The following is a 57,671-nucleotide window of genomic DNA, read 5'->3' on the forward strand; positions in this document are numbered from 1 at the left end:
GGTGCAGCAGATCGACGATGTCGCCCAGCTCGCCGACAACTCCGGCTACTCGCCGTTCCTGACCATCGCCCAGCGCGTGGAGCTGCTGGAGACCGCCGATCCGGTGGCCCGGCTGCGGCTGGCGGTGAGCTGGCTGAGCGAGCACCTGGCCGAGCAGGACGTGGCCGAGTCGATCGCCAAGGACGTCCAGGAGGGCGTGGACAAGCAGCAGCGCGAGTTCCTGCTGCGGCGTCAGCTGGAGGCCGTCCGCAAGGAGCTGGCCGAGCTCAACGGCGGAACCGGGGCCGACGCCGACGAGAGTGACGACTACCGGGCCCGGGTCGAGGCCGCCGAGCTGCCGGAGAAGGTGCGCACCGCCGCGCTCAAGGAGGTCGACAAGCTGGAGCGGTCCTCCGACCAGAGCCCCGAGGGGAGTTGGATCCGCACCTGGCTGGACACCGTTCTGGAGCTGCCCTGGAACGAGCGCACCGAGGACGCGTACGACATCCAGGGCGCCAAGGAGGTGCTGGACGCCGACCACGCGGGCCTGGAGGACGTCAAGGAGCGGATCACCGAGTACCTGGCGGTGCGCAAGCGCCGCTCCGAGCGGGGCCTCGGCGTCGTCGGCGGCCGCCGCGGCGGTGCGGTGCTGGCCCTGGTCGGCCCGCCCGGCGTCGGCAAGACCAGCCTCGGCGAGAGTGTCGCCCGGGCGATGGGGCGCGGTTTCGTCCGGGTCGCGCTCGGCGGCGTCCGGGACGAGGCGGAGATCCGCGGCCACCGGCGCACCTACGTGGGCGCGCTGCCCGGCCGGATCGTCCGGGCCATCAAGGAGGCCGGTTCGATGAACCCGGTCGTCCTGCTGGACGAGATCGACAAGGTCGGCTCCGACTTCCGCGGCGATCCGGCCGCGGCCCTGCTGGAGGTCCTGGACCCGGCGCAGAACCACACCTTCCGGGACCACTACCTGGAGGTCGAGCTCGATCTGAGCGATGTGGTCTTCCTGGCCACCGCCAACGTCCTGGAGGCCATCCCGGAGGCGCTGCTCGACCGGATGGAGCTGGTGCGCCTCGACGGCTACACCGAGGACGAGAAGGTCGTCATCGCCCGCGACCACCTGCTGCCCCGTCAGCTGGAGCGCGCCGGTCTGGAGCCGGGCGAGGTCGTGGTCGAGGACGCCAGCCTGCGCAAACTGGCGGGCGAGTACACCCGCGAGGCGGGCGTACGGACCCTGGAGCGGTCCGTGGCCCGGCTGCTGCGCAAGGTCGCGGCCCAGCATGAACTGGGCGAGCGGAAGCTGCCGTTCACCGTCGGGCCCGACGCACTGCGGTCGCTGATCGGACGGCCGCACCACACCCCGGAGTCCGCCCAGGACCCGGCCGAGCGGCGCACCGCCGTCCCCGGTGTGGCCACCGGGCTCGCGGTCACCGGCGCGGGCGGCGATGTGCTGTTCGTCGAGGCGTCGCTGGCCGACCCGGAGACGGGCGGCGCGGGGCTGACGCTGACCGGCCAGCTCGGTGAGGTGATGAAGGAGTCCGCCCGGATCGCGCTGTCCTTCCTGCGCTCCCATGGCGCGGAGCTGGAGCTTCCGGTGGGTGACCTCAAGGAGCGCGGTGTCCACCTCCACGTCCCGGCGGGCGCGGTGCCCAAGGACGGGCCGAGCGCGGGCATCACCATGACCACGGCGCTCGCCTCGCTGCTCTCCGGCCGCCAGGTGCGCCCGGACGTGGCGATGACGGGCGAGGTCTCGCTGACCGGGCGGGTGCTGCCGATCGGCGGTGTCAAGCAGAAGCTGCTGGCGGCGCACCGGGCCGGGGTGACCACCGTGGTCATCCCCAAGCGGAACGAACCCGATCTGGACGAGGTCCCGGCCGAGGTGCTGGAGAAGCTGGACGTCCACCCCGTCGCCGATGTCCGGCAGGTGCTGGAGCTGGCGCTCCAGCCCGCCTCGTCGCTGACCGAGGAGGTTCCGGCGGCGGCGTGACGGACGTGACGGTGCCCTCCGGCGTACGGACGGACGGATCCGTCCGTACGCCGGAGGGCGGGTGCGCCGGGGGTCGGGGGACCGCCGCGTCAGCCGTTCGCCAGGGCCTTGAGCCGGTCCATGGCGCCGTTGAACTTGTTGTGGTCACCGACGGTGGCGCCGGAGGAGGTGTACTGCCAGATGGTGTGGAAGCCCCACCCGGCCGGGAGTTCACCGACGGACGAGCCGTAGCGCGGGATCCACAGCGGGTTGACACCGCCGAAGGCGCTGGAGTTGCCGGTACAGGTCTTCCACCAGCTGGTGGAGGTGTAGATCACCGGGTCGCGGCCGGTACGGGCGCGGTAGGTGGTGGAGAAGTCCTTGATCCAGCTGACCATCGCACTGGCGCTCTTGCCGTAGCAGGTGGCGCCGTAGGGGTTGTACTCCATGTCCAGCGCGCCGGGCAGCGTCTTGCCGTCCTTGGACCAGCCGCCGCCGTGGTCGACGAAGTACTTGGCCTGGGCCGCGCCGCTGGAGTTGTTCGGCAGCGCGAAGTGGTACGACCCGCGGATCATGCCGGCGTCGTACGAGCCGGTGTACTGCTGGGTGAAGTACGGGTTGGTGTAGCTGGTGCCCTCGGTCGCCTTCACATAGGCGAACCGGACGCCGCTGCTCCAGAGCGTCGCCCAGGCGACATTGCCCTGGTGGCTGCTGACGTCCACACCTTCGACGGTGGCGAGCACACTCGGCGGTTCCTGGCCGGTGGTGGCCCCGCCCTCATGCTTCAGTATCTGCGAGCCCGCCCAGTCGTCCTCGGGGTGGGGGATGTCCTCCGAGCCCTGCGCGGACGCCGGGGCGGAGAGTGCGAAGGTCGTGGTCACGAGGGCGGCGAGAATGCCGGTCAGCGCGGTGAGGGTGCGTCGGGCCGGACCAGGTCTGTGCACGGGCATGGCGAGCCTCCGAAGCCTCGGTGGGGGGGAGCGGGGGGTGGTTGGAATGGCCATGTCAGAAATGACGCTACGGGCGTAGATAAGGGCGGGGAAGAGGGAGGGGGTGGTGCCGTTGGTCTAATCCTGCGAAATACTGACGGAGCTGCGGCAACAACCGCGCCTGACAGAAACTTTCACCATGTGAAAATCCGGAGAGGGCTCTGACGTGCATAACAACGGGCCGATGCCCCCCGAGCGGGGTGAGGGCGGCACCCTGGGTGGAATTGGTGTGGACCACGCATTCCTGGCTCTGGAGCGGGAATTGGCGGTCTTCCTCCGCCGGGCCCGCGCCGTGTCCGGGGAATTGGCCCGTGAGGTCCACCCCGACCTGGAATCCGCCGCGTACGGGCTGCTGATGCGGCTCGAGGACGCGGGGCCGCAGCGCGCCACCGACCTCGCGGCCTACATCGGCGTCGGCAAGGCGACGATGAGCCGTCAGCTGCGTGCCCTGGAGGGGCTCGGTCTGGTGACCCGCGCCCCCGACCCGGCGGACGGCCGGGCGTTCCTGGTGGAGCTGACGGACGAGGGCCGGACCCGCTTCAGCGCCGTCCGGGTCGCCCGCCGCGCGCGGTACGCCCGTCGCCTCGCCGCGTGGGAGCGCAGCGAGGTCGCCGAACTCGCCCGCCTGCTGCACCGGTTGAACAGTGAGCAGGAGGCCGACGACGCCGGGCACGCGGCCCGTGGGGGCCAGGAGTAGGGCACTCACATACGTCAGCATCTTCGAGCCGCGCGGATCCGGCGACGCGGACGTGGCAACGGCATGACCCCCTGCGCCATCGGGGGACCCGGCGCCGCTCAGAGCTCGGCGTAGATCACCGCGGCGTCGTCATGGGCCTTGCCGCGCCGGAAGGCGGTCCGGTCCGGATCGGCGTGCTCCGCCGCCCGCACCCGGTCGATCAGCGCCTGCGGGCCCTCCTTGCGCAGCAGTGCGAGGCAGGCGGTCCAGTCGCCCTCGCCGAACACCTCCACCCAGCGCGTCGCCCCGTCGGTGAGTGCCGCCAGCGCCCGTACCCCGGTGCGCGGCAGCTCGCCGGTGACCGCCCTGGCGCTGACGGCGGGGTCGGCGGCGGCCGTGAAGAAGCCGCCCTCGGCATTGCGCAGCCCGGCGAGCCGGTGGCCCGCCGCGCGCAGCCGGTCGATGCGGTCGTCGAGCACCGGGGTCACCGCGCCGTCCGTCCCCTCGACGAGCAACGCGGAGTCGGAGAGCACCAGATGTTCGACCCGCTCCCCGTCCCAGCGGGCGGCCACCACCGTGGCCTGAGGGGTGAGCGGGTGATAAAGGTCACAGGTTGAACTATGTGCTGCCGCGGTACGCGCGATGGCCTCGGCGAGGCATGCGGCCAGGCTCATATCCCTTCGCGAACCGGACAGTTCGAGCAGTGCGCCGCCCAGCCGCGCGGTGAACCAGGGCACCCCGTGGACGCAGCCGTCGTCGCCCTCGGGTGGGGTCACCCCGTCGAGTACCACCAGGGAGCCGCCGAGCCCCGAGGCGGGGAGGGCCACGGAGGCCCAGTCCTCGTTGGGGCGCTGGTGATCACCGGGGGCCGTCGCGAGTTCGATGCGCATGCCGTCAGTCTGCCGGACCCCTTTCGAACACCGCCTCCTCGGGGTGAAGAGAAAGACAATGGTTCGTACCAAGCACGTGTTTGTCGGATTGGGGCAGGAATGCGAATGTCTGGGAAGGTGGGGGTGGGCATCTTCCCAGGGCGGTCATCTCTTTTCCAATCCCCCGTAACGCGGCCGGAGGGTATGGCCCCTACGCAAAGTTGGTGGTCAACTACGCCATACGGTTCACTCGTTCAGGTGGCCGGGTGGGTGATGTGCGCCCGCCCCCGAGCCGTCCTGAAAGGGTCGGAATCCCTACCAGGGGTGGGGAAACACAATTGTTGATCCGTCGTCACCTCTGGAAGCACAGCGGTCGGGCGATAAAAGATTGTGAGCACCGGTGCGGAAGAAGCGGCTTCGGGGCACCACGCGCGAATCGGGCGGCGAGCCACGCCTTCAGGACCTCCAGATCGGCACAGCACGGCGGTGTACCGCCCGTGTCCGCAACCGCCTGGCCGCGTCCATCGCCCTCGTCGCCGTCGCGGTCCTCGGCGCGGGCGCACCGGCCGTCCTCTTAGCCCTCGACGACACCACCGACACCCAGCGGCTGGTCGGCCTCGCGCGCACCAACCGTGACGCGGTGGCCCTGGCCCACTCCCTCGCCGACGAGCGCGACGCCATGACCGCCTATGTCGCGGGCGGGCGCACCACCGCCTCCGGCGGCGGGGTCTCCGAGAGCCAGCGCGCCCGGGTGGACCGGCAGGTCAGGGAGGTGCGCCCGGAGGTTCCCGGCTCCGTCCGGCGGCTGCTCGACCACCTTCCCGGGCTGCGCCAGCAGGCCCTGACCGGCCATGGCTCGGCCCATGACGTCTTCACCGCGTACAGCGCCGCCGTCCAGGCGCTGCACACGGTCTCCGCCGACCTCGCCCGCGAGCTCCCCGGCGCGGGCACCGGCTCCGCCGCCGCACTGGCACCGCTGGGCCGCGCCACCGAGCAGGCGTCGGCCACCCGCGGTCTGCTGTCGGCCGCGCTCACCGGGGGCGGCGCCCAGCCCACCCTGACCTCCGACGCCCAGCGGGCCCGGGTGCGCGAGCAGTCCGCGCTCGCCGACTTCCGCCAGCTCGCCCAGGCCCCCGCGCGCGAGCGGTACGACCGCACGGTCAACGGCCCCGAGGTCACCACCGCCGAGCGCTACACCACCCGTCTCACCGACCAGGGCAGGCTGTCCGGCGACGACCTCACCGTCGACGAGGAACGGTTCGAAGCCGCCCTGAGCGCCCGCCTCACCAGGATGCGCGGTGTCGAATCCGCCCTGGCCTCGGCCGAGATCACCGCGGTCACACGGCTGCGCCACGACCAGGTCACCACCCTGGAGACGCGGTTCGCCCTGGTCGGCGGCGCCCTGCTGCTGGCCCTCGGCATCAGCGTCCGGACCGCCCGCACGATGACCCGGCCGCTGGCCGCCCTGCGGCTCGGCGCCCGCCGGGTCGCCGCCGACCCGACGGCCGAGGAGCCGGTCGGCCACCCCGGCCGCGACGACGAGTTCGCCGACGCCGTCCGCGCCGTCAACGAGCTGCACGCCAAGGCGGTCCGCGCCCAGGAGCGCGCCGCCGGGCTCGGCACCGAGCGCACCCGGCTGGTCGGGGAGCGGCAGCGGCTGGCCGACGAACGGGACGCGCTGCGCCATGAGCGGGACGCGATCGCCGCCCGGCTGGACGGGCTGCGGTCCCGGGTGCACAGCAGCTTCGTCAGCCTCGCCCTGCGCACCCTCGGGCTGATCGAGCGGCAGCTCGCTGTGATCGAGGGCATGGAGGAGCAGGAGCAGGACCCCGACCGGCTCCAGACCCTCTTCCAGCTGGACCACCTGGCCACCGGGGTGCGCCGCTACAGCGAGAACCTCCTGGTCATCGCGGGCTCGGAGAACACCTCCGGCCATCCGGGCCCGGTCCCGCTGCTGGATGTGCTGCGCGCCTCGATCAGCGAGGTCGAGCGGTACGACCGGGTGCAGATCCAGTCGCTGCCGCCACACGCCCAGGTCGCCGGGTACGCGGCCGACAGCGTCAGCCACCTCGTCGCCGAACTCCTGGAGAACGCCAGCTCGTTCTCCCCGCCCGACGCCCGGGTGCAGGTCTCCGGCTGGCTGCTGGAGAGCGGCGAGGTCATGCTCTCCATCCAGGACGAGGGCATCGGGATGACGCCCGAGCGCATGGTGGAGCTGAACGAGCGGCTGGCCGATCCGGTGCCGGACTACTGCCAGGGTCCGCAGCCCGAGGACCCGTTGGGCCTCGGCCTGTATGTGGTGACCCGGCTCGCCGCGCGCCACGGCGTCCGGGTGCAGCTGCGGGAGCAGCGGCCGGGCGGGGTGGCGGCCGTCGTCGTCCTGCCCACGAAGATCCTCCCGGCCGGTCCGCCGGGCGCCGGGCTGCCGCCCGCCCCGCCTGCCGGTGCGGGTGCCGTCCACAGTGACGTGGGGTTGCCCGCCTTCCCGGGCTCGGAGGCCGAGGCCAACTCCAACGCCCTGCCGTCCCAGGCGCGTTCGGTGCCCGAACCGGACGGGGCTCCCGGGGCCCCTGCGGCCAAGGAGCCGGAGCCTCAGCGGTCCGACATCCCCGCGCCCTCGGCCGTACCCGGTGCGAAGTGGAGCCCGGACCCCGACCCGGAGGGCGTGCCGTACGTGAGGGAGCCGACGCCGCCGCGCGGCCACCCGGCCCCCGGAACCGCCGGGGAACTGCCCGCGCTGCCCCGGCGCACTCCCGCCGCCGCGGACGCCGGCGGATCCGCCGCACCGGACCGCTCCGAGCGGACGCTGGAGTTCACCGCGCGCCATGAGGACGCCGAGGAGCCCGCGGGCGGCCATGGAGTCCGTCCGGTGGGCGCGGACGCCTGGGGCCCGGCGGGCGCGGATCCGTACGCCATCGGGCCCGACGAGCACACCCGGGCCGCCGAACACCCCCGCACGGGCAAGGGACTTCCCAAGCGCACCCCGAAGGGCGTGGAGCGCCGTGAGTCCGGGGTGCGGGAGCGGACCGGCGCGGTCGACGCGGAGGAGCTGCGGCGCAGGCTCGGTGGCTTCCAGCGCGGCGCGCTGGAGGGCCGCCGGGACGCCGAGGCCGAGATCGCGGCGCGCGGCCCGGGCCGGGAGCGCGGTCCGCGGAGCGGCCGCACAGAACGTACGGGGGCGCATGACGAGGGTGACACGGTTGAGGAGGCACGCAGGTGAATGCGCCCAGTAGTACCTACGGGTTGAGTTCCGAGGCCCGTAATCTGCACTGGTTGCTGGCGAACCTCGTGGAGGAGGTGCCGGGCGTCCGATCGGTCGCGGTGGTCTCCTCGGACGGGCTGATGCTGCTCTCCTCCGACGCCCGGCATATCGCCGCCGCGGGCTCCGTCGATCCCACGAGGCAGGACGGGCCCAAGGGGTCCAGCGCCGACCTCGCCACGATCGTCTCCGGGCTCGGCAGCCTCACGCTCGGCGCGGCGAAGCTGATGGACGGTGGCGGCGTCAAGCAGACGATGGTGGCGATGGACGGGGGCAGTCTGTTCGTCATGACGATCAGCGATGGCTCGCTGCTGGGGGTGCACGCCACTCCCGACTGCGATATGACCGTCGTCGCCTACCATATGGCGCTGTTCGTGGGCCGGGCCGGACATGTGCTCACCCCCGAGCTCCGCAGTGAACTACGCAGGTCCCTGGAGTCGGCTCAGTGACGGCCGGGTCCGGCCGGTCCGCCCGTCAACCCGGCCGCGTACGTCCGTACTCACTGACCGGCGGGCGGACCCGCTCGGGCCATGTGCTGCTGGTGGAGACGTTCGTGGCGTCGCTGGAGCCACCGGGCGGACGGTTCGACCCGGCCCCCTCCGGCGGGCCGGGGGCCCGGATGCTGCCGGAGATCCGGGCGATCATCGAACTCTGCCGCCGGATGCGCTCGGTCGCGGAGGTCTCCGCGATGCTCAAGATCCCGCTCGGGGTGGTGCGTGTCCTGCTCAGCGACTTGGCCGACCAGGGAAAGATCCGCGTCTACGGCACCGGGCGGGGCCCGGGACAGCCGGATCGCGCATTGCTCGAAAGGGTGCTCAGTGGACTCCGCAGGCTCTGACACGATTCCGACCACGACGGTGGTGCCCCCGCCGCGCGTGTCCGGCATACCCGGCGCCGGGATACCCGGCGCCGAAGAGGTGCTCCAGAGCTGGCAGACGGACCGTTCGCGGGCGCCGATCGCGACCAAGGTCGTGATAGCGGGCGGTTTCGGAGTGGGGAAGACCACCTTCGTCGGCGCGGTCTCGGAGATCACCCCGCTCCAGACCGAGGCGTTGATGACCCGGGCCGGTGAGGACATCGACGATATCGCCGCGACCCCGGACAAGCTGACCACCACGGTGGCGATGGACTTCGGGCGGATCACGCTCGAGAACGACCTGGTGCTGTATCTCTTCGGTACCCCGGGCCAGCACCGCTTCTGGTTCATGTGGGACGACCTGATGCGCGGTGCGATCGGCGCGGTGGTGATGGCCGACACCCGGCGGCTGGAGGACAGCTTCCCGGCGCTGGACTACTTCGAGAGCCTCGGACTGCCCTATGTGGTGGCGGTCAATCACTTCGACGGGGCACCGCTGTACCGGCCGGAGGATGTGCGGGACGCGCTCTCCGTGGCCGAGGGGGTTCCCGTGGTGCTCATGGACGCCCGTCGGCGGATCACGGTGGTGGACGCGCTGCTGGGCCTGGTGCGGCACGCCGTTGACGTTTCACCCGAGTGACGTACCCTCGGCTCCGCTCGCGGAATGGAATGTTCCATTCCTCTTCTTGAACCGAGCTCGAGGGAGAGTCGACAGGTCATGCGGAAGATACTCATCGTCGGAGCCGGGCAGTCGGGGCTTCAACTCGCCCTCGGTCTCCAGGCGGAGGGGTACGAGATCACCCTGATGTCCCACCGGACGGCAGATGAGATCCGCGCCGGGCGGGTGATGTCCACCCAGTGCATGTTCCACACCGCGCTCCAGCACGAGCGCGATCTGCGGCTCAACTTCTGGGAGGAACAGGCACCGCGGATCGAGGGGCTGGGCGTGTCCGTCGCCGGACCGCCCACCCCCGCGGGCCACACCCGCGCGGTGGACTGGCTCGGCCGGCTGGACGGCCACGCCCAGTCCGTCGACCAGCGGCTCAAGATGGCGGGCTGGCTGGAGCTGTTCGCGCGGCGCGGCGGCCAGGTGGTCATCCATGGTGCCTCCGTCTCCGACCTCGATGTCTTCGCGAACACCTATGACCTGGTGCTGGTGGCCACGGGCAAGGGCGAACTGGTCTCGCTCTTCGGCCGGGACGCCGCCCGCTCCCCGTACGCCGCCCCGCAGCGTGCGCTCGCCGTCGCCTATGTGCACGGCCTCGGCCCCCGCCCGGAACATCCGGAGCTGGACGCGGTGCGCTGCAATCTGGTGCCGGGCGTCGGCGAGCTGTTCGTCATGCCCACCCTCACCCGCTCCGGCCGTGCCGACATCCTCTTCTGGGAGGGCGTCCCGGGCGGTCCGGCCGATGTCTTCCAGGGCGTCACCGACCCCTCCGAGCACCTGGCCAGGACCCTGGAGCTGATGGAGCGGTTCACCCCCTGGGAGTACGGGCGGGCCACCAAGGTCGAGCTGACCGACGCGGGCGCCACTCTGGCCGGGCGGTACACCCCGACGGTGCGCCACCCGATCGGCGAGCTGCCCGGCGGCGGACGGGTGCTCGGCGTCGCCGACGTCGTGGTCAGCAACGACCCCATCACCGGCCAGGGCGCCAACTCCGCCGCCAAATGCGCCGCGGGCTATCTGGAGAGCATCGTCGAGCGCGGCGACCGGCCGTTCGACGCCGACTGGATGCACCGGACCTTCGACCGCTACTGGGCGACCGCGCGGCACGTCACCAAGTGGACCAACGCGATGCTGGCCCCGCCGCCGGAGCACATCGTGGGGCTCCTCGGCGCGGCCGGTGAGCTGTCCCCGGTCGCCCGGCGGATCGCCAACGGATTCGACGACCCCGCCGACTTCGAGCACTTCTTCTACGAGCCGGAGTGGACCGCGGCCTATCTCGACGAGGTCAGCGTTTCGTCCTGCTGACCGGCCCCGGACGCACCGCGCCCTGCACCGGGTTGGTGGCGAGCGGGGAGAGCTTCACCACCTGACCGGGCCGTGGCGCCTGCACCACCTGGCCGTTGCCCGCGTAGATCGCCACATGGCTGGCGCCCTTGTTGTAGATCACCAGATCCCCGGGGCGCAACTGCTGGAGGGAGATCCGGGGGAGCCGTCGCCACTGCTCCTGGCTGGTGCGCGGAATGGTCCGCCCCGCATGGGCCCACGCCTGTGAGGTCAGCCCGGAGCAGTCGAAGGAGTTGGGCCCCTCGGCGCCCCACACATACGGCTTGCCGAGCTGGTCCATGGCGTAGGAGAGGGCCCGCTGCCCGGCCCCGGCGGACGCCATGGGCAGGCGGGACCCTCCGGTGGGCTGCGGTGTCCGGCCGCCGCCGGTCGCCGGGCTCTCTTGGCCGGTCTCCTGACCGGGGTCCGGCTGGTCGGCGGCGGGCGGGCCCGCGGCGCCCGCGGGGTCGTCCCCGCCGGTGCCGAGGGCGCCCGAGGAGACCAGCTCCCGCTGGGCCTTCTCGGTCTGCCGCCGCTCGCGCTCGGCCACCTCGGCGATCTGTTGTGCGGTCAGCGACGCGAGTTTCTTCTCGATACCGGTGAGCCGCTTCTCCACCTTATCGCGCTGCTTCTTCCGCTTCGACGTCAGCGACAGCTGCTTGTCCAGGGCGCCGCGCGCGCGGGTGGCGAGGCTGTCGGCATGCCGCTCACCCTTGGACAGACGTTCGACCACGGCGGCTTCCCGGCCCGCCGCCCGGGTGAGCTCACGCGCCCGGTCGGCGGCGTCGTCCGGGCGGGCGCTGAGCAGGGTGAGCAGAAAGCTGTACGAGGAGAGCTGGCTATGGCCCTGGTACTGCTCACGGGCCAGCCGCCCCGCGTCGGCCTGGCTGTCGGCCAGCCGGGTGCGGGTGCGGGCGAGGTCGGCGGCCAGCTTCTTGGTCTTCGTACGCTGCTTGCGCAGCTTCTCCTCGGTCGCGTTGTACGCCTCGGTCGCCTCCTCGGCCTTCCGGTACATCGACTTGAGCTGCGTCAGCAGCTCGGCGACGGACGCGTCGGCGGGACGGGCCGGGGCGGCGTGTGCCGTGACTCCCGCGACGGGGGGTACGAGTGCGACGGCTGCGGTGATCGCCGCCGCACAGACCGAGCCCACGATTCGTCCTGACACGTGCTCACCTCCGGCTGCTGAAGCGTCTGTCCTCTTCCAGATCAGCAGGATCGTGGCATGTTGGTCGTATCTTCTGGAGAATTGTGAGCGAGTCGGGTCAACACGGTCACCCGTCCGGTGGTCGGACCGCCGCCGAACGGGCCCGGTCGGGTGGACACCCCGCCGGGGCGCTTTCGCCGCGGTATCGGCCCGGCTCCATGACATCAGCCGGGCTCCGCATCGGCCCGGCTCCGTGACATCAGCCCGGCTTGGACCACGGCCACTTCAGCCCGCCGCGCGCCCTGCCCTCGGGGTCGTACTCGTACCGCCAGCCCCGGATCACACCCAGCCGCTTGGACATCCCCACCGGGACGCGGCGGTAGACATGGACCGTGGGCTCCCCGCCCGCCTCGTCCTCCACCGGGATCTCATAGGTCTTCGGCGGCTGTCCGGTGGCGCCGACCAGCACCTTCAGCACCCGGCCGTCCAGCGGCCCGCCCACGAAGGGCATCTCCTCGCTTCTCACCGGACCAGTCTCACAGCAGTCCCGCGACGCCGCTCACAGCAGTCCCGCCGCGCTGCCCACCGCGCGCAGCGGCGGCGCTCACAGCAGATGCGCCGCCTCACCGACCACCGGCAGCATCCTCCGCACCAGCACCCCGACCGGCCCCTGCGCGGGCTCCATCGCGAGCGCGGCCCGGGTCACCGCCGCCGCCTGCGGATCGCAGGCCGCGGTCGAGCACAGCAGCGAGACGAAGTGGTCCACCAGCCAGTCGCGCAACTCCTCGACCGGCAGCTCCTTGCGCTCGTCCAGCCAGACCAGCGAGGCCGCCTCGACCGCCGTGATCCAGGTGCGCACCATCATCCGCAGCCGCGGACTGGGCTCCTTGACCGCCAGATGCAGCAGGATCTGTTCGGCGCCCGCCCGCCGCACCTCGTCCACGATCGCGTTGGTCTGCGAGGTCTCGGCCACGCTGCCGCTCTGGAGCAGCGCGCTGAAACCCGCGTCATGCCCGTCCACGAAGGCGAGATAACGGTCCAGCACCCGGCGCAGCCGGGCGCTGAGCGGACCGCTGCGCGGCTCCTCGAAGCACCGCTCCAGCTCATCGGCCGCGCTGCGCAGCGCGGCCTCGTACAACTGCTGCTTACCGCCCGGGAAGTAGCGGTAGACCAGCGGACGGGAGGCGCCCGCGGTCGAGGCGACATCGTCCAGCGACACGTCCTCGGGCGCGCGGTGGGCGAAGAGATCCAGGGCGGCCGCGATGAGTTCGGCCCGCCGCGCCTCGACGCTGAGCCTGCGGTAGGTCCCGCGGCGCGCGGCGGCGGGACGGTCCCCCGCCGGGGGTGCTGCCTCCGGGGGTGCCGGGGCGGTGCCGCTGCCTGTCGTCATGTCTGGCAGCGTAACCGCCCCGGTCCGGGGCGCCAGGGTGCGGGGTCCGCGCATCACGGCCTACGGCAGCAGTCCCGAGCTCTGCCACATCCGGCGGCCCGCGCCCCGCAGCACCCCAATGTCGTCGAGGAAGTCGGTGAGCCGCTTGGCGCCGGTCTGCATCACCTCGCGCCGGTGGCCGCTCGCCCGCACCTGGGCCACCGCCTCCCGCCGGTCCAGCCCCACGTCCGTGTAGACCCGCGGGTTGATGAACGCCCGGGAGAAGATGCGGGCGAACTCGCCCGCGCTGATCCGGGTCAGCTCCTGCTCCCAGCGCGGGGCGGTCACCATCTGGCGGCGCAGCTCCTCCCGCGCGTAGCGCACATGGCGGGCCTCCTCCACCACATGGATCCGGGTGACCCCGCGCACCAGCGGCTGCACCCGGTCGTCCGGGAAGGTCAGCCGCTGCATCCAGTCCAGGACTTCCTCGCCGAGCAGAGTGGCGGTGAAGGAACCGGGCGTGGTGGAGACCGTCTTGAAGAACCGGGCCAGGTTGTGGTGGAACCGGGAGACCGGATAGGCGCCGATGCCGCCCTTGTTGATGAGGCGCGCGAACATCATCGAGTGGCGGCACTCATCCGCGATCTCGGTGAGCGCGTAACGCACATGGGCGCTGGTGGCGGGCTTGTCATAGATGTGCCGGACCAGCAGCTGCATCAGGATGACCTCGAACCAGATGCCCAGCGAGAGAAGCGCGGCCCCCTCGTGCTTGGACAGCAGGACGCGCTGCTCCTCCGACATCCGCCGCCACATCGGGGTGTCGTAGAGGGACACCAGCTCCGGCGGCCAGTACCACTTGTCCGGCTCGAACGGAGCGTCCCAGTCGAGCTCCTTGTCCGGGTCGAAGGAGTGCTTGGCGGAGGATTCGAGCAGCCGCTGCGCCACCCGCTCCCGATCCTTGATCAGCCCGAGCGCGTCCCGGAGCGCGGGCGGTTCGGTCATGGTCGTCATCGCTGAGGGCACCTCGCTGATGGCTCGGACAGGGCGCCGGCTCATCTGGTGACCGGCGAACTCCTCTTATGAGACTGCGTGTCAGCAAGCGCGTCAATCCCTTGTGGAGGTGTTGTTGACCGTTCGGTAAGCGCGTGTGAGCCTGCCGAGAACGCATCCGTTCACGGGGGAGCGAGGTGAAGGAGGGCGTCGGTGGCGACGCATGAGCTCTACGCGATGGATCCCGGGGACCCGATGTGGAAGGTGCCGGCCACTGGTGCGGCCCGCTTCAGCTGGGAGTACGACGACCATCGTGCCCGGCTCCTCTCCCTCTACCAGAAGGGCAAGGACAAGCAGTGGGACGCCACCAAGCGGATCGACTGGGAGCTGGAGGTGGACCCCTACGATCCGCTGGGCACCCCCGACGAGGCCCTCGCCCTCCACGGCACCCGGTACTGGGACCGGATGTCCGAGAAGGAGCGCGGGGAGTTGCGGCGCCATGTCGCCGCCTGGCAGTTCAGCCAGTTCCTCCACGGTGAACAGGGCGCGATGGTGTGCGCCGCGCGGATCGTCGAATCGGCGCCCGACCTCGACGCCAAGTTCTACTCCGCCACCCAGACCATGGACGAGGCCCGCCACGCCGAGCTGTACGGGCGCTTCCTCCACGAGAAGATCGGGATGCTCTACCCGATCAACGACAACCTCCAGGCCCTGCTGGGCGATACCCTCCGCGACTCCCGGTGGGACATGGCCTACCTGGGCATGCAGGTGCTCATCGAGGGCCTGGCGCTCGCCGCGTTCGGCGTCATCCGCGACACCACCGACAAGCCGCTGCCCCGCCAGCTCCTGGCCTATGTGATGCAGGACGAGGCCCGCCACGTCGCCTTCGGCCGGATGGCGCTGCGCGACTACTACCGCCAGCTCACCGACGCGGAGCTGCGCGAGCGCGAGGAGTTCGTCATCGAGGGCTGCTATCTGATGCGCGACCGGCTGCGCGGGGTCGAGGTGCTGGAGAACCTCGGCATCCCCAAGGCCGAGGCCGAGGAGTTCAGCGAGCGCTCGCCCTACCTCCACATCTTCCGCAAACTGCTGTTCAGCCGGATCGTGCCGTGTGTGAAGGACATCGGGCTGTGGGGTGAGCGGCTCCAGCGGGCCTACGTCGACATGGGCGTGCTGGAGCTGGGCGACAGCAATCTGGACCTGCTGATGAACCAGGACGAGGAACTCGCCGAGCGCCTGGACGCGGACCGCTTCGCCGAGGAGGAGGCGGCCCGCACCGGCGAGGTCGCCGAAGCCATCGCCCAGGGCGCGGAGGGCGACTGAGCGCGCCCGCGTGGCGGGGACGTGACACCGTCAACACGCGCCTGTGACACGCCCCTTGTTACCTTCGTGATCAGTGCCACCGGGAATACCGAGGTCATTGGGGTGATCTCGGTCCGGTGGTATCTGTAGTGCAACAGAACGGCCAAAGGGTGCCCTCCACGGCGGTGGGGGGCACCTCTTTGTGGAACCGGCCGGAGGATGATGGTGGTGTGCGGATTCGAACGAGCACCATCGAGGATCTTCCCGTCCTCCAGGAGATCGAGCGTGCGGCGGGTTTGTGCTTCCGGGACGTCGGCATGGACGAAGTCGCCGACGACGAACCGCTGAGCCTGGCCGAGCTGGGCCGCTACCAGCGGGCGGGCCGGGCCTGGGTCGCGGTGGACGACACCGACCGGGCGAGGGCCTATCTGATCACCGATCCCGTCGACGGCAATGTGCATATCGAGCAGCTCTCGGTCCACCCCGACGCCGCCGGGCACGGGGTCGGCCGCGCCCTGATCGACCACATCGCGGCGCGCGCCGCCGCCGAGGGCGTACCGGCGCTGACCCTGACCACCTTCGTGGACGTGGCCTGGAACGCGCCGTACTACGCGGCGCGGTGCGGCTTCCGGACGCTGACGGAGGACGAACTCACCCCGGGCCTGCGGGAGATCCGCCGCAGCGAGGCCGAACACGGTCTGGACCGGTGGCCACGGGTCTGTATGCGGAGGGAAGTGAGCCCGGACACGGTGGCGCCCACCCGGTCCCCCGGCTGACCCGGGCCCGTCGCCGGACCGGCCCGAAGACCGGCCGAAGACCGGCCGAAGACCGGCCGAAGACCGGCCCGAGGGCCGACTCCGGCAGCCCACCGGCATCGATGAAAGTTGTCGTTGTTCCCCGGCGGGAACGGCAGTTCGCTTGAGCCATGTCCGATACCACGGAACTCACCCCTCCGGCAGGCACATCCGGGTCAGGTCCGCATCCGCATGGCTGCTCGCCGCTCAGATCCTGGCTCGCCGTCGTCGCCGTGGCGTTCGGCACCTTCTCCGTCGTCACCACCGAGATGCTGCCGGTCGGCCTGCTCACCTCCATCGGCTCCGCGCTGAACGTCTCGGACGGTACGGCCGGGATGGCGATGACGGTCCCCGGGATCGTCGCGGCGGTCGCCGCCCCGCTGCTCACCGTCGGCGCGGCCGGGCTCGACCGGCGGCTGGTGCTGACCGGCCTGATGGGGCTGCTGGCCGCCGCCGATCTGCTCTCCGCGCTCGCCCCCGGCTTCCCGGTGCTGCTGGCGGCCCGGGTCCTGGTGGGGGTGGGCATCGGCGGGGTGTGGCCGATCGCCGCCGGGCTGGCCGTACGGCTGGTGGGGGAGAAGTCCGCGGGCCACGCCACCGCGCTCGTGTTCAGCGGGATCGCGGTGGCCTCGGTACTGGGCGTACCGGCCGGAACGCTCATCGGCGACCTGAGCGACTGGCGGGCCGCGTTCGCGGTGATGGCCGGGCTGTCGCTCGCCGTCGCCGCCGCCCTGGCGGTCACCCTGCCGCGGCTGCCCCCGACCGAGGCTGTCCGGCTGCGGGAGGTGCCGGGGCTGTTCCGCAACACCCGGCTGCGGGTCGGTCTGGTCACCACGTTGCTGCTGGTCACCGGCCATTTCTGCGCGTACACCTATGTCCGCCCGGTGCTCGAGGACGTCTCGGGGGTGCGCCCGGCTCTAATCAGCGGCCTGCTGCTGGCGTACGGGGTGGCGGGCATCGCCGGGAACTTCCTCGCGGGCGCCACCGCCGACCGCGATCCGCGCCGCACCCTCGTGGTGATCTTCATCCCGCTGGCCGCGGCCGAGCTGCTGGTCCCCGTCACCGGCGGCTCACCGCCGGGCGCGGCCGCCCTGCTGGTGCTGTGGGGACTGGCGTACGGCGGGGTCTCGGTGACCTCGCAGACCTGGGTGCTGCACGCGGCACCGGACGCGCGCGAGGCGGCCTCGGCGCTGTTCGTCGGGGTCTTCAACGTGGCGATAGCGCTGGGCGCACTGCTCGGCGGCCGGGTGGCGGACGGCACCGGGCCGACGGGTGCGATGTGGTGCGGCGGTGCGCTGGCGGTACTGGCCCTGCTGAACGTGGCGCTCTTCGGCGGACGCGGGGGCGCCGCCGCGCCGGGGGCGCGCGCGTCCGGGCGGTGAGGCGGCGAGGCCCGGGTCGTGGGTCACCGGCCGGGCCCACCCTCGTGGAAGCCGGGGCCCGGCCCGACGGGTGACGCTCTCCCCGCCGCGACGGGGGCCGGGCGCCGCCGCGCCGGGGGCGTGCGCGTCCGGGTCCGGGCCCGCGCGTCCCGGACGGGACCGCGTCCGGGTCCGCCCGCGCGGGGGAGCCGGGGGAGGCACGTTCCCCGCCGCGCCCACCACCCTGGTACGTGAACGGCGAAACGCTCCAGCCATGTGGACGGGGCGCGCAGGTGAGACCCTGAAACCAGGGGACTCGTCTTCGGGAGTGGTCCGATGGCAGTGAGCATGCACGTGGTCTGGAGCAAGACCGAGCCGGGGCGCGTCATCTATGAGACGCACTCGATCGAAACGATCACCGACGGCGAGGGCGTACACGCGACGGTCGACAGCCACACGTACGAGATCTCCCTCCGTAGCCGCGCGCAGGCGGAGTCCATCGCGGACGAGGAGGGGTACGAGCTGTTCCGCAAGGGCGAGGCATGGGAGAGCCTGCCCGAGGAGGAAGAAGCGGAATGAGCACACGGCGCGGGGCCCGGGGGCCGCCGCACCGTGAGCTCATCAGTGTGTCCGGGGGCGCCGAGGGGGACGCTCAGCTGCCGTGGGTCAGCAGGAAGTCGACGGCCCGTGCCTCCGCGGGCTGGGGACCACCGACCGTGACCGGCTGGGTCGCCGGTGCGTAACCGCCCGCCACCACCGTGTAGTGCTCGCCGGTGAGCCCCTCGAAGCCGAAGGTCCCGTCCTCGCCGGTGATGAACTGCCCGACGACGTCCCCCGAGGAATCCAGCAGCGAGACCCGGGCGTCCTCCAGCGGCCGCCCGCCCCGTCCGCGTACGGTGCCGCGCACCCGGGCGGCGGGCCGCAGCTCCGCGTCCACGCGCACCGGCTCGCCACCGGTCAGCTCCACCTGGGTGGCGTGCGGACGGTGTCCGTCGGCGGCCAGGGTCACGGTGTACGCGCCGGGGGCCAGCTCCGGCACCGCGAACTCGCCCTTCTCGTCGGTCGTCGCCGCACCCGCCACCGCGCCGTCGGGGCCGGTCGCGGTCACGGTCGCCCCGGCCAGCGGCTCGCCGCCGACGGTCCGCAGCGAACCGGCGAGCCCGGTGCCGCCGCCGGTCAGCCGCAGATCGCAGACGACCGGCTGGTCCGCTACCAGGAGCGTGGCGGCCTGCGGGCGGTGGCCGGGAGCCGAGGCGATGAGGACGACGTTCCCGGCGTGGGGGACGGTGACGCGGTAGTGGCCGTCGTCACCGCTGGCCGTCCGTCCGAGCTGCTGACCGCCGGTGTCGATGAGGGTGACGGCGGCGTCGGCGAGCGGTACGTCGGCGGGACCGAGCACACGGCCGTGGACGAGACGACCGCTGACGACCTCGTCGGCGACGGCGTGGTCGTCGACGAGGCTCTCCTCGGCGACGGCCTCGTCAGCGACGGCCTCGGGCGCGACGACCTCGTCGGCGGCGGGCCCGTCGGCGACGGTCTCGGGCGCGACCGGCCGAGGACTGACCTCGACCCCCGCCCCTGCCTCGGAGGTGGCGGCCGGGTTCCCGGTCGCCAGCGCGGTCCGGCGCCGCGCGGGCAGGAAGAGGGCGATCAGCAGACCGCCGACCGCGGCGGCGCAGGCCACGGCGAACGAGGCCCTGAACCCGTCCGTGTTCGGCAGCGGAACCCCGCCGAAGCTGGTGGTCTGGTGCGCCAGGATCACACCCACCACCGCGCTGGAGGTGGACATGCCGATGGACCGCATCAGGGTGTTGAGCCCGTTGGCCGCGCCCGTCTCACCGGCCGGAACCGCGCTGATGATCAGGGTCGGCATGGCCGAGTAGGCGATCCCGACACCGACGCCGAGCGCGACGGACAGCACCACGATCTGCCAGACGTGGTCCATCATCACGGTGCCCGCACCGTACGTGGCGGCGATCACCACGAGCCCCAGCATCAGCGACACCTTGGGGCCGCGTGCGGCGTTGATCCGCGCGGACAGCGGGGAGACGGCCATCATCGCCACGCCCATCGGCGCCACGTAGAGCCCGGCCATGACCATCGACTGGCCGAGGCCGTACCCGGTGGCCGAGGGCAGTTGCAGCAGTTGGGGGAGGATCAGCGACATCGCGTAGAAGGAGAAGCCGACCATGATCGAGGCGAGGTTGGTCAGCAGCACCTGACGGCGTGCGGTGGTGCGCAGATCGACCAGCGGGTTCGCGGTGCGCAGTTCGAAGAGACCCCACAGCAGCAGGATCACGGCGGAGGCCCCGAACAGTCCGAGGGTGGTGCCGCTGCCCCAGCCCCAGTCGGCGCCCTTGGTGATCGGCAGCAGCAGGCAGAGCAGCCCCGCCGACAGACCGATCGCACCGATGAAGTCGAAGCGGCTGGGGGTGCGGACACTGGACTCGGGGACCACGATCAGCACCAGCGCGATCGCGACCGCGCCTATCCCCGCGGCCCCGTAGAACAGCGCGTGCCAGTCGGTGTGCTGGGCGACGAACGCGGCGGCCGGAAGCCCGAGCGCACCGCCGATCCCCAGAGAGGAGCTCATCAGGGCCATCGCGGAGCCCAGCTTCTGCGGCGGCAGTTCGTCCCGCATGATGCTGATGCCGAGCGGAATGGCGCCCATCGCCCCGCCCTGGATGGCCCGTCCGACCACCATGACCACCAGGTCGGAGGTGACGGCGCAGGTCAGCGAGCCGATGACCAGCAGTGCCAGGGCGACCATCAGGATCCGGCGCTTGCCGAACATATCGCCGAGCCGACCCATGACCGGGGTGGCCACGGCGCCCGCCAGCAGGGTGGAGGTGATCACCCAGGACGCGTTCGAGCTGGTGGTGTTGAGCAGTTGGGGCAGGTCGGTCACCAGCGGGACGACCAGCGTCTGCATCACCGAGACGGCGATACCGCAGAACGCGAGGACGGCCACGAAGCCGCCGCCGACCTCGCGCGGAAGCGACGAGCCCGGCGACGCGGCGCTCTGAGGCTCCTCGACACGGGTGGGGGCTGACTGGGGCATGCGGGTGCCCGCCTCCAAACAAGTTCACGGGACAACGAATGATGTGCATCCTACACACGATGTGTACGATGCACATTGCCAAGGGGATCAAGGAGATCTACGGGGGCGGTGAGGAGGAATCGTGCTGGAGCGGCTGGAACGCGAGCTGATGCTGGTCGCCCGGTGCCATGTGCTGGCACCCCGGGAACGCAAGACACCAGGGGCCGACGGGACCGGCCACACCGGCGGCACCGGCGGCACCGGCGGCACGGCGGGCCGCTGCGGTCAGGATCGCCTGGACCACCCGGACCGCCTCGACCGCTCCGCGTATCTGCTCCTCTCCCGGCTGGACGCGGCGGGCGCGATGTCCATCGGCCAGCTCGCCGACGCGTTCCAGCTGGACGTCTCGACCGTCAACCGCCAGACCGGAACCCTGGTCCGCGGCGGTCTCCTGGAGCGCATCCCGGATCCGGACGGCGGCCTCGCCCGCAAACTGCGCGCCACCACCCTGGGCGCCACCCGCTTCGCCGCCGAACGGGACCGCCGCCGCTCCGCACTGGCCGGGCTCCTCGAGGGCTGGACCCCGGAGGAGGTGGACCGCTTCGAGGAGATGCTGACCCGCTTCAACCGCGAGGTGGAGACCCACGAGGGCCACGCCTGGCCCCGCGAGGGCGACACGGCGGGTGTGTAGACAGGTGTGAGGGCCCCGGAATGGGTGCACCCGGCCATACGTTCACGTGAGCAGGGAACACAGCATGGAACCCCGCACGGAGCACCGTGCGTAACCCGGCACGGAACACGGCACGAAACCACCCGAGGAGTCCGAGGAGGACGCGGTCATGTCGACCCACGCACCCCACCCCACGACCGGCAGCGGAAGCGGCGGCCACCGCGTGGACGTGGTCCGCGGCTCGCAGCGGGTCAAGGTCACGATCGACGGCCAGGTCGTCGCCGAGTCCAGCCGCCCGCTGCTCGTCCATGAGACGGGCCTGCCGGTGCGCTACTACCTGCCGCCGGAGGATGTGGACCTCACCCTCTTCGAGCCGACCGACACCACGACCACCTGCCCCTTCAAGGGCGAGGCGGCGTACTGGACGTTCATCGGCGCGGAGAGCGGGGGCGCACTGCGGCCGGATGTGGTCTGGGCGTATCCGCGGCCGATCGACGCGGTGGCGGAGATCAAGAACCATCTGTCGTTCTACGACACGGTGGCCGAGGTCACCGTCGAGGAGTGACGACCGGGGGTGACGACGGCCCCCGGCCGTTGTCACCCCAACAGGGGCCTTCCGCGGGCCCGGCGGCGGGAACGGCTGTCGGGTGCACTCCCACGCGTACTCGTGGCTGGGTGAGAAGGAGCTCTTCGACCGGGAAGCGCGCCGCCGTCTGCCGGACCGCCCCCGGCCGCCCGCCACCACGGAGGACGAGGAGCACTACCGCTCGCTCCTCGACACCTTCCGCCGCTCCGAGCTTCCCCCGATGGAAACGGCCCACTGGCTGCTCAAGTCGCCCTCGGCGATCCGCGCGACCTTCGACGAACCGAAGGACGCGGCGGCCTGGCTGGGCCGTGAACTCACCGAACACGCGGTCGGCTTCCTCTCCCAACAGGAAGCCGACACCGCCCGCCTGGCCCGTCTGGTGACCACGGCGGCGGAGCGACTGGCCCACGGCGGGGACATCTCCTTCGGCTTCTACCTGGGCCGTACGTCCTTCCTCTCCCTGGCCCTGGTCACCTGCTCCCCCAACCCCACCGCCCCAACCCTGCGCTGCCCACAGCGCGGCTAGCCCTCCCAGTGGATAGCCACGGGCCCGTCGGGCAACCGGCCGGCACCGGGACATCGGTACCAGTCCTCGGCGAGGTCGTGGATCACCTGCGCGGTGAATGTGGAGAGGTCTTTGAGCCCCTTGGTGGACTTGTTGAGCTGACCGCCCGAGGTGATGGCCTTACGGACGATCGAGGCGCTGGTCTCGATGGTGATGCCACGTGTGTTCTCCTTCAACGAGGAGGTGCACGGCAGGTAGACCGAGAACTCACCTTCGCGTGTGAGGTATCCGGTTGCTTCCCCGAGCGTGGCCTTATGGGTCTCGCCTGGGAAGTGCTTACGTGGATACCTCCCTGATCCGTAGAGATAGACGACGATGACATCTTCGCCCCCGGCCTCAAGCCGACAACTGCCACCGAGGCTCTTGATGGTGAACCCAGTCTCTCGCTCCTCGAATTCCTCTCCACGGCTGGGCAGAAGAGGCGTAACCCCGTGACCGGAGATGCGATCCTCGCAGACTCTCTCAGGTACATCGATGGCGTTTTCCGGACGTGAACTCGCCATCATCCACCATGCGCCTGTCCCTGCGACGAGTAGTGCCAAGGCGGCGGCAAGTAATATTCCGCGGCCTTTCAGTGCGCTGAATTGCATCCGCATGCAGGCTGTTTCCTTAGTCGGCTTCGGCTGATTCGGCGGACTGAGTAGCTTGATAGACCGCGTCGGCTGCATGTTCGACGGTATTGCTGTCCGAGTCGAGGCCAGCGTCATTCGCGGCGCTGTAGAACGCTCGCTTCGTCGCCTGCGCGGCCCGCTCGCGCTCGTTTTCCAGGTACTTGTCCCGGTCCTCCTCGATCTGCTGAGCTGCCGCTTCCGGGTCCTTGAGTAGATGTTCGAGAGCCCCTTCGCGGAGGTCCTCGGTCGCCCAGCCGAGGGCATCGCCAGCGATCGGGACGTAGCTCGTGCCAAGGTCGATGAAGCGACCGACCCACTTGTCCCCATCGGTCAGCCGCTCGTTGTATTCCTCGATCTTCTTCACGCTGTCGTCTGCCGCTGAGATGGCATCAGCCCTTCCATCAGCTGTGACGCCCGCAATCCTCCCTCCGGGCTGGGATGCCGTCCTGGCAACCTGTTCAAGGGTCTCGTCGTCTCCGCGTTGCGCGATTGCTTCGCGAAGCCCTTCGGTCGTCACGGCTTGCTGGGAATGCGTGATGGAGGAATACGCCTCAGGGTCCGCTGCGACCGCTCTCAGGAAGGAATCCAACGTTTCCTTGCTCCGGATTCCTCCGAAGTCAGGACGCGCACCGGTATCTTTGTAATAACCGCTCTCATCCCCACCCGCATACACCCGCTGAATGTCATGCATGTACTCCGCCGACATATGTCCCAGACTCCCCGCGATCGGCTCGAGCCCACCCTCCCCCTTGAAGAGATCGGGGTTCGCCGCCACCTTCTTCGCCACCGTGCTGAACACGTCGGCCTGGTCCAGGGTGTGATCCTTCGCGGGGCCCGCGCTGTCGTACGGCCGCCCGGACGTGGCGGACTCCAGCGCATGGCCGAGGGCCTCCTTGCCGTAGTCCGCACCCTTGGCTTCCCCGCCGAAGATGTCCGTCCCCGAATCCGCTATCTGCCAACGGTGGTTCTTGCCTTCCTTGTCGCCGAGGAAGTAGTCCAGATTGCGCAGCTTCTCGAGCCCGTCGCCCTTCTCCCCGCCCGTGGAACCCTGGAAGAACTGCGTCGACGCCTCCGGGCTGTGCCCGAGACCTTCGAGGAGCCCGGGAATCGGGTCCCAGCCGGACCCGCCCTTCTTGTCGAAGTTGAGGCGGTACTCCGACTCCCCTCCCGGCCTGTCGGCCCACACCCACTCGTTGGGGTTCTTCCGGTCGAAGGCCACCATGTCCTGCGCGACGGGGACGAGGAATTCCTTGTCGTACTTCCCGTGGCGCAGCAGGGTGGAGAGGACCTGATAGCCGCTGGCGTTCGCCCTGCCCCATGGATCGGACGGCAGGGGGCGCGCTCCCACCTTCTTCAGTTCGGTCACCCACGCCTTCCCGAGGTAGTCCTTGTCCTCGCGGAACGCGGTGTGGGGGTTGTCCTTTCCGCCCGGCCGGTGCGTCGCCGTGGCCAGCGTCTCGCCCATGCTGACCTGGATGCTGTGGGCCAGCTCGAGCCGTGCCTTGCTGCATCCCACCGGGGCGCCGAGCGCGACGTACTGCTGGAAGCGCAAGGCGTCCCTGGGTCCCAGCGATCGGTAGAAGTCCACAGCGAACTCACGGTCCTTGCTGTTCCCCGCGAGAAGCTGCTTGAGCTCTGCCAGCTTGGTCCCGGTGAGCTGCTGGTCCCACGCCTCCCCGGGTTTGAGGGCCAGCCGGGCGAGGCTGACGGCCCGTTCGGCCTGTGCGTCATCGAGCGAGTCGTATGTCCCATGGCCGAAGTTGTGGCTGTCGCCGCCGTGGATCTTCTTCAGGGCGCGGGTCACGGAGTTGTCGATCTCTTCCGCCCGCGCGATGAGCCCGTTGATCCGGCTCTCCAGGGCCTCCCGCTCACCGGCCTGTTTCGGCGTCTCCTGGTTGGTGTCCCCTCGCTGTCCCAGCACCACGCACGACACCGTGCCGTTTTTCAACCCGGATACTCTGATGTGCGACTTCTTGGCATCGACATCCACGGCCTTCTTCAGGTCCGCCTGGATCTCCGTCAAATCCGCGTGCGCGTCCCGGAGCATGCTCCAGATGGCCTTCGCCTCGGTGTGCGCGTCCCGGAACTCCTTTCCGGTCTTGCGGACGAACGGCCGGGTGACGTCGGCGGTCAGCCCCGCCCAGCGCGCCGCTTCGGACTGCTTGACCATGCCGTCCTTGGCATCCTTGGCCAGCGTGTCCAGTTGGTCCACCATCTCCTTCCAGTCGTCGGCCGCCGCACCGAGACTCTTGAGGGAGACGTGATAAAGGTCGTCAAACGTCAAACCGGCCATGGTCGTCCGCCGCCCCTCTACCGGTAGTAGCGGGAGATCTCGGATACCGACATGGCGCTTCCATTCCGATGCGTCATGGAAGCGCCGATTTCTGTATCCGTATGGGCCTGCGACTTCTTCGTGTAGTCGAGACCGTTGGAGATATGGGCGCACGCCTGGAGCAGCGTCTTCAACTGGTCGTTCCACATCGTGGCCGTGGTGGTGAGGGCGTCCCCCATGCTGAAGTGATGCGCGCCCAGCGCGCTCGCGGCCCTGGCCGTCGCCCCTTCGTCCTTCGCCCCACGGGTCATATCGCCCGCCTTCTTCAGGCGGGCGTGGAGTAAGAACGCCTCATGGCCGACCCGCCCCAGATCGTCCTGGTGCACCACCAGATCGCCCGAATCCCCGCCCGGCGAGCCTTTGCCCGCACTGTTGATCCGCATGCGGGACGCCGCCTCGGCGCGTAACCCACTCCACTCCCCATCGAATGACACGTTCTCTCCCCAAAGTGCGTCATGAGCATGAAGTGACGCACAGCTTATGGGAGTTGACGCCCTGTACGGGTGCGCGAAGGTCGGCGTGTCACCGAAAAGCGCTACGCACGAAAGCGGTACGTACGCGTGACGCGTGCTCCGCACCGGTGCCGGAGCGCCCACCGGTCAGCCGATCGCGGTCTGCATGATCCGCTTGGCGATCCCCGCCGCGAGGCCGTCGTCCCCGCCCCGGGCGTCCTCCACGACCACGGCGACCGCGACCCGCTTTCCGCCGCCACCGCCGTCACTCGCGTACGACGTGAACCAACGGGTCTGCCCCTCGCCCGTACCGCCGCCCGCCGTGGCGGGCTGGCCGCCGAGGTCGGCGCCGCTGATGCGCGCCGGGCGGCCCGCGCCGCGGGCGATGACGTCCGCCATGGCCGAGCGCAGCGCGCCCGCCGTCTTCGCGCTCACCACCCGGGTGGTGGCGGGGGCCGAACCGCTGCGCAGGGTCCTGCCCCCGGCGTCCGTCACCCGCGCGACCATATGCGGCGCGACCAGCTTGCCGTCGTTCTCCAGCGCCGCGGACACCCTCGCCAACTGGAGCGGGGTCGCCGTCACATCGGACTGGCCGAGGCCGGAGAGCGCGGTGTGGGCCCGGTCCGCGGCGCCGGGGAATTGGCTCTCGGCAGCCCGGACCGGCGTCATCTGCTCCTCGGAGTTGAAGCCGAACCTCTCCGCCGTCCTCCGCAGCTTCTCCTGCCCGAGGTCGGCGGCCACCTTCGCGAAGACGGTGTTGCAGGACTCGCGCAGCGCGACGCGCAGGCTGACGTTCTCGCAGTGCGCCGCGCCCTCGTTCCGTACGACCGTGGCGGTGCCGGGGAGGGCGTACGGTTCGGGGCTCTCCGTGGCCTCGTCGATCGAGCCGTACAGGCCGTTCTCCAGCGCCGCCGCCGTCACCACCAGCTCGAACGTCGCGCCCGGCGGATAGGTCTGCCGCAGCGCGCGGTTGAGCAGCGGCTTGTCCTCGTCGCTGTTGGCCTTCCGCCATGCCTTCTGGTCGTCGGTGGCGTTCCCGGCGAAGGACGACGGGTCGTACGACGGCGTGCTCACCATCGCGAGGATCTCCCCGGTCGACGGATCGATGGCCACGGCCGCGCCCTTGGCGTCGCCCAAGGCCTCGTACGCCGCCTTCTGCACCGCCGGATCCACGGTTGTGACGACGTTGCCGGGAGCCTTCAGCCCCTTCTCCGTGCCATTGAGAATGTCGCTGTACACGCCCTCGAGCCCGGTGGCGCCGAAGGCCTGGGACGCGTAGCCGGTCACCGGGTAATAGAGCGCGCCGTCGCTGTACGTGCGCTGGTACGGGAAGCGGCTGTTGGCGGAGTGCCGCGAACCGGTCACCGGTTTGCCGGCCACGATGATGTCACCGAGGCCGCCCTTGCCACCGCCGCTCCCGGCGGAGCCGTCCTTGGCGGCGCTGCCGTTGTCCGTACCGCCGTCGTCCGTCAGCTTCACGACGGTGAACACACCCCCGCCGATCACCGCCAGCGCGGCCAGCACCGCCAGCGTGACGCGCGCCCGGGACCGCTGTGGCCGTGGCGTCCGCCGGGCGGGAGGGGCAGGAGAGGCGGGCGGCGGGGGCGGGGCGCTCGGCCGGGGCGGCGTGGCGGGTACGGCGGGTGAGGAGTGCGGAACGCGCGGGTCCGGCCCGTCCGGTACGGGCCTCTCACGAGCCCCCGCCTCCGGCCGCGGTTCCTCCTGCTCCCGCCGCGCCACATGTCCGGCCACCGCCTCCGGCAGCCACCCCCGCGAGTCGCGCTCCAACAGCCCCTCGCCCGCCAGCTCCCGGCAGATCTCGATCACTTGGGCCGGTGTCGGCCGGTCCACCGGATCCTTCGCCAGACAACGGCCCACCAGTCCGCGCAGCACCTCCGGACAGTCGTCGAGATCCGGCTCCTCGGCCACGATCCGGTACAGCAGCGCATGCGACGAGCCCTCGCCGAAGGGGTGCGCGCCGGTGGCGGCGAAATGGGCCAGCAGCCCGAGGGCGAAGACATCCAGCGCCGGGCTGACCTCCCGCCCCGCGATCTGCTCCGGGGCCATGTACCCGGGCGTACCCAGCCGTACGTCCGGCCCGGTCAGCGCCGTGGCGTCCATGGCGTGCGCGATGCCGAAGTCGATGACGCGCGGCCCGTCGGAGGCCAGCAGCACATTGGACGGTTTCAGATCGCGGTGGATCAGCCCTGCCCGATGGATCGACTCCAGCGCCTCGGCGACTCCGGCCACCAACTGGAGCACGGTGGTCGGCGGCAGCGCCCCGTATCCGTTCACCGCCGTACTCAGCGCGGGCCCGGCGACGTACGCGCTGGCGAGCCAGGGGCGCGGGCTGTCGGGATCACTGTCCACCACGGACGCGGTGTACGGCCCCTGCACCCGCCGCGCCGCCTCGACCTCCCGCGCGAACCGCCGCCGGAACTCCAGGTCCTGGGCGTACTCGTCGCGGATCACCTTGAGCGCCACGGGTTGGCCCCCGCGCGTGTACGCCAGATACACGGCTCCCATGCCGCCGACACCGAGCCTGCCCCGCACCCGATACCCAGCGATCTCCGCAGGATCGCCCCCGCCCCATGCCTCCACTGACCCGTCCCCCTCGGCAGCAGCTCACGGCTCATGGACCGCCGTGACGGGGAATCATGTTAGTCGCAGCCGTCGGGGTGCGGCGGGGGAGCGCCGAGCCCTCTCCGGGCCCGGATACACGCACCTACACGGCCATCTACGCGATATCTCAGCCGCACGCCCTCGGCCTCTCGTTGCCGGCTGCGCCTGCCGCGTCGCGTTTCGACCCACTGGAGGACTGAAGCCCCACGCCTTCTGTCCGGTTCGCCCTCTACGCCTGGGTCGACGGCCTTGTGACTCTCACGATATGGGGCTTTTGGAGGAGGAACCGCGGCGGCTGAGTGGTGGACAGTCCCGCTGCCCGGACTGCGGACTGCCGCAGGATCGGGTGGCGACGCTTGAGCAGGACTGGGTGCTGCTGGAGCCGGATATGAATCCGCTGGCACACACAGTGTCGGCGGACCAGCGGTGGATCGAACTGTCCGATGGGCGGGTGACGGTCTACGGGGTGTGCCCGCCGGATCAGTTTCAGCGATGCCGTATCGAGCACCGTCTTGCCTGCCCCGCACTGCCTCTGCCGGATCTCTGGCCGTGGTTGACGACCCTACGAGGCGAGAACGCGCGGCAGGCTGAGCGGCAGAACACCCCGGAGCCGCCTCCGCCTCCCGAGGAGTGGCCGGACGCCGGCTGATGGACACTCCGGAAGCGCCGGGGCTGACGGGGACGACAGCCCAAGATCCGGCACATATCTGCTGGTGACGGGGTCTTGGCACACTTGCGCAGTGTGCCCCTCCGCCGAAGCAACCAGTACATGGGAACGGGCGGGATCAATGGGTGGTGCCGTTGGAGTGCTTGTCGAGATGGTTATCCGGGTCACTCGATAGACAATGCTGCGAGGCCACAAGTCTGAGTCCTCGGGGGACAACCATCCAGGCGGGCGTGGTTACGGCTTATGCGTTCAACAGCGTCGTCTCGCACTCCTCGCACCGCTGGATCGCCTGTCGCGCGGTGTTGCCCTCGGTCGCGGTCGCCGGATGGCCGCTGCTCAAGCGGTCCCAGAGACCAGGCGGCGGGTCGGGTATCCACCCCCAGCGTGGGGGTTTTACGAACTCTTCGGATACGTGCGAGCAGGCTCCAGGCAGATGCGCGTACCGTGTGGGTGAGATGAGGATCGTGTCAGCAGGGAAGCGGCGCCATTCCTGTCTCGGCTGGGGCGCAGGACGCCCCTTGGGGACGGATCCGTCAGGTGGGCAGGCGCACCCCAACCCGATGATGTTCTCGCATCGTTCGCAGCGCACTTCCGTGGCAGCCACTGAGTTCCTCACGCTGTGTTGGTGTCGACCCGGTAGACGATCTTTCCATCGAACTCGGTGAATCCGAGCGACTTGTAGAAGGCGCGTGCTCCCGGGTTGTCGCGGTCGGTCATCCACTCGACGCGGCTGCATCCGGAACGCGAGGCGGCGAGGGTGCGGAGTTCGCTCATGAGCTGGGCGCCGACGCCCTGACGGCGCAGGGTGTCACGGACGTAGAGCTCTTTGAGAAACAACGAATGGGAGGAGCCTGCCGCCGGCCAGAGAAACGAGTAGGCGGCGAGTCCGACGAGGTCCCCGGACTCGTCCTCGACGAGGAGGGCAGAGGCCATTGGTGGTGAGCCGAATAGTGCTTCCTCCACCTGGGACTCGCGCTCGTCGAGGGGCTGGACCTCGGTCGATCCGTAGAATCGCTCGATCTCCTCGATCAGTTCGGCCACTGCCAGGATGTCCCGCTTTTCTGCGGGGCGGATCGTCACGGTCATCGGCATCTCCTGTCGTTCATGAGTTGCTTCAGCGGTATGGAGCAGCTGGTGCGTGTGTGCCCCAGCCGTGCTGCCGCAGAGAGCCCTGGACATGCCGGATGAGATATTCCAGGTCAGCGCAGTACACGGAGGGATTCCGATACCCGCGGGCGGTGCTGAAGCGATGCGGGAGGTAGCCTCCTCCGCAGACTTCTACCAGTGGGCAGCTCTGACACTTCTCGGCCAGTGCCGCTTTGCCGTCGTGCCGGTGCATGAGCTTCGGATGACGCACGGTTTCGTCGAAGGACTGGCTGAGGAGGTCGACGCCCAACCAGGAGGCACCCTCCTCGACGGATCGCAGGGTGTCCACGCCTTCGAGCGTGCCGTTTGACTCGATGACGACGCTGGCCGGCGGAGCCAAGCCGAGGGTTTCCACAGAGCCGCGCACGCCGGAGCTGAGCGCCACGATGTCCTCCAGCATCCGGACGCTGTGCTGGTACTCGGGCCGGGCGAGCCATGCGTCGTAGACACGGCTCATCCACAGCCCGTACTCGGGCACACTGGGGTCGTCGCGCTGCGGCGGATCGTCGTGCGTTCCGTGCGGCAGGTTGAAGTCGATCACCGGGGGCTTGAACGACGCCAGGTAGTCGTGGACCTCGACCGGGTCATTGGCCAGGTCCACCACGGCGAGCAGTCCGGCGAACAGGTGCCGGCGGGAGCTGATCAGCTCGATGCCGCGTACGGCTGAGGCCGCGCTCGATCGCGCGGTGTGGGTCAGCCGGTGCCGGTCGTTGGCAGCCGGTGGTCCATCGAGGCTGATGCCCAGGACGACCTCGTACCGCTCGAAGAGGTCCAGCCATGCCTCGGTGAGGAGCGTCCCGTTGGTCTGGAGCTCGAAGCGGACATCCGTGTCCGATGGGATTCCGCTCCGGAGAGTGCTCAGCAGGTCGGCCATATGCCGCGGACCGACGAGCAGCGGTTCTCCGCCGTGCAGGACGATATGGACATCCCGAAGACCGTGCGTTCTGGTGTGCTCGCTGATCCGCCGCGCGGCGGCCTGTGCCACTTCCACGCTCATCCGGGCGGGTAGGCGCCGTGACGTCTGGTCCTTGGAGTTGAAGACGTAGCAGTAGTCGCAGTCGATGTTGCAGCGGTTGGCGACCTTGAGGATGAACGTGCGCAGTGGAGCAATGTCTTCGAGGTGCGTCATCGAACGGGCGTGATCAAAGCGGCCAGGGCCAGATGAGCGAAGCCGCGTGAGCGCCATCGCCGGCCCGGTTCGTCGCGGCCTGCTCGGTCTCGAGCCGCTGCCGTACGCGGATGGCAACGCGGTCCAGGACCAAGTTGCCCTGAGTAGGCTCCGGGACCATGGGCGCTGTGGCGTACGGTGCGGGAACAGACGTGGGTGACGGCATGCAACGCTCCTTGTGGTGGGGCGTACCGGACCTCGGCACGGTGCGACGGTGGTTGATGCGCAAGATCGGCTCAACGTAGCAGCGTCAGCACGCGCGGTGGCATATGGAATCTGGCCACATGGCCGACTCACCCTGCCTGTGTTGCCAACAGGCGTTCGATCGCTTCAACCTCGGCACTCACGCCCAACCGTCGGTACAGGGTGAGCGCTTCCCGCAGTGCCCCCTCGGCCTGCGCCGGTCCGTCGATCGCCCCATCGCAGCGGCCGATCCCTTCCAGGGCACGGGCCTCCTCAAAGGGACAGCGGATCTCCCGCGCCAGACTCAGGGCCCGCTCGAAGTGTTCGCGTCCGCCGGCCGGGTTGTCGGAAGCGCGCAGCAGCATCCCCCAGTGGTTCAGGACCTCCGCCTCACCGCAGCGGTCGCCCAGGTCGCGGAGGATATCCAGACTGCGCTGGAACGCCTCGACGGCGCCGTCCCGTTCCCGGACGAGCCCGCGGACCACCCCGAGCTCGCTGAGCGCGGCGGCCTCGCCCCCGCGGCTGCCGAGATCGCGGTAGGCGCGCAGAGCCTCCTCCACCAGCCGGGTCGCCTCCGTGACGCTCCCGGTCACGCGCTCCAGGACCCCGAGGTGGCGGGTGCTGTTGGCGCGGCCGAACCGGTCGCCGAGCTCGGTGTAATGCTCCAGCGCCTGGGTGTGGGCGTCGCGTGCCTGGTCGAGATCACCGGTCAGTCGCCGTACCAGCCCCAGCTCGTTGAGGGCGTACGCCTGGTGGACCCGGTCGTCGAGCTCGCGGTAGATGTCGAACGCTGCCTGGTGCTGCCGGGTGGCGCGTTCGTAGTCGCCCAAAAGGCAGTGCACGACCCCAAGATCCCGCAGCGAGTTGGCTTCACCGTACCGGTCGCGCAGTTCGCGGTAGATCGACAGCGCCTCTGTCTGTGCTTCCATGGAGGCGTCGAAATGACTCGTCTGCCGTCGCACCATACCGAGGTCTGCGAGGGCGTTGGCCAGCCCGAACCGGTCTCCGACCTCGCGGTAGAGGGCGAGGGCCTCGGTCTGGGCTCGAGCCGAGGACTCGGTGTCGGCCGTCAGGTACCAGACGATGCCCGCCTGGTTCAGTGCGTCGGCCTTGCCTTGCTGATCGCCCACCGCTTCGTACTCCACCACCGCCTGGTTCAGGGCCTCTGTCGCCTCGGGATAGGCCGCCATGAAGCGGCGCACGACCCCCAGTTCCGCTAGCGCGTTGGCCAGCGCCCGCCGGTCCCCGGTGCGTCGTGCGGCGTCGGCGGCGGTCCGGTGGAGCCCGACGGCCTGGTCCCAGGGCCCTGCCTGCCGTAGGAAGGGAGCCATGGCCGCGGCCAGGCGAATCACGAATCCGTGCAGGTCGAGGCTGTTCGCGCGTCGGATACAGGCGAAGATGTTGGGCCGCTCGTTCTCCAGCCACTCCAGGGCGGTGGCTCGCGATTCCATAGGTGGTGTCTCCACCTCGGACGCGCCCTCCGGAGGCGGGGGTGCGTGCGCACCGGCGCGGACCATGTGGCTGTTCGCATCGACGAGAGCGGCCAGGTAGTAAGTGCAGACACGCGTGATGGTCTGAGCGTCGTCCATGCTGGCACTCTCCTCAGTGGCGAGACCACGGGCATAGTCGCGTAAGAGGTCGTGAAGCTGATAGCGACCACCCGGCTGCTCGTCGATCAGGTGGTCGTCGTAGAGCGCGTCGAGATGGCGCCGTGCCTCCGATACCGACAGAGAGCCGAGCGTGGCCCCGACGTACGCGTCGAGGTCCGTGCCGGGATAGCGGCCAAGACCCTGAAAGAAGCTCTGCCGCTCCTGTGGGAGATCCCGGTAGGACAGATCGAACGTCGCGGTCACCGCACGTTCTCCCGCGCGTAGTTCCCCCAGCCGGTCCCTGGCCGCCACCAACCGCTCCCGAAGGCCCTCGGCGCTCCACGACGGATGGTGCCGTAGCCGCGCCGCGAGCAGCGACACCCCCAGCGGCAGATAGCCGCACATCCGCACCAGCGTTGCGACCACCGCCCGGTCCAGAGAGTGTGCGGGCCGTCCACTGAGCCGGACGAACAGGTCGACCGCATGACCCGGCGGCAGGGCCTCGACCGGCAGCACCACTTCCTCGTTCGCCGCCAGCCGTTTCCGGCTGGTCACCAGCACAAGGCAGCCACCTCCGCCAGGAAGCAAAGGTTCCAACTGCTGGTAGCTTGCGACGTTGTCGAGGATGAGCAGTGCCTTCTTGTCGGCCAGCTGACCCCGCCACATCGCGGCCCGTGCCTCCGTGACCGCGCCCAGATCGTCGCCCATGGGAATCTGCTGCGTAGGCACACCGGCGGCCGCCAGCAGCGAGGCCAGCGCCTCGGTCGCTTGAACAGGGTTCCGCCCAGGCGTGTGCCCGTTCAGATTCACGAAGAGCTGCCCGTCCGGGAACCGCTCCGAGAGCACGTGCCCGGCATGGACGGCGAAGGTGGTCTTCCCCACTCCCGGCATTCCGTCGACCACATGAACCGGCAGCGGCTCATTGTGTTCTTGGGAGGCCCGTACCGACAGCATCAACCGCTCCAACTCTGCGGCCCGGTCGGTGAACGCGGCCGTGTCGCGTGGCAACGATCGCAGCACCAGTGCGGCACCTGGGATTCCAGACCGGTCTTCTGGTTGTCGGGGCGGCTCAGCCACCTGTACGGGCGTCCGAGCCTCCGGTAAAGCAGCCAGCAAGCCGGTCCCCACAACCATCACCACGCCCAGCAGAACGAACGAAAACCACGCGTGCTCCTGGAGCCACCCCAGCCAGCCGGGCCATTGAGACTGCTCCGACACCGCGTTCGTCACGAGCCCCACGAGCATCGTCGTGACCGCGACGCCACCGGCCACGCCGGCGACCGCGATACCCCGCCGCAGCCTCATGCGCGCGCCGTCGTGTGGGTGTCGGGGCCCGCCGTACCCGTTCCACCGCTGTCGATCCACAACAGGACATCCAGAACTGACCTGGTCACGAGAGCAACCCCCGAGTGCGACACCTCAACCTCCCAAGCCGACCAGCCGTGATGGGGGTTGGTCAAGGTCGCTCCGCGCCGTCAAGCCTGTTGCCCTAGCCCTTTCTGCTTGGGTTGAGCCATCCAAGAAGGATGCATACCCGATCTCCCGACCACCTGGAGGTAGCCGCGCGCCACGGCTAGCGACCACCGGAGCGGTACGGCGAGCATCCGTCTAAATTGGTTCGCCGCATCCTTCCGCGACTCTTGCGGCCTGGACCATCACGTGACGGATACAGCAGAGCTGACGACGCGTCTTGCTGCGGGGCATTGCTCATGGGAAGACGGTTCCGCTCCTGGTGAGTCGGCAGGGTGGTGGTTGCCTTCTGGCCACGATCACACCTGAGGTTGGAGCTTGCGCGCTACCATCCCCCTGAGCCTGGCTCGGTGTGGTGGCAGGCGGTTCTGGGGGAGTGGATGGCATTCGCACAACCAAGGCGGGTAGGTTCCCCGTCTTCGGCGCGGTCGCCACGGTTGGCGATTCTGCGCCCTGACAATGACTTACTTCGTCTGCTCGATGGCGACCAGGCCAAGGGAAGGTCCTACTCGCAACCCTGCCGTGACTGGCCCGAGGTCAAGTCACACCTCGCGATCCTGCTTGCTCCTCCCGACGAGCAGGGTGACGAAGGCGGCCGGAAGCAACCGGAGCGGATCTGGGGGCTGGGCATCGTGCGTCCTGCTCACGAGACTGACCGGGACCGGAAGGTCGTCGTCACTCGTGCACAAAGGATTCGCGGCCTGGTGCCTCTCGCGGGTCTCTGGTGCGCCGACGGCGAGCGGGACGGCGCGCTCGCCAGGTCGTTACCGGAAAGCGGTCCCGTCATGGTCGGCGCGGACATCGTATTCGCCAATCTCCGGCGCATCTCCCTTGTTGTCGAGAAGGAAGTCCAGAGGCTGTTGCCGTTGCTCGACGACGGTGAAGGCTGGAGCGAGCGGGAGCTCCGCTGGCGTGATGAGCGTGACGCTTTGCTGCTCTTCGCCAAGATAGCCGGGGTGGCCCCGAACGACTTCGCGCCGGTGCACGGCTGGGACAGGACAGCCGCCCGGGAATGCTTTCTCAGTGGGCTCACCGGGACTCCGGTTCAGCCGATGTTCGGCGACATCCGCGGGCGGGCAGCGGAGAGGTTCCGCGGCGTCGGTGAGACCGTCGTCCAAGCGTTCACGAGCGCCAAAGGCCGCCAAAGATACGACTTCGAGGCCACGTCGATAACCGATCGGGGGGTGCTTGACGGCGGGGAGGGCTCACTCGACGCCTACTATTACCACGTCGACACCCGGATGCTCGTCCTACTGCGCTACCTGAGTCCTGGCCCGAACGGGCTCTTGTCGTCCGACGCCCGGCGCAGTCTGGACGATTTCCTCGGCCGTGTTCACCACCTGCCGAGACCCGCCCCCCGCAGCGCCGACGATTACGGCTTGTTGCACGACCCTTTCTTTCTCCGCATTCACGAGCAGGTGCCGTTCACCGCTGCTCTGCACCGGACGAGCTCCGGCGCGATCTACCCCTACGGCCAGATCGCGGCAGCGGTATCAGCCACCGCGGAGCACGGTCTCCCAGGTCTTTCCACCGACATGCTCACTCGTCACCTGGTGCCGACCGACTTCGCCCGCTTGGTGCGCGACGGCTGGTTCGGTGCGCCCGAGGTGCCTTTTGAAGTGGCCTTGGAGTGGGTGGAGGCCACTGTCGAAACGATCGGTGTCGCCTTGGTGGTCCTCGACTTCAGCAGGCGGCCGCGTGGCAACGGCGCAGGGTTCGGAACGCGGGCCCAGGGCATCGCATGACACCACCAGGGGGAAGGCAACCATCCATGGCCACCTCGGGGGCGGAGACACCTCGCCAGGTAGCACAGGTCCGCGAGCAACTGCGCGAGACGTTCGACGGGGTGATAAACGACAGCGACATCGCTCACTTCCGAGGAGGCAACTACGAACAGCGCTTCCTCTCCCGCGCCCTCGCAGCCCTCGCGGTACGACGCGTGGCCAAATGCAGTGTGGTCGAGGCGGCTCGGTTCGTCACGGACGGCATCGCGGACCAGGGAATGGACGCCATCGCCCCCCTGCCGGAGAGCGGGCAGGCTCTGCTCGTCCAGGCGAAGTGGAGCGACAAGGGTACGGCGACCTTCGACGTGGACGCCGCCAAGGCGATGGTGGACGGCCTGAACCGGATCGAGAACGAGCTGTACGACCAGTTCAACCAGCGTGCTGGCGCCCTGGCGCTGGAGGCCAGGCCATTCATCGTCAATGAGAGAGCCACCCTGGTCATCGCGCTGATGGGCACCGTGGAGCCCTCTCCGCCCGCACGCGAGGTTCTCGACAACGCTCTCGACGAGTTCAACAAGCACGGCGCCCGCTTGAGCGTCGAGGTGCTGTACGCCGCGGACTTCCATGACCAGATCCATGCGGATCTTCGGCCGGAGCCGATCCGTCTGGATGTACGCCTCGACGACTGGTACCAGCAGAAGGGACCGCTTGAGGCATATCAGGGCACGGTCTCCGCCGAAAGCGTCGCCGAGTGGTACGAGACGTACGGCACCGGCCTGTTCGAGCAGAATCTCCGGGCCCCGCTCGGGACCACCGTCACCAATGCGGAGATCGGTCAGACCCTCACGTCCGATCCCACCAGGTTCTGGCACCTGAACAACGGCATCACCATGATCTGCGACTCGCTCACGGCGAAGCACGACAGCGCCAAGGCACCGCAGAGCAGACCGACCACTCTCACCGTGACCGGGGCGAGCATCGTCAATGGCGCTCAGACGGTACGGGCTGTCGCCAGGACCATGCACGATGACGGCGAGGCAGCGGCCAATGCCACACTGAGCATCAAGGTCATCAACACGCGTGAAGACCGGGACTTCGGCGTACAGGTCTCGCAGGCGGCGAACCGGCAGAACGCCATCGAGCAGCGCGACCACATCGCGCTGGAACCCGTGCACCAGGCGATCAAGGCCAATCTGCGCGCCGAACTACGCAAGCAGTACGTGATCAAGCGGGGCGAGCCGGTCGCCGCCCCCGAGACAGGTTGTTCACTGGACGAACTCGCCCTCGCCCTTGCCTGCCTGCACCCGGACGCCGAACAGGCCGCCCGGGCTGCCAGTTCCACGGAGAACCTGTGGGAGCTGGGCCCCAAGGGCAGCCACACCGTGCTCTTCAAACGCGAACCCTCGCCGCAGAAGGTGTGGCGTTCGGTGCTCACACTGCGCGCGGCACGGAGCGCGGTCTACGAACTGGGCAGCGGGCAGAACAGCCGCGAGGCGGCGACCGCGGAGCACGGTGGATTTCTCGCCACCCACCTGCTCTTCCAGCATCTCGGGGCCACGAGCATCGATGACCCCGACTTCGACTGGGAGAGCGAGGTCCTGGAGAAGATTCCCGCCCTCGTACCGGAGCTGGTGCGCCGGCTGACGCACCAGCTCGTCACTCGACACGGGCCACGTCCCCAGATCCGAACCGCCTTCCAGACCCCGGAGACATGCCGAGAGCTGGCGAAGCAGGTCCTCGGCGACCTGGCCGATGGTGTCGCTGTTCCCGCACCTGCCGTGAAGGAGCGCAGGACGCGTCGTCCGAACACGGTGCCGCTCCTGGTCGATCGCCGTGTCATCAAGGAGGGAGCCCCCCTTCGGTACAAGGCTCAGAACCTTCCTGAGCGTGACGCCATGGAAGAGTGGCTTGTCGAAGACGAAAGCCGACGCCAGGCGACCTGGGTCAATCACCGGACCAAGCCGATCCTGTGGGCGTACGACGAGCAGCTGTACTCGCCATCCGGGCTGGTGTCGAAGATGTGGGCGGATGCCGCATGGGACGATCGGCCGGTGGCCAACCAGGGGACCACTCGCTGGTTCCTCGCGGACGACCGGAACCTGTGGGATCTGGCACAGCGCATCCACAGCGAAGAGGACGAGGAGAGCGAGGGCGAGGCCTGACGGCACCGGTGGGACGTCAGGAGGGGCCAGGACCCTCCGGGCGGCGCAGCCGGGCGAGGAGGCCAGCGATCTCGCGGGTCTCCTCGTGGTCCTCGCCGAGGATGACGCACATGTCCTCGTGGAGGGTGTCGAGGACACCCTCGGCCTCAGTGCGGCGGCTCTCGGAGAAGAGGAGGACGCCGATGCTGCGGCGCAGGTCGAGAGCGGTCTCGGAGGCGTCTCCATCCGAGTCGGACACGACCTCCAGGACTTCCTGGAACTCCCGCAGGGCATCGGTGGCCAGGCCCAGGTTGGCCCGGCAGTGGGCGGCGTGACGGCGGCACTCCAGCGCGCTGTCGCTGGTCGGTCCCGCTGTACGAGCGTAGACGGCGGCCAGCGCGTCGAACTCCGGTAAGGCGCGCCGGAAGTCCCCGCCGGCCATGAGGACCGCCGCGCGCTGCCCCCGCAGGCCCAGCACACGCGGGTTCTGCGTGCCGAGAGCGGTGGCCGCCGTGGCGATCGCCGCCTTGAGGACGTCCGCGGCCTGGGCGAACCGACCGCTCTCGGCGAGGTCCGCGGACCGCGCGTAGGCGTCTCGGATCGCGTCCCGCAGCGCGGTGTCGACGCGCGCCGGGACAGGTACGGGGGTCACCGGCTCGGGTGAGGGCGCGGGTGGCGTGGTTCGCCGCAGCGGTGCGTTCGGCTGCCGGTAGATCACTGTCGGGTCGGGCATCGAGGCAGGGGAGCCGCTGTCGGTGAAGACCACGGGGACAGCCGCTGAACCTGGCTGCGGCAGGTGCGGAGACAGGCGTTCGTACACCGCGTACGCGTCGGCCGGACGCTGCTCGGGCGCCTTGGCCAGCAGGCCTAGGGTCAGCTCCTCCAGATCCTCCGGCACGTCGGCACGCAGAGCGCGCAACGGTGTCGGCGGCTGGTCCATGTGCTGGCGCATGAGCTGGAATTCGTTCTCACCGTTGAAGACCGGCTCACCGGCGAGGAGTTCGTGCAGCACGCAGCCGAGCGCGTAGAGGTCGCTGAGCGGTGTGATCTGCGCGGAGTCGATCTGCTCCGGTGGCATGTAGCGGCTGGTACCGATCCGGCTGCCGGTGGCCGTGAGCCGGGTGATGTCCGTGCGCAGCAGCTTCGCGATGCCGAAGTCCAAGACCTTGACCGTCCCGTCGGCGGCGATCAGGACGTTGTCCGGCTTCAGGTCGCGGTGCACGACCGGGATGGCGTGGGCGTACGACAGGACCGTGCAGATCTGCGCGGCGATCGACACGGCCCAGCTCACCGGGAGCCGTGCCGCCGCGCCGTCCTCCGTGCCCGTGAGGACGCTGCGCAGGGAGATCCCGCGCACGTACTCCATCACCAGGTACAGTCGGTCGTACGACGCCTCGTCCAGCACCGCGTCGAACACCTGCGGTACGCCATGGTGGCCGATCCGCGCGGTGACGCGGGCCTCGCGCTCGAAGCGGCGGGTGAACTCCTGCGCTTGCGCGGGTGTCGCGACGACGTCGGGCCGGATGAGCTTGACTGCGATCTCCCGGTCGAGAACGGAGTCGTAGCCGCGCCAGACGGTGCCCATGCCGCCGGACTCGATCTCCTCGATCAGCTCGTAGCGGTCCTGCTCACCGATCTTCCTTGCCTGCGCCACGCGTTGCGCCCCCGTCGTCCTGATGTCACGTCAGCCGATCGCTGTACGCCACGGTACCGACTGGTGGCGTCGCGCGCTGCGGGCCCTACAGCAGGTGGTCGGCCTTCCCGGCCTTGATGTCGGTGATGAGGGTGCGCAGGGCTTCGAGGGAGTCGGTGAGGTAGTGGTCCTCCTGGCCGGCAACGGCTATGTAGCCGTTGCCGTCGGCATCGGTGCCGAGGCGGAAGCAGTTGTTGCCTTCTGCGCAGTAGGGGGCTTCCCAGGTGATGACAGGCATGAGGGCTCCTTAGAGTTCGCGGGCGACAGCGTGGATGAGTTCCCGGGATTCTTCGGGGCTCAGAGAGTGCGCATCCATCCAGTCGAGGTGGGCGCGGAATTTGGCCAGTTGGGCGTCGGCATGGAGGAACTCGGGACCGTGCGTGGAATCCAACTGGACTGTGTCGAGCTGTGGCACGGGGCCCTCGGCATACAGGAGGGCGTGCCCCGCTCCAGGGAAGCCGTCGCAGCTGACGGGGATGATCCGCAGAGTGATGTTGTCGCGCTCGGACATGACCTGTAGGTGGTCGAGCTGGGTCTGAGTGACTTTGCGCCCACCGAACTGCATACGGAGGGCTGCCTCATGAATGTATCCGATGTACGGAAGTGAGATCGGCTCATTCAGAACCTGCTGTCGATCCATACGATGCTTCACGCGCAACTCAACCTCAAGACGGGACATGCGTGGCAGCCCGGAGTCGAACACCGCCCGGGCGTACTCCTCGGTGTGGAGGAGGCCGGGCAGATGGACGATCTGCCCGGTGAGCAGGCGTTTGGCGTGCCACTCAAGCTCGGCGATGTCGAGCAGCCCAGACGGCAAGGTGCCGCGGTACTGCTCCCACCAGCCGGGTTCCGTTTCATCGGCCATGGCGGCCAAGGCGTCGATGTACATATCGTCGGAGCAGTCGTAGTTGCTGGCCAGCGTCCGCACTCGCTCCGGGGTCGTGATCCGAGTGCCTGCTTCCATGTTGGAGATCTTCGCCCGGTCCAGGCCCAGCAGGCCAGCTGCGTACTGCGTGGTTGCACCTGCTGCGAGGCGGAGTTTGCGCAGTTCAGCGCCAAGTCGCTGTTGGCGTTCTGTGGGTGCGCTTCGCATCGACATGCTGTCCTCTCTGCCCGGCCCCGCCAGTCTGCCGGGGCTTCACATGGTTGATCCAACTCTATCGTGGCAAATTGCCATTGAAATCGTGGCGCCGTGCCACGGGAGCCGCTAGCGTTGGGTCACGCGCACGCTACACACCGCAATGCCGGAAGCGCGCCGCGTGAGCATGCCCGTCCGCCCTGGAACGGGTGCGCTCGCGACCGGGGCGGCAGGCCACCGGCGACCTCGAATCCCCATCACAGCCATGGAGTTCGTCATGCCCGAGATCCCCCTCGTGCCCGCCCACTGGCGGTTCCCCGCCCACCCCAACTCCGTACGGCGGGCCCGTTACGCCGTCGCTGAGTCACTGCCGCAGGTCCTTCGTCCCCACCTCGGCGACGACCTTGGGCTGTTGACATCCGAGCTGGTCACCAACGCCATTCGTCACGGTGCCTGCCAGGAGGACAAGGGGTTCATCGAACTTGTCCTGTGGCCCGCCGACGGACACTACTGGCTCGCAGTGTCCGACCCCGGCGCTGGTAAGCCCGTGCTGGCCCACCCGAGCTCGGATGCCGAGAACGGCCGGGGTCTGCTCCTCGTTGATCGCCTTGCCAGCGCCTGGACCGTCCGGCCCCGGCCCACGCGCGGAACGTCCGTGATCGTGGGCCTCCCCTTGCGCCACAGCGGTTGACGGGGCGGAGCGGTCGACGGGGCGTCTCAGGCCGCGTCGTCGATGTTCTCCTCCCGGCGGATCATCCGCCAGGCCGCCCGGCGGGCACTCTGGTTGAGCGACTGTTTGAAGCTGTCGTCGTGGCTGAAGTACTGCCGTCCCATATCGGCGATGGTGTCGATGTGCTCGGCCATCTTGTCCTCGAAGACCTCGTCGAAGACGAGCCCAAAGTTGTCCTCGTCATTGACGGCGGCGGCGCGGACCTTCGGGTCCGCCTTCGCCTCGTCGAACGGCGTGAGCACGTCCTGTTCGGTGAAGTCGGTGCCGAACTTCTCGTTGAACTTGTCGATCAGCTCCGACAGCAGGGATTTCTCCTGCTCCTTGGCGCCGCCCGAGCCCTCGCCGAAGCCGCGCAGCTCAGCCGCTCCCTCGGCGCTCAGCGCGAGGTCGTGCTCGCCGGTCTTCTGGATGCGCAGGTGACTGAGGTCGACGTCCCCTATGTCCACGCCGCCGTCCCCGCGTCGCGGCAGGCGGTTGAGCAGGTGGCGGCCGTAGAGGTAGAGGCATTCGAGGTCGGCGTCGCGGTAGGGCACGATCTGCGCGAGGAAGCCGTACTTCCGGACGTAGTCGTTGAGGTCCGTGCGGAACTGCTCGGCGGCCTCCTGGGCGTCCTCGTCCGAGTCGCCCGCCTCGTCCTTGCGGTCCAGCAGCTCGGTGAACCGCTCCACGGCGGGGCCGAGATGCCGATACAGCTCGGCGTGCAGCTTCTCCCAGCGGGCCGCCGAGCCCGCCGCCTTCTCCTCGGCCGCCAGATAGGCGTCGGCGAACTCCCGCATCTCCTCCTCGACGAGAATGTCGGGCTCCATGACCCGGCTCTGCGCGGTGTAGAGGAGGTTGGGCTCGGAGGGGAGGGTGTTCGCTTCCTCGAAGTACGGGCGGAAGGACTCCTTGATGTCCTCGGCGTCGTTGACGAAGTCCAGTACGGCCAGGTCTGCCTGCGACTTGCGGTCGGCGGTGCGGTTCAGGCGGGAGAGGGTCTGGACGGCGCTGATGCCCGCGAGCTTCTTGTTCACGTACATCGTGGTGAGCAGCGGCTGATCGAAGCCGGTCTGGTACTTCTCGGCGACGACGAGGATGCGGTACTCGCGCTGCGTCGCCTTCCCGCCGGTGCGCACCGCCTTGTCGTCCTTGCGCGTGTACGCGAACGCCTTCGGCAGCGCGGACTCGGCCAGGCCGCCGTTCTCCTTCGGCTCGGTCGTCTCCTCACCGTCGTACGTCAGGCTGCCGGAAAACGCGACCAGGACGCCGGGGTCGGCGTACGCGCGGTCGTCGATGTACTTCCTGATCGCACGGGCCATCTGCACGGCGCTGTGCCGGGAGGCCGTCACCACCATGGCCTTGGCCCGCCCGCCGAGCCGCCCGGCGGTGTGGGTGCGGAAGTGCTCGACGATCACGTGCGACTGCTGCGTCACGGTGGAGTCGTGCGTGAGGGCGTACCGGGCGAGCAGCGGATTCGCCTTGGACGGGTCCACCTTCCGCTCGTCGGGATTCTTGTTCACCAGCTTCCAGTACGTGTCGTACGTGACGTAGGTGCGCAGGGGGTCGAGGATGAAGCCTTCCTCGATGGCCTGGCGCATCGAGTACGTGTGGAAGGGGACGTAGGTCGGCTCGCCGTTGACGGACTCCAGGGTGCCGAAGAGTTCGAGGGTCTTGGCCTTGGGCGTGGCCGTGAAGGCGAAGTAGGAGAGGTTCGAGGCCATGCTGCGCTGGATGGCCTTCCGGCGGAGCTTGGCATCGGTGGTGGTCTCCGCCCCTGCTGCCTGTTCGGTGGCCCCGGGATCCTCGGAGTCCGAATCCAGGCCCAGACCGCGCAGAGCCGCGCGGACGTCCGTGGCCGCGTCGCCGGACTGCGAGGAGTGCGCCTCGTCCACGATGATCGCGAAGTTGTGCCCCTGGATCTCGGTGGGGTTGCGCCGCAGGTAGTCGATCAAGGCCGGAAAGGTGTGCAGTGTGACCGTGATGATCTTCCCGGTCTCGCGGGACAGTGCCTTGGCGAGCTGCTCCGACTTCGCGCCCTGCTTTTCGTCGATCTTCACCACCAGACCGGCGGTCTTCTCGAAACTACCCACGGTCTCGCGGAGCTGGGCGTCGAGATTGCGGCGGTCGGTGATGATCAGGACCTTGTCGAACACGGGCGCGCCTGGCTTGAGCCCGGCGGCCAGGGCATCGGGGTCGATCTCGGCCGGGTCGGTGGGCGTGTGCAGCGACGACAGGCGGTGCGCCAGCCATCCGATGGTGTTCGACTTGCCGGATCCGGCGGAGGCCATGCCCAGGTAGTTGTGACCGGGGCCGTGGTGGGCCGCGTGGTGGGCGAGCTTCTTGACGATGTCCCACTGGTGATAGCGCGGGAAGATCAGCTTCTTCCGCGTCCGCCCGTCCGGGCCCTTCTCCCTGCTGAGGTGCACGAACCGTTCGATCAGGTCCAGCCAGGCGTCCCGCTCCCAGATCTGCTCCCAGAGGTACGAGGTCGCGTACGTCCCGGGGACGGTGGGCGCCGGATTCCCCGCGCCGCCGGGCTTCCCCGGGCCCTCCGACCCGGTGTTGAACGGCAGGAACCGCGTCGGCTTGCCGCGCAGCTCCGGCGCGACGAACACCAGGTCCGTGTCGATGGCGAAGTTCGCGATCACACGCCGCGCGAAGATCAGCTCGGTGGGGTCGCGGTCCGTGCGGTACTGGTCCTTGGCGGCCTCCACGCCTTGGCGCGTGAGGGCGTTCTTCAATTCGGCGGTGGCGAGGGGGACCCCGTTGAGGAAGAGGGTGAGGTCGAGGCGCTTGCCCTTGTCCGCCTGCTTGACGGCGTACTCCAGCTCTTTGACGAAGGTCAGCCGGTTCGCCCGGTAGTCGTTCAGGACCGCGTCCGAGGCGACGAGCGACGGCTTGAAGTAGGCGAGCCTGATCAGGACACCGTGGTCCTTCACGCCCTTGCGGAGCACGTCCAGCACACCGTCAGTCGCGATGGCCTGGTCCACGCGCTTGGCGAACCCGGCCTGGGCGGTGTTGGGATCGCCGCCGTAGAGGGCGATCAGTTCGGCCCAGTCGTTGGCCTGGGTCTTGCCGATGAAATCGAAGAGCTGGGCGGTGTCCAGGCCGAGGTGGGGGCGGTAGTCCTGCCGGTTTCCTTCAGACCAATCGCGCTCCAGCATGGCGGCGACTATGGCGTTCCCGAATGCGGCTTCGTCGTGGACGGGCATGAGCGGCTATTCCCCCCGCTTTCCGGTGATCAGGAAGGTGATGTCACAGTAGAACTTGTCGGACGAGGCTGAGTTGGCGCGGGCAAGGTCGAGATCCATTTCTTGGATCAGTGTCGGCTGGCCTCCTCCCACCCACCGCGCGTCGCCACGGCTTCGGCCGGGCCGTTCAGCAGCGCGTCGCGTACGAAGCGCAGGACATCGAGGAAGTTCCACTCGCCTGCGGAGTTCCGCCCGAGCAGCACGGTGAACCGGCCGAGAGCCGCGCCGCAATGAGCGATGGACTTGTAGTTGCCCACCCGGACACGGGTGATGAACGATATCGGGCGGTGAGGCGCGGCGGGACTCATGGCACGATCATTCCTCGATCCCTCGTCCGCTGGCAGTGGACACGTCGATCTGGCCGGTGACGGCGGCGGTGATCACGGCTTGACGTCGCTCAGCGAGAACTGACTTTTGGCGTTCCAGTTTGTCGCTCAGGCTCCTCATCGAGCCCTGGATGCGATCAATCTCTCGAACCATGTGTTTACGCTCCTGCGAGTCCGAGGGCCAAGTCAGTGAAAAGTTACCCAGGTCTTCCATGCCGAGCGTCGGCTGAGCCGTGTCTGTGCTCGTCGCCACATCCGCCTGGTTGCGGAAAGAGCTCGTACCGAGCCAAGCCTTGACGAGTTGCACCTCTATGTCAGGCGTGAAACGCATCGAACACACGGCTCGCGCGATGTTTGCTCCAGCCAAACTCGCAGGAGCAATCGCTGCGCGTCCGAGAGTTCCCACAACGCTCATCAGCAGATCGCCGGGCCGGACGATGCTTCTGGCGTATTGAGCTGACAATTCGCTCGGAATGTTGCGCAGCCCAGCGGCCCGCCCTTCCAGGTCAAGTAGATCATTGACTCGGATGAACGGGACCCCTTCATCTGTGAAAACCGGAACCAGGACGCCGTAGCGCGGGCGCACAGAAAATAGATACTTGAGCCGCGTCCGAGTACCAGATCGCGCCTTTCGGAACGAAAGGTCAAGCATTTCCCTTTCGCGCTCTGTGAGGAGGTTCAGTTGAGCGGACCGAGACGCGTTCAAAGCGTCGATGCGGGAGGTCTCGGTGTCGAGGAAGTCGGCGATGCGGCGCTGCTCTTCCCTGTCCGGAAGCACAATTGGCAGATTGCCGATGTCGGCCGCATTGATGGCCGGATAGCTTACTCCCACTGACCTGGCAACTACTTCTTCAACGAAGATCTGAGATTGGCAGTAATGGGCTAGAAACCGGCTATCGATCTGCGTGCCGGCCTCTAGTACTGCGAACCCAGTAGAGAAGACCAGGGGCGTCGCGACTTCAGGTACGCGAGCAATAGCGCGCAGGTACGTTCGCACCGTTGAGACGACAACTGCACCAGCTGGCGCAAGACGGCGAGCCCGTGACGGCGCGGAACTGAAATTCACCTCCTCATCAGGGATGGTTACGCGTCCGAGGCTATCGACTGAGCCGATGTCGATATAGCGAAAGCGGAAGTTCGGGTCGGTGCTTTCGGGTAGCATATTTCGGTTGATTCGAGCGACATCCTTAATCCTGAGTGAAGTCATTCCGTCACCTCACCCAGCAGCGCCTGAATCTCGGCCTCCAGCGACTTCAACTCCGCGTCGATCTCCGCCAACGGCCGCGGCGGCTCGTACACATAGAAATGTCGCGTGAACGGAATCTCGTACCCGATCTTCGTCTTGCTGTGGTCGATCCACGCGTCCGGAACGTGCGGCAGAACCTCCCGCCGCAGGTACTCATCCACGTCCTCCTCCAGCGGGACGTTCTCGTAGTCCCGCAACTCCGGGTCCGGTTCCGGTTCACCCTTGACGCGCTGGACCTCACCCTCCGGATCCCGGACGCCGACCGCCTCCCGCAGCGCCTTGCCGAACGGCGCGCCCGTCGGCCACGTCAGGCCGGCCGCGACGACCGCGTCCTTGAGGTCGATCCACGCATCGGACTTCGTCGTCCAGGACTTGCCGACCAGCGGGCGGAGCGCCGCCACGAATTCCTCGACCTTCGTCGCCCGTGCGATCGGCTTCGACTCGGTGATGGCCGTCAGCGTCTCCTCCGCCACCTCGAACCGGAGCTTCAATGGCCGCTCGACGGTGATCCGGTGATACCCGAAGTCCTCGTTGCAGAAGATCTTGATCTTCCCGGCACGGTCGGCCAGGTCGTGGCCGCCGCCCTTCTCCGCCGCGTCAACAACGGCCAGCGCCTCCGTGTAGAGCCGCGTGATCTCGGAGATGTGCTGCTCGCTCAGTTCCTTGCGCTTGTCGCCCAGCGACTTCCACATCTGGCGCCAGTAGTCGCGCGCGTCCAGCAGGACGACCTTGCCGCGCCGGCCCCTGGCCTTGCGATTGCTGAGCACCCAGAAGTACGTGGAGATGCCGGTGTTGTAGAAGAGCTGGTCGGGCAGGGCGACGATGCCCTCCAGCCAATCGTTCTCCAGGATCCACTGCCGGATCCTGGACTCACCCGACTCCGCCGCCCCCGTGAACAGCGGGGAGCCGTTGAAGACGATCGCGATCCGACTGCCGCCCGCCCCCGAAGGGTCCACCGGCTTCATCTTCGAGATCATGTGCTGGAGGAAGAGCAGCGAGCCGTCGTTGATGCGCGGCAGGCCAGCCGCGAACCGTCCGCTCTCACCAAGGCGTTCGTGCTCGTCCTCGACCGCGTCCTTGACCTTCTTCCACTCCACGCCGAACGGCGGGTTGGCCAGCAGGTAGTCGAAGGTGGCGCCGTCGTGGCCGTCCAGGCTGAACGAGTTGCCGTACTTGATGTTCTCCGGGTCCTGACCCTTGATCATCATGTCCGACCGGCAGATGGCCCAGGACTCGGCGTTGAGTTCCTGGCCGAAGACCTTGACCGTGGCGTCGGGGTTGAGGCTCGTGATGTGCTCCTCGGCCGCGCTGAGCATGCCGCCGGTTCCGCATGCCGGGTCCATGACGGTGCGGACGGTGCCCGGCAGGGCCAGCGCGTCGCTGTCCGGCGCGACGAGCAGGTTGACCATCAGCCGGATGACTTCCCGGGGCGTGAAGTGCTCACCGGCCGTCTCGTTGGACTGCTCGGCGAAGCGCCGGATCAACTCCTCGAAGATGTAGCCCATCTGGTGGTTGGTGACGATTTCGATCGGCTTGCCGTCCTCGTCGAGCACGACCTTGCCGTCGGCGTCCCTCTTCACCGGCCGGAGGTCAAGGTCGGCGAACCGCCCGACCACCTGGTACAGCAGGTCCGCCGCGTCCAACCGCTTGATCTGCTGGGCGAAGTCGTACCGCTCCAGCACTTCCCGCGCGTTGGGGGAGAAGGCGCCGTAGTACTCGTTGAGGTACTTCGCCGCGTGCGAGGGGTCGCCCGCGATGGCCTTCAGCGTGTAGGTGCTGGTGTTGTAGAAGCTGTGGCTGGACGCTATGCGCAGGAAGCGGTCGGGGTTGAGGTCCTGGTCCTCGTAGCGGGCGGCGACCTCCAGGACCTTGTCCTTGGTCGGGGCGAGGACACACTCCAGGCGCCGCAGCACGGTGAACGGCAGGATCACCTTGCCGTAGTCGGACTGCTTGTAGTCGCCACGCAGGAGGTCGGCGACCGACCATGCGTGGTTCGCCAGTTCCGTGTGCTTACTGCTGTTCAACGGTGTCCTTCCGGTGTTCGCCGTCCCAGCGGGACAGAGACGTCAAGTCTGGCCGTTTGCGGTGCCGGGCCGCAGGTTTCACGTCGATCCGTGACCGTCCGGCAACAGTGCGCCGTCGGTGAGGCCGGTGCCGAGGAGACGTGTGACCTCCTCGGCGGCCCGATCGGCACGGCGGGCGGCGGTGCGCAGTTCGTGAAGGCGGCGGAAGGCGGCGCCGTAGCGCTGCTGCTCGGCGAGCGGGAGCAGGGGAACGCGCAGGCGTCGCGGGTCCACCCGGACGAGGGATGTGCCGGTGGCGGCAGCGTTGACGTTCTGCTCCGCCGCGAGGAACCCGGCGAGGAACCAGGGGTCGAGCCGACGCCGGTCCGGGCGGAAGAGCAGGAGGGAAGGTCCGAGGAAGCAGCCTGCCTCGTCCGGCTCGACGACCCGGGCCACGGCGGTGCGCTCCCCGAGGAGGATCTCTGTGAGCAGTACGTCGCTTTCCTGGACCAAGGGGAGGGCCACGCCGGTGGGAAGATCCGCTTCCGTTCCGGAGGCGGGCCGGTTCTGGGAGACGTCAACAGGCAAGAGCGCCGGTCGTCCGCCGGGTTCCGGCTCGGGCTGCGACAGCGGTTGGCCGCTACGAGTACGGCGGCTTGCGAGCGCGGTGCGGAGGAAACTGAGAGCGCCGCCGCGCAGGAGGTCCGCGACCGTCGCGGTGCGCCAGTCGCGGGGCCGGTCGTCCGCCGGCGGCCAGTCGCCGTCGGAGCTGAGGCCAGCCAGGTCCGTTGCCGCTTCACGGAGTTGGTCGTACAGCTCCGATGCCTGCCGGGCCAGCAGAGCAGGGCGGAGGGCTTGCCGGGAAGCCGTCCTGATGCGGCGGGCCGGGGTCAAGTCCACGGCCTCGTCCAGGAGGTCGGTGACCGGCATCGCGGCGGCGACGCCCGGGGATCCCGTGAAGCCGTCCTGGTCGTCGAGGTAGGACCGCCACGCCGAGAGCACGGTGTCGTTGACGGCGTCCCAGTCGAGATCTCGTTTCCCGGCGGCGGCGTCGACGAGCAGGACCGTACCCGGGGCTTCAGCCTGCGGATCGGGCCGTTCGAGCACCCACAGGTGCAGGCCGATGTGAAGCGGGGTGGCCGCGCCCTGGGGAAGCGAGACGACTCCGCGGAGGGCTCCGTCGCGTACGAGCTGAGCCCGGATACGCCGACCGGCGGTGCGTTCTGCCACGGCGGGGGGCATGAGCAGTACGGCGCGGCCACGGGGAATGAGGTGGGCCAGGCAGTGCTGGACCCAGGCGAGTTCGGGCTCGCCCTTGGGGGGCACGCCATAGGCCCAGCGTTGGTCGTACGCCAGATCGTCGTGCCCCCAGTCACGGACTCCGTACGGGGGATTGCACAGGACGGCGTCCGCGGTGAGGCCCTTGAAGGCGTCGGAGCGCAGGCTGTCCCCTGTATGTACGCGGATCGCCGCCTCGGGGGCGCTCAGCCGGAGCCGCACGGCGGCCGGGGCGGCCTGGGCGACCAGCACGTCTTGGCCGTGCAGTTCGCTCGCGCCGACGGATGCCGCTGCGGCGAGCAGCGATCCGGTGCCGCATGCGGGGTCGAGAACGCTCGCGGGGGAAGCCCCCGCGCTATCGGTGAGGAGCCGGGCCATGAGGTCGGCCAAGGGGGGCGGCGTGAGGTAGGTGCCGGTGCCGCCCGCGTTCTCCAGTAGACGTTCGGACAGGACGTCCGTCGCGGCCTCGGCGCCATCCGTGACGACGCACTCCACCAACGCCCTCAGCGGCCCGGTCGCGTCGGGGCCGTACGCGGCGTCCTCAGTTCCAGGGATGTCCTGGGTTCCGTCGTCCGCGGCTGACCGGACCCATCGCAGTAGTGCTGCGTCACGCAGTTGGGGAAGGGCTTCGCGGTCTCTCCGGCCCAGCCGGGCAGCGCCGAGCACCACAGGGAGCAGGTGCAGGGCCAGTGCGCCGTCGTCGGAGTGGGTGCGCAGCACGGTGCGTAGCCGGTCCGCCGGTGTGTCCTCGGGGAGTTGGCCACGCGCGGAGAGCCAGGCGCGGACGGCGTCGAGGTCGTAGGTGGGGCTGGTGTCCGTGCCTCCCGCGGGGGCGGGGAAGTCCGGGTGCCGACGACGCCAGTTGCTCACCGTGGCGCGGGTGACTCCGGCCAGCCGCGAGATGTCGGCGGCGGTCACGAGGGCACTGGCCTGCTGGTTCATGGGCTCCTGCCGAGTGACGTGAGGGTGCGCGTGCTGGACGGCTCCACTCTAGACCGGCACCTAACCGATGTGAACTGTTTGACGACGCTTTCATTGAAACGTTTGACACTGCTTTCAGTTGGCGCTCTACTGGTTGTGCTTTCACTCGGCTCCCCGGCTTCCCCGGGCCTCCCGCGCTTCTCCCTGCCCACAACACGTTCGATTCGAATGGAGCGGCACCATGGCCACCAGCACTTCCGGCACGTCCAAGCGCACCCTGTACCGGCTCACGGGTGTCGCCCCCACGGTCGATGCGATGTTCGACGTCCTCGACCCGGCTCGGCTCGAGGCCGTTGACGCGGAACTGCACGTCCCGGAGGAGTGGTTGGGCGTTCCGGCGCTGCTGGTCACCGGCAGCTTCGAGCAGTCGATCGCGAGCTGGTGCGGCGAGATCAACCGCACGACCGGATGCGAGGTGTCGCGGCCGGTGAACCGGTCGGCCGGGCTGCTGATGCTCGCGATCGACGACGAGGTGTACGCCATCGGTTACGACCAGGGCTTCCGCCTGGTGCCCGAGGCGGTCAAGGACCGGCGGTTCGGGCTGAGTTTCGTGATCCGCAGGGTGGACCCCGCCCAGATCCGTGACCTGGTCTCCCATACGCCGGGCGGCGGCCGGACCGACATCACCCTCGTGCCCGGTGGCGCTCCGGTCTGGAGCCTGGGCATCCAGGAGCACGCGCAGATCGTGCGGCGGCTGGGCGGTCGGCTGGACGGGATCGAGCTCACGATCGCCCAGGACGACCGTACGAAGATCTCCAGCGTCGAGGGCGGTACCGGGCTGCGGTTGCGCCTCGGTATCGACGCTCCGGACTTGGTCGCGGACATCCGGGCCATCGCCCGTGTCCTTCGGGACGAGGCCCCGGCTCCGGAACTGGAGTTCGTCGAGCACATCGTCCCGGCCAAGGACGCCGACCTCGTCACGCGGCTGGAGAGGCGGCTCGACGACCTGTTGGGCGAGGCGCCGGACGGACGTATCGCGGTCGCTGTCCCGTCCGATCACTGGGACGACTACGGCGCTGCCCATGCTTTCGCCACCAAGGTGCACAGCCCGGAGGCGTGCCTCACCGACGACTTCAGCCTGGAGTACGTCCTCAACCGGGCCCGCGTGCAGAGGGCGGGAACGCGCTTTGCCGCGCTCCGGGACGGCACCGTCACCCTCTACGCGCACACTCGGGCGGAGAGGGGTGACGTCATCTGGACGTCGAGCGTGCTGCGGTGGATCGAGGCGGAGGTGGCGCTCGGTGCCCGCCGGTTCTTCCTGATGGACGGGCAGTGGTACGAGATCGGGGAGGCGTACCTGGAGGCGATCCGTTCGCAGGTGGAGCGGCTCATCGCCGGCACGCCCTCGGTCGACCTTCCGGCCTGGGTGCTTGGGGACAAGGAGCGGGACTACAACGAGTCAGTGCCCGACCTGCGGCCCGGGTACGTCTGCTTTGACCGTGACAACGTCCGGACCGTGCTGCACCGGGGCAACGGCGTGGAGATCTGCGACCTGCTGAGCCCGGACGACGTCCTGGTCATGGTGAAGCGGGCCAAGGGCTCCGACGCGCTGAGCCATCTGTTCGCTCAGGCCGTGGTCGCCGTTCAGGCCCTGCTGCACTCGCCGGAGGCCATGGACGGGTTCGCCCGGAAGGTGGCCGCGGCCCGGCCCGGTCGGCCTCTGCCGGAGGGATTCCGGGCGGCAAGGGTCGTCTTCGCGATCCTGCTCAAGGACGGCACCGACCTCACCGCCGACACGCTGTTCCCGTTCTCTCAGGTCACCCTCGTGCAGACGGCCAAGATCCTTGAGGCGTGGGGCGTCGCCGTCGAGGTCATGGGGATCCAGGCCACGGCGGTGCCTCAGAGCCGGGCGGGCATCCGTCGCCTGGCCGCGTAGCGGGAATCCAGACACCCGTCTAACCCGCCTGTGGGTACAGCCAGTTATGCAGAATTTTTGTAGCGTGATCACTGTCGTGGGGCTGCCGTCGGCGGTTCCCGGCCGCACATACGCGAAGACCCCGCTCTCAGCCGCTGGGCTGATGGCGGGGTCTGCTGGCACCTCGTACAAGGTGCCCCCGGCAGGATTCGAACCTGCGCACACGGCTCCGGAGGCCGTTGCTCTATCCCCTGAGCTACGGGGGCGTTGCCGCCGGTGTTCTTGGCGACGGGTAGAACCCTACCAGCTCACTCGGGGTGTTCATGAACGCTTATCGGGAGACGGTTCGGAGGTGGGGACGGGCGGAGTGGAGGGGGATATACCGCATGTGGAGGCGGGGGCGCAGGAGTCCGGTGGAAAGGTCCCCCGCACGTGGCGGAAGTGGGCAAAACCCGGACGTGGCCGGGGTGGCGCGCCTACTCTTCAGTTTGTGCCTGGGTTGTCCGGCCGGGTCCTTGTCGTAGACGACAACAAGGTCATCCGGCAGCTGATCAGGGTCAACCTCGAGCTGGAGGGCTTCGAGGTCGTGACCGCGGCTGATGGTGCCGAGTGCCTGGAGATCGTTCATCAGGTGCGGCCCGATGTGATCACTCTTGATGTCGTGATGCCCAGACTTGATGGGCTGCACACGGCATCACGGTTGCGTGCGGATGCGCGGACGTGCCATGTGCCCGTCGCGATCATCAGCGCGTGTACGCAGTACGAGATGGACAGTGGGAAGGCGCTGGGCGTCGATGCGTTCCTGGCGAAACCCTTCGAGCCGACCGAGCTGGTGCAGCTCGTGGGTCGGCTGATGAGGCGAGGGGGCGCTGGGGCCTCGGCTCCCGGTGATGCCGCGCCGGTTGTGGGTCCCACCGGTTAGCCGATCGAGCCCGCCGAGCCGCCGGGCGGCGGTAGGGGTCGACGGCTGGTGGCCGACGCGGCCGTGGCTGTGGTGACCGGCCACCGGAGCTGGCGATGTTCCGTGACCGGCGGGCGGGGATCGCTATCCCGCCACCCGCGACCGGTGCGCGATGGCCGGGTTTTCCACGACCTGTGGTGTTCCCGGGATCCGGACCGGGGCCGGTTCCTGCGGCGGGCCGTGCCGCGGTCGGGCGAGTGTGGTGGTCACCCGTGATCACCGCTCCGCCCGACGGTCGGGAAATCGGCGGTCACCGCCACCATCACCCCCGTCCCCTGGCCCCACCGCCCCCCGATCACGCCCGGCGCACGCCGTACCGGTGCCCGGCGTGCACGGCCCGCGCCCGGCCCCGTTCACCCTCTCCGCGTCCGAAGGACGAAACCGGTTCGCGGGGGCACCCCCCTCCTCCCATACGCTTGTCCCGTGACACCCGCCCAGCTCTCCCGCACTGTGCTGCACACCGTGCGTCGTGCCGTCGAGGACGACGAACTGTGTGTGACCGTGCCGGACCGGGTGAAGGTGCGGACTCCGCCGCGGCCCGGCTGTGGCGACTACGCCACCAACGTGGCCCTCCAGCTCGCCCGGGGAGACAGGGGAGACAGAGGCGACGGCGGCGACCCGCTGCGGATCGCCGAGATACTGCGGCGGCGTCTCGTGCGTACACCCGGGATCGCGCGCGTGGACATCGCCGCCCCCGGGTTTCTGAACATCACCCTCGACGCCACCTCCCACGGACACCTCGTGGACACCGTCCTCGCCCAGGGGCCCGGTTACGGGCACGGGGACGGCATGGCCGGGGAGCGGATCCGGTTCGCCACCGGGACGGCCGACGGGGAGGTGCGCGCCGCCCTCGTCGCCCATGTCGTACGCGGGCTCGTCACCGCCTGCGGAGGGCGGGCGGAGGACGACGGTCCCGGCGGGGAGAGCCTAGCCGTCCGGGCCGCCGGTGTCTGCGCCGACGAGCTGCTCATCCGGCTCGGCCCGGACGCCGTCCGCTGGGCACTGCTCCGTCCGCCCGTCCATGACCTCCCCGACCTCGACCCCGGGCGCCTGCTCGCGCAGCGCGAGGCCAACCCCCTCTTCCGCGTCCGCTACGCCCACGCCCGGGCGCGGGCCGTGCTGCGGAACGCCTGTGACCTCGGATTCGGGCCGCGGGCCGACGGGGCCTCCTACGACCACCCCGCCGAGACCGCGCTGCTCGCCCTGCTCGGGGACTTCCCCCGCACCGTCGAGGCCGCCGCCCGGCACCGGGCGCCCGACCGGCTGGCGCGGCATCTCGTCGCCACCGCCGACGCCTTCTTCCGCTGCCACGGCACATGTCCGCCCCTCCCGCGCGGCGAGCAGAAACCCTCGGCCGTCCACCGCTCGCGTGCGGCCCTCGCCGAGGCCGCCGGGACGGTGCTCGCCGGCGGCCTCCACCTGCTCGGCATGACCGCGCCAGAACATCTGTGACACCTGCGAGAGAGACACCATGAGCCGTTCCGCCCACCCCGCCGGGCCCCGCCACGCCGACGTCCTCCCCGAGGGGCACTACAGCGCGCCGCCCGCCGATCTCAACCAGCTGGACCCGCGGGTCTGGTCCCGCACCGTCTCCCGGAACGCCGACGGTGTCGCCACCGTGGGCGGGATCGATGTGACGCGGCTGGCCGAGGAGTTCGGGACGCCGGGCTACTTCCTGGACGAGGAGGACTTCCGGGCCCGCTGCCGGGCCTGGCGGGAGGCGTTCGGGGACGAGGCCGATGTGTTCTACGCGGGGAAGGCGTTCCTCTCCCGGGCCGTGGTGCGCTGGCTGCACGAGGAGGGGCTGAACCTCGACGTCTGCTCGGAGGGGGAGCTGGCCACCGCGCTGGCCGCCGGGATGCCCGCGGAGCGGATCGCGCTGCACGGGAACAACAAGTCCACGCGGGAGATCACACGGGCGGTCGAGGCCGGGGTCGGGCGGATCGTGCTCGACTCCTTCCAGGAGATCGTGCGGGTGGCGCATATCGCGCAGCGGCTCGGCAGGCGCCAGCGGGTGCAGATCCGGGTCACGGTGGGCGTCGAGGCGCACACCCATGAGTTCATCGCGACCGCGCACGAGGACCAGAAGTTCGGCATTCCGCTGGCGGGCGGGCTGGCCGCCGAGGCGGTGCGGCGGACGCTGAAGCTGGACGGGGTGGAGCTGATCGGCATCCACTCGCACATCGGCTCGCAGATCTTCGACACCTCCGGGTTCGAGGTGGCCGCCCACCGCGTGGTCGGGCTGCTGAAGGAGGTCCGTGACGAGCACGGGGTGGAGCTGCCCGAGATCGACCTCGGTGGCGGCCTCGGCATCGCGTACACGCCGGACGACGACCCCAGTGAGCCGCAGGACATCGCCGCGGCGCTGCGCGAGATCGTGCACCGGGAGTGCCTGGGGGCGGGGCTCGCGGTGCCGCGGCTGTCGGTGGAGCCGGGGCGGGCGATCGTCGGGCCGACCGCGTTCACCCTGTACGAGGTGGGGACGGTCAAGGAGCTGCCCGGCCTGCGGACGTACGTGAGCGTCGATGGCGGGATGTCCGACAACATCCGTACGGCGCTCTACGACGCCGAGTACTCGGTGGCGCTGGTCTCCCGGATCTCCACCGCCGAGCCGATGCTCTCCCGGGTGGTCGGCAAGCACTGCGAATCCGGTGACATCGTGGTCCGGGACGCGTTTCTGCCCGCCGATCTGGCGCCCGGCGACCTGATCGCCGTCCCCGCCACCGGCGCGTACTGCCGCTCGATGGCGAGCAACTACAACCACGCGCTGCGTCCGCCGGTCGTCGCCGTGCGCGACGGACAGGCGCGGGAGATCGTCCGGCGCGAGACCGAGGAAGACCTTCTGCGGCTCGATGTCGGCTAGCGAGAAATAAATCTCGGATACTGGACCCGGGATAGGAAATTCCGTCCAGTGCCTGAGACTGGTGCACCAAACGATGGATGAGAAACGAGGTCGGATGATGCGTACGCGTCCGCTGAAAGTGGCGCTGCTGGGCTGTGGGGTAGTGGGCTCAGAGGTGGCGCGCATCATGACGACGCACGCGGACGACCTCACGGCGCGGATCGGGGCTCCGGTGGAGCTGGCCGGGGTGGCCGTACGCCGCCCCAACCGGGTCCGTGAGGGGGTGCCGGAGCATCTGGTGACCACCGACGCCACCGCCCTGGTCAAACGCGGGGACATCGATGTGGTGGTCGAGGTGATCGGCGGGATCGAGCCCGCCCGGTCCCTCATCACCACCGCGTTCGAGCACGGCGCGAGCGTGGTCTCCGCCAACAAGGCGCTGGTCTCCCAGGATGGCGCGGCGCTGCACGCCGCGGCCCAGGAGCGCGGTGCGGACCTGTACTACGAGGCGGCGGTCGCGGGCGCGATCCCGCTGGTGCGGCCGCTGCGCGAATCGCTGGCGGGCGACAAGGTCAACCGGGTCCTCGGCATCGTCAACGGCACCACCAACTTCATCCTCGACCGGATGGACGGCAGCGGCGCGGGCTACAGCGAGGCGCTGGACGAGGCCACCGCGCTGGGCTACGCCGAGGCCGACCCCACGGCCGATGTCGAGGGGTTCGACGCCGCCGCCAAGGCCGCGATCCTCGCCGGGATCGCCTTCCACACCCGGGTCACCCTCGACGATGTGCACCGCGAGGGCATCACCGAGGTGACCGCGGCCGATATCGCCTCCGCCAGGCGCATGGGCTGCACCGTCAAGCTGCTCGCCATCTGTGAGCGGGCCGCGGACGGCCGGTCGGTCACCGCGCGGGTGCATCCGGCGATGATTCCGCTGGCCCATC

General features: G+C 69.4%; 45 protein-coding genes, 1 tRNA gene and 2 pseudogenes (2 of these 48 only partly in view). 23 read left to right on the plus strand and 25 right to left on the minus strand.

The features are described from left to right. Positions 1-1,960, plus strand: the 3' portion of a protein-coding gene (lon, locus tag AB0C66_RS03945) for an endopeptidase La (RefSeq protein WP_362432435.1). It extends 491 nt beyond the left edge of the window; the window shows 1,960 of its 2,451 coding nt (coding positions 492-2,451); its start codon lies beyond the left edge, outside the window; the stop codon is at positions 1,958-1,960. 89 nt (positions 1,961-2,049) lie between these two features. On the opposite strand, the gene AB0C66_RS03950 is transcribed toward lon, so the two are convergent. Further along, positions 2,050-2,889 carry a lysozyme gene (locus AB0C66_RS03950; RefSeq protein ID WP_362432437.1) on the minus strand — a complete coding sequence of 280 codons (840 nt, stop codon included), beginning with the start codon at positions 2,887-2,889 and terminating at the stop codon, positions 2,050-2,052. Positions 2,890-3,112: 223 nt separating this feature from the next. Here AB0C66_RS03950 and AB0C66_RS03955 point away from each other — a divergent pair, with 223 nt between their 5' ends. Beyond that, positions 3,113-3,625 carry a MarR family transcriptional regulator gene (locus AB0C66_RS03955; protein ID WP_362432440.1) on the plus strand — a complete coding sequence of 171 codons (513 nt, stop codon included), beginning with the start codon at positions 3,113-3,115 and terminating at the stop codon, positions 3,623-3,625. 98 nt (positions 3,626-3,723) lie between these two features. Here AB0C66_RS03955 and AB0C66_RS03960 read toward each other — a convergent pair whose 3' ends face one another. After that, on the minus strand, positions 3,724-4,494 hold the full coding sequence (locus AB0C66_RS03960) for a hypothetical protein (RefSeq protein WP_362432442.1): 771 nt from the start codon (positions 4,492-4,494) through the stop codon (positions 3,724-3,726). Between the two features lie 379 nt (positions 4,495-4,873). Here AB0C66_RS03960 and AB0C66_RS03965 point away from each other — a divergent pair, with 379 nt between their 5' ends. From AB0C66_RS03965 to AB0C66_RS03985, 5 genes are all read left to right on the plus strand, one after another. Continuing rightward, on the plus strand, positions 4,874-7,693 hold the full coding sequence (locus AB0C66_RS03965; RefSeq protein WP_362432445.1) for a nitrate- and nitrite sensing domain-containing protein: 2,820 nt from the start codon (positions 4,874-4,876) through the stop codon (positions 7,691-7,693). Continuing rightward, complete coding sequence (locus AB0C66_RS03970; RefSeq protein WP_362432448.1) at positions 7,690-8,181, plus strand: roadblock/LC7 domain-containing protein; 492 nt, start codon at positions 7,690-7,692, stop codon at positions 8,179-8,181. Before AB0C66_RS03965 ends, AB0C66_RS03970 begins: the two co-directional genes overlap by 4 nt. Then, positions 8,178-8,570 (plus strand): DUF742 domain-containing protein, encoded by a 393-nt coding sequence (locus AB0C66_RS03975; RefSeq protein ID WP_362432451.1) that lies wholly within the window; start codon positions 8,178-8,180, stop codon positions 8,568-8,570. Before AB0C66_RS03970 ends, AB0C66_RS03975 begins: the two co-directional genes overlap by 4 nt. A gap of 37 nt (positions 8,571-8,607) precedes the next feature. Further along, positions 8,608-9,228 carry an ATP/GTP-binding protein gene (locus AB0C66_RS03980; protein ID WP_362432453.1) on the plus strand — a complete coding sequence of 207 codons (621 nt, stop codon included), beginning with the start codon at positions 8,608-8,610 and terminating at the stop codon, positions 9,226-9,228. A gap of 78 nt (positions 9,229-9,306) precedes the next feature. After that, positions 9,307-10,560 carry a styrene monooxygenase/indole monooxygenase family protein gene (locus tag AB0C66_RS03985; protein ID WP_362432455.1) on the plus strand — a complete coding sequence of 418 codons (1,254 nt, stop codon included), beginning with the start codon at positions 9,307-9,309 and terminating at the stop codon, positions 10,558-10,560. Here the strand turns inward: AB0C66_RS03985 and AB0C66_RS03990 are convergent. The 4 genes from AB0C66_RS03990 to AB0C66_RS04005 all read right to left on the minus strand — a co-directional run bounded on the left by AB0C66_RS03990 (position 10,541) and on the right by AB0C66_RS04005 (position 14,102). Further along, a complete protein-coding gene (locus AB0C66_RS03990) occupies positions 10,541-11,743 on the minus strand; it encodes an NlpC/P60 family protein (protein ID WP_362432457.1) in 1,203 nt (400 codons plus the stop codon). The two genes, AB0C66_RS03985 and AB0C66_RS03990, sit on opposite strands and share 20 nt — an antisense overlap. Before the next feature lie 238 nt (positions 11,744-11,981). After that, positions 11,982-12,248, minus strand: coding sequence for a hypothetical protein (locus tag AB0C66_RS03995; RefSeq protein ID WP_362432459.1), 267 nt, complete (start codon positions 12,246-12,248; stop codon positions 11,982-11,984). Positions 12,249-12,326: 78 nt separating this feature from the next. After that, on the minus strand, positions 12,327-13,112 hold the full coding sequence (locus AB0C66_RS04000) for a TetR/AcrR family transcriptional regulator (RefSeq protein WP_362432462.1): 786 nt from the start codon (positions 13,110-13,112) through the stop codon (positions 12,327-12,329). Positions 13,113-13,172: 60 nt separating this feature from the next. Next, on the minus strand, positions 13,173-14,102 hold the full coding sequence (locus AB0C66_RS04005) for a diiron oxygenase (protein WP_362432464.1): 930 nt from the start codon (positions 14,100-14,102) through the stop codon (positions 13,173-13,175). Between the two features lie 192 nt (positions 14,103-14,294). Here AB0C66_RS04005 and AB0C66_RS04010 point away from each other — a divergent pair, with 192 nt between their 5' ends. The 4 genes from AB0C66_RS04010 to AB0C66_RS04025 all read left to right on the plus strand — a co-directional run bounded on the left by AB0C66_RS04010 (position 14,295) and on the right by AB0C66_RS04025 (position 18,117). Next, positions 14,295-15,404, plus strand: a complete 1,110-nt coding sequence (locus tag AB0C66_RS04010) for a ferritin-like domain-containing protein (RefSeq protein ID WP_362432466.1) — start codon at positions 14,295-14,297, stop codon at positions 15,402-15,404. 209 nt (positions 15,405-15,613) lie between these two features. Next, a complete protein-coding gene (locus AB0C66_RS04015; protein WP_362432468.1) occupies positions 15,614-16,159 on the plus strand; it encodes a GNAT family N-acetyltransferase in 546 nt (181 codons plus the stop codon). A gap of 149 nt (positions 16,160-16,308) precedes the next feature. Continuing rightward, positions 16,309-17,559 (plus strand): MFS transporter, encoded by a 1,251-nt coding sequence (locus AB0C66_RS04020; RefSeq protein WP_362432470.1) that lies wholly within the window; start codon positions 16,309-16,311, stop codon positions 17,557-17,559. A gap of 315 nt (positions 17,560-17,874) precedes the next feature. Next, the gene (locus AB0C66_RS04025) at positions 17,875-18,117 is read left to right on the plus strand and encodes a hypothetical protein (RefSeq protein ID WP_362432473.1); all 243 of its coding nucleotides are present in this window, start codon (positions 17,875-17,877) and stop codon (positions 18,115-18,117) included. 73 nt (positions 18,118-18,190) lie between these two features. Here the strand turns inward: AB0C66_RS04025 and AB0C66_RS04030 are convergent, their stop codons facing one another. Next, entirely contained in the window at positions 18,191-20,599 is a 2,409-nt protein-coding gene (locus tag AB0C66_RS04030) for an MFS transporter (protein ID WP_362432475.1), read from the minus strand. Between the two features lie 121 nt (positions 20,600-20,720). On the opposite strand from AB0C66_RS04030, the gene AB0C66_RS04035 reads away from it, so the two are divergent. From AB0C66_RS04035 to AB0C66_RS04045, 3 genes are all read left to right on the plus strand, one after another. Continuing rightward, positions 20,721-21,269, plus strand: a complete 549-nt coding sequence (locus tag AB0C66_RS04035; RefSeq protein ID WP_362432478.1) for a MarR family transcriptional regulator — start codon at positions 20,721-20,723, stop codon at positions 21,267-21,269. 148 nt (positions 21,270-21,417) lie between these two features. Beyond that, positions 21,418-21,813, plus strand: coding sequence for a DUF427 domain-containing protein (locus AB0C66_RS04040; protein WP_362432481.1), 396 nt, complete (start codon positions 21,418-21,420; stop codon positions 21,811-21,813). Positions 21,814-21,895: 82 nt separating this feature from the next. Next, on the plus strand, positions 21,896-22,360 hold the full coding sequence (locus AB0C66_RS04045) for a hypothetical protein (protein ID WP_362432484.1): 465 nt from the start codon (positions 21,896-21,898) through the stop codon (positions 22,358-22,360). Here AB0C66_RS04045 and AB0C66_RS04050 read toward each other — a convergent pair. The 5 genes and pseudogenes from AB0C66_RS04050 to AB0C66_RS04070 form a co-directional block, all read right to left on the minus strand. Further along, positions 22,357-22,995 carry a hypothetical protein gene (locus AB0C66_RS04050; RefSeq protein ID WP_362432486.1) on the minus strand — a complete coding sequence of 213 codons (639 nt, stop codon included), beginning with the start codon at positions 22,993-22,995 and terminating at the stop codon, positions 22,357-22,359. The genes AB0C66_RS04045 and AB0C66_RS04050 overlap by 4 nt on opposite strands. Before the next feature lie 13 nt (positions 22,996-23,008). After that, on the minus strand, positions 23,009-25,303 hold the full coding sequence (locus AB0C66_RS04055) for a DUF6571 family protein (protein WP_362432488.1): 2,295 nt from the start codon (positions 25,301-25,303) through the stop codon (positions 23,009-23,011). A gap of 17 nt (positions 25,304-25,320) precedes the next feature. Further along, on the minus strand, positions 25,321-25,725 hold the full coding sequence (locus AB0C66_RS04060; protein WP_362432491.1) for a hypothetical protein: 405 nt from the start codon (positions 25,723-25,725) through the stop codon (positions 25,321-25,323). A 216-nt stretch (positions 25,726-25,941) separates the two neighbouring features. Further along, positions 25,942-27,189, minus strand: a pseudogene (locus AB0C66_RS04065) (penicillin-binding transpeptidase domain-containing protein); the annotation flags it as partial. A gap of 435 nt (positions 27,190-27,624) precedes the next feature. Next, positions 27,625-28,395 (minus strand): annotated as a pseudogene (locus tag AB0C66_RS04070) (serine/threonine-protein kinase); the annotation flags it as partial. A gap of 286 nt (positions 28,396-28,681) precedes the next feature. Here AB0C66_RS04070 and AB0C66_RS04075 point away from each other — a divergent pair. Next, the gene (locus AB0C66_RS04075; protein ID WP_362432494.1) at positions 28,682-29,065 is read left to right on the plus strand and encodes a DUF6083 domain-containing protein; all 384 of its coding nucleotides are present in this window, start codon (positions 28,682-28,684) and stop codon (positions 29,063-29,065) included. Between the two features lie 630 nt (positions 29,066-29,695). On the opposite strand, the gene haaN is transcribed toward AB0C66_RS04075, so the two are convergent. From haaN to haaT, 4 genes are all read right to left on the minus strand, one after another. Then, positions 29,696-30,169 (minus strand): cyclophane-containing RiPP N-acetyltransferase HaaN, encoded by a 474-nt coding sequence (haaN, locus tag AB0C66_RS04080; protein WP_362432497.1) that lies wholly within the window; start codon positions 30,167-30,169, stop codon positions 29,696-29,698. 28 nt (positions 30,170-30,197) lie between these two features. Beyond that, complete coding sequence (locus tag AB0C66_RS04085) at positions 30,198-31,358, minus strand: FxsB family cyclophane-forming radical SAM/SPASM peptide maturase (RefSeq protein ID WP_362432499.1); 1,161 nt, start codon at positions 31,356-31,358, stop codon at positions 30,198-30,200. 13 nt (positions 31,359-31,371) lie between these two features. Beyond that, a complete protein-coding gene (haaA, locus tag AB0C66_RS04090) occupies positions 31,372-31,563 on the minus strand; it encodes a HaaA family cyclophane-containing RiPP peptide (protein ID WP_362432501.1) in 192 nt (63 codons plus the stop codon). 127 nt (positions 31,564-31,690) lie between these two features. Further along, positions 31,691-34,474: a cyclophane-containing RiPP biosynthesis TPR protein HaaT gene (haaT, locus tag AB0C66_RS04095; RefSeq protein WP_362432504.1), complete on the minus strand. Its 2,784-nt coding sequence runs from the start codon at positions 34,472-34,474 to the stop codon at positions 31,691-31,693. A gap of 602 nt (positions 34,475-35,076) precedes the next feature. Here haaT and AB0C66_RS04100 point away from each other — a divergent pair. Continuing rightward, positions 35,077-36,384, plus strand: a complete 1,308-nt coding sequence (locus tag AB0C66_RS04100; protein WP_362432506.1) for a hypothetical protein — start codon at positions 35,077-35,079, stop codon at positions 36,382-36,384. A gap of 26 nt (positions 36,385-36,410) precedes the next feature. After that, positions 36,411-38,525: an AIPR family protein gene (locus tag AB0C66_RS04105; protein ID WP_362432509.1), complete on the plus strand. Its 2,115-nt coding sequence runs from the start codon at positions 36,411-36,413 to the stop codon at positions 38,523-38,525. Positions 38,526-38,541: 16 nt separating this feature from the next. On the opposite strand, the gene AB0C66_RS04110 is transcribed toward AB0C66_RS04105, so the two are convergent. The 3 genes from AB0C66_RS04110 to AB0C66_RS04120 all read right to left on the minus strand — a co-directional run bounded on the left by AB0C66_RS04110 (position 38,542) and on the right by AB0C66_RS04120 (position 41,296). Further along, a complete protein-coding gene (locus tag AB0C66_RS04110; RefSeq protein WP_362432512.1) occupies positions 38,542-40,158 on the minus strand; it encodes a serine/threonine-protein kinase in 1,617 nt (538 codons plus the stop codon). 85 nt (positions 40,159-40,243) lie between these two features. Further along, positions 40,244-40,435, minus strand: a complete 192-nt coding sequence (locus AB0C66_RS04115; RefSeq protein WP_359598615.1) for a hypothetical protein — start codon at positions 40,433-40,435, stop codon at positions 40,244-40,246. Positions 40,436-40,444: 9 nt separating this feature from the next. Continuing rightward, positions 40,445-41,296 (minus strand): helix-turn-helix transcriptional regulator, encoded by an 852-nt coding sequence (locus AB0C66_RS04120; RefSeq protein WP_362432515.1) that lies wholly within the window; start codon positions 41,294-41,296, stop codon positions 40,445-40,447. 256 nt (positions 41,297-41,552) lie between these two features. On the opposite strand from AB0C66_RS04120, the gene AB0C66_RS04125 reads away from it, so the two are divergent. Next, positions 41,553-41,966, plus strand: a complete 414-nt coding sequence (locus tag AB0C66_RS04125; RefSeq protein ID WP_362432517.1) for an ATP-binding protein — start codon at positions 41,553-41,555, stop codon at positions 41,964-41,966. 26 nt (positions 41,967-41,992) lie between these two features. Here AB0C66_RS04125 and AB0C66_RS04130 read toward each other — a convergent pair whose 3' ends face one another. The 5 genes from AB0C66_RS04130 to AB0C66_RS04150 all read right to left on the minus strand — a co-directional run bounded on the left by AB0C66_RS04130 (position 41,993) and on the right by AB0C66_RS04150 (position 51,030). Further along, the gene (locus tag AB0C66_RS04130; protein ID WP_362432520.1) at positions 41,993-45,148 is read right to left on the minus strand and encodes a type I restriction endonuclease; all 3,156 of its coding nucleotides are present in this window, start codon (positions 45,146-45,148) and stop codon (positions 41,993-41,995) included. Between the two features lie 155 nt (positions 45,149-45,303). Continuing rightward, positions 45,304-45,543 carry a hypothetical protein gene (locus AB0C66_RS04135; protein WP_362432522.1) on the minus strand — a complete coding sequence of 80 codons (240 nt, stop codon included), beginning with the start codon at positions 45,541-45,543 and terminating at the stop codon, positions 45,304-45,306. A gap of 7 nt (positions 45,544-45,550) precedes the next feature. After that, complete coding sequence (locus AB0C66_RS04140; RefSeq protein WP_362432524.1) at positions 45,551-46,768, minus strand: restriction endonuclease subunit S; 1,218 nt, start codon at positions 46,766-46,768, stop codon at positions 45,551-45,553. Next, positions 46,765-48,831: a class I SAM-dependent DNA methyltransferase gene (locus tag AB0C66_RS04145; protein WP_362432525.1), complete on the minus strand. Its 2,067-nt coding sequence runs from the start codon at positions 48,829-48,831 to the stop codon at positions 46,765-46,767. Before AB0C66_RS04145 ends, AB0C66_RS04140 begins: the two co-directional genes overlap by 4 nt. 78 nt (positions 48,832-48,909) lie before the next feature. Continuing rightward, a complete protein-coding gene (locus AB0C66_RS04150) occupies positions 48,910-51,030 on the minus strand; it encodes an N-6 DNA methylase (protein ID WP_362432528.1) in 2,121 nt (706 codons plus the stop codon). A gap of 220 nt (positions 51,031-51,250) precedes the next feature. Here AB0C66_RS04150 and AB0C66_RS04155 point away from each other — a divergent pair, with 220 nt between their 5' ends. Further along, on the plus strand, positions 51,251-52,945 hold the full coding sequence (locus AB0C66_RS04155) for a TIGR04141 family sporadically distributed protein (protein ID WP_362432530.1): 1,695 nt from the start codon (positions 51,251-51,253) through the stop codon (positions 52,943-52,945). A gap of 173 nt (positions 52,946-53,118) precedes the next feature. Here AB0C66_RS04155 and AB0C66_RS04160 read toward each other — a convergent pair. Further along, a tRNA-Arg gene (locus AB0C66_RS04160) sits at positions 53,119-53,190 on the minus strand. A 224-nt stretch (positions 53,191-53,414) separates the two neighbouring features. Between AB0C66_RS04160 and AB0C66_RS04165 the strand changes: the two genes are divergently transcribed. The 4 genes from AB0C66_RS04165 to AB0C66_RS04180 form a co-directional block, all read left to right on the plus strand. Beyond that, positions 53,415-53,846 (plus strand): response regulator, encoded by a 432-nt coding sequence (locus AB0C66_RS04165; RefSeq protein WP_254738519.1) that lies wholly within the window; start codon positions 53,415-53,417, stop codon positions 53,844-53,846. 462 nt (positions 53,847-54,308) lie between these two features. Next, a complete protein-coding gene (gene nrtL, locus AB0C66_RS04170; RefSeq protein ID WP_362432533.1) occupies positions 54,309-55,337 on the plus strand; it encodes an ArgS-related anticodon-binding protein NrtL in 1,029 nt (342 codons plus the stop codon). A gap of 19 nt (positions 55,338-55,356) precedes the next feature. Beyond that, positions 55,357-56,748 carry a diaminopimelate decarboxylase gene (lysA, locus tag AB0C66_RS04175; RefSeq protein WP_362432535.1) on the plus strand — a complete coding sequence of 464 codons (1,392 nt, stop codon included), beginning with the start codon at positions 55,357-55,359 and terminating at the stop codon, positions 56,746-56,748. 94 nt (positions 56,749-56,842) lie between these two features. Continuing rightward, positions 56,843-57,671: the 5' portion of a homoserine dehydrogenase gene (locus tag AB0C66_RS04180; protein WP_362432537.1), read on the plus strand. 464 nt of this gene lie beyond the right edge of the window; the window shows 829 of its 1,293 coding nt (coding positions 1-829); its start codon is at positions 56,843-56,845; its stop codon lies off the right edge, out of view.

Origin of the sequence: Streptomyces sp. NPDC048636 (assembly GCF_040650655.1) — a bacterium.
Taxonomy (GTDB): Bacteria; Actinomycetota; Actinomycetes; order Streptomycetales; family Streptomycetaceae; genus Streptomyces.

Coding starts and splice junctions, on each gene's coding strand:
- lysA (WP_362432535.1), top strand. CDS start 55,357: ATGAGCCGTTCCGCCCACCCCGCCGGGCCCCGCCACGCCGACGTCCTC.
- AB0C66_RS04060 (WP_362432491.1), bottom strand. CDS start 25,725: ATGCGGATCAACAGTGCGGGCAAAGGCTCGCCGGGCGGGGATTCGGGC.
- haaA (WP_362432501.1), bottom strand. CDS start 31,563: ATGCCGTCACCCACGTCTGTTCCCGCACCGTACGCCACAGCGCCCATG.
- AB0C66_RS04125 (WP_362432517.1), top strand. CDS start 41,553: ATGCCCGAGATCCCCCTCGTGCCCGCCCACTGGCGGTTCCCCGCCCAC.
- AB0C66_RS04140 (WP_362432524.1), bottom strand. CDS start 46,768: ATGACTTCACTCAGGATTAAGGATGTCGCTCGAATCAACCGAAATATG.
- AB0C66_RS04055 (WP_362432488.1), bottom strand. CDS start 25,303: ATGGCCGGTTTGACGTTTGACGACCTTTATCACGTCTCCCTCAAGAGT.
- AB0C66_RS04025 (WP_362432473.1), top strand. CDS start 17,875: ATGGCAGTGAGCATGCACGTGGTCTGGAGCAAGACCGAGCCGGGGCGC.
- AB0C66_RS04050 (WP_362432486.1), bottom strand. CDS start 22,995: ATGCGGATGCAATTCAGCGCACTGAAAGGCCGCGGAATATTACTTGCC.
- AB0C66_RS03955 (WP_362432440.1), top strand. CDS start 3,113: ATGCCCCCCGAGCGGGGTGAGGGCGGCACCCTGGGTGGAATTGGTGTG.
- AB0C66_RS04115 (WP_359598615.1), bottom strand. CDS start 40,435: ATGCCTGTCATCACCTGGGAAGCCCCCTACTGCGCAGAAGGCAACAAC.
- AB0C66_RS04075 (WP_362432494.1), top strand. CDS start 28,682: ATGGGGCTTTTGGAGGAGGAACCGCGGCGGCTGAGTGGTGGACAGTCC.
- AB0C66_RS04150 (WP_362432528.1), bottom strand. CDS start 51,030: ATGAACCAGCAGGCCAGTGCCCTCGTGACCGCCGCCGACATCTCGCGG.
- AB0C66_RS04040 (WP_362432481.1), top strand. CDS start 21,418: ATGTCGACCCACGCACCCCACCCCACGACCGGCAGCGGAAGCGGCGGC.
- AB0C66_RS04155 (WP_362432530.1), top strand. CDS start 51,251: ATGGCCACCAGCACTTCCGGCACGTCCAAGCGCACCCTGTACCGGCTC.
- AB0C66_RS04130 (WP_362432520.1), bottom strand. CDS start 45,148: ATGCTGGAGCGCGATTGGTCTGAAGGAAACCGGCAGGACTACCGCCCC.
- AB0C66_RS04000 (WP_362432462.1), bottom strand. CDS start 13,112: ATGACGACAGGCAGCGGCACCGCCCCGGCACCCCCGGAGGCAGCACCC.
- haaT (WP_362432504.1), bottom strand. CDS start 34,474: ATGAGGCTGCGGCGGGGTATCGCGGTCGCCGGCGTGGCCGGTGGCGTC.
- AB0C66_RS04120 (WP_362432515.1), bottom strand. CDS start 41,296: ATGTCGATGCGAAGCGCACCCACAGAACGCCAACAGCGACTTGGCGCT.
- AB0C66_RS04020 (WP_362432470.1), top strand. CDS start 16,309: ATGTCCGATACCACGGAACTCACCCCTCCGGCAGGCACATCCGGGTCA.
- AB0C66_RS03950 (WP_362432437.1), bottom strand. CDS start 2,889: ATGCCCGTGCACAGACCTGGTCCGGCCCGACGCACCCTCACCGCGCTG.
- AB0C66_RS04085 (WP_362432499.1), bottom strand. CDS start 31,358: ATGACGCACCTCGAAGACATTGCTCCACTGCGCACGTTCATCCTCAAG.
- AB0C66_RS04005 (WP_362432464.1), bottom strand. CDS start 14,102: ATGACGACCATGACCGAACCGCCCGCGCTCCGGGACGCGCTCGGGCTG.
- haaN (WP_362432497.1), bottom strand. CDS start 30,169: ATGACCGTGACGATCCGCCCCGCAGAAAAGCGGGACATCCTGGCAGTG.
- AB0C66_RS03985 (WP_362432455.1), top strand. CDS start 9,307: ATGCGGAAGATACTCATCGTCGGAGCCGGGCAGTCGGGGCTTCAACTC.
- AB0C66_RS03960 (WP_362432442.1), bottom strand. CDS start 4,494: ATGCGCATCGAACTCGCGACGGCCCCCGGTGATCACCAGCGCCCCAAC.
- AB0C66_RS04105 (WP_362432509.1), top strand. CDS start 36,411: ATGGCCACCTCGGGGGCGGAGACACCTCGCCAGGTAGCACAGGTCCGC.
- AB0C66_RS04030 (WP_362432475.1), bottom strand. CDS start 20,599: ATGCCCCAGTCAGCCCCCACCCGTGTCGAGGAGCCTCAGAGCGCCGCG.
- AB0C66_RS04135 (WP_362432522.1), bottom strand. CDS start 45,543: ATGAGTCCCGCCGCGCCTCACCGCCCGATATCGTTCATCACCCGTGTC.